We start from the raw sequence: 57671 nt of genomic DNA, 5'->3' as shown, positions 1-57671 counted from the left end.
CGGACAGCTGGCTGCTAGCTGCCGGACAGTCGGACACCATGGCTGAAGCGCTCCTGCTGCCATGCCATAGGTCATTTGCGACGGGCTCGCACGCTCAGCTAGCCTGCGTGGATTCATCCGTGGAACAGGAGGTTCACCGTGACAAAGCGACCGCTTGCCTTGCTCATCGCAGGTTTGTTGACTCTGACCGCCGGGACGCCGCTGGCGCTGGCCGGATCCGCACCGGCGGAGATGTCCGCCGGACCCGCCCCGACCAAGGTCGCGCTGCCGGATATTCCCTATACCCGCTTTACCCTGCCCAATGGCTTGACCGTGGTGGTGAGCGAGGACCACAAGGCGCCGGTGGTGGCGGTGGCGATGTGGTATCACGTGGGCTCGGCGCGCGAACCGATCGGCAAGAGCGGCTATGCACACCTGTTCGAACACCTGATGTTCGAACGTTCCGGTCATCACGACGGCAATTACTTCCAGCCGTTCGAGAAAGTGGGCGCGACCGGCATGAACGGCACGACGGCCAACGACCGCACCAACTATTTCGAGACAGTCCCGACCACCGCCCTGGACATGGCTTTGTGGATGGAATCCGACCGCATGGGTTACCTGCCCGATGCGCTCGACTTGCAGGAAGTGAACCAGCAGCGCGGCGTCGTGCAGAACGAGAAGCGTCAGGATGAGAACGAACCCTACGGCCTGCGCGTGCAGGAGAACATCGAGGCCAATGCCTACCCATTGAACCATCCGTATCACCACGACACGATCGGTTCGATGAAGGACTTGAACGCCGCCTCGCTGGACGACGTCAAGACCTGGTTCCGCACCTATTACGGCCCGGCCAATGCCACCCTGGTGTTGGTCGGCGACATCACTCCGGCCGAGGCCAAAGCCAAGGCGCTGAAGTACTTTGGCGAGATTCCGGCCGGCCCACCGGTGGCCCGTCTGCAGCCATGGTCGTTCCCGCGCACCGGCTCGACCCGCGGCGCCATGAGCATGGATGTGCCGCAGGTGCATATCTATCGGGAATGGAACACGCCCCAGGACGGCAGCGAGGCCGATGGCCTGCTCAGTCTGGCGGCAATGGTGCTGGGCACTGGCAAAACTTCGCGCCTGTATCAGCGGCTGGTCTACCAGGACAAGCTGGCCGACGACGTCTCGCTGGAGCAGAGCAGTGGTGAGCTGGCGTCGCAGTTCGAGCTCGAGGTGGACGTCAAGAAGGGCGTCGATCCGGCCAAGGTCGAGGCTGCCGTGGCCGACGTGTGGAACACCTTCCTGAAAGAAGGTCCCACGGCGGATGAGCTGGAACGTGCCAAGGTCCGCTATCGCGCGTTTTATGTGCGGCGGCTGGAAGATGTCGGCGGCTTCTCCGGCAAGGCGACCCTGCTGGCCAGCTCGCAGGTGTACCAGGGCGATCCGGGTGCATGGCGCAAGGATCTGGCTGCGATGACGGCGGCCACGCCCGAGCAGGTGCGCGCTGCCGCGCAGCAGTGGATCGGCAAGGGCGACTACACCCTGACCGTCTCGCCGCTGGCCAAGGGCGCCACGGCCTCCACCGCCGATGTCGCCGAAACCGGCGGCCTCGGGATTGCACCGGGCGCACCGGTACCGGTGATGCCGGCGCGGCAGGCATGGCATACGGTGAAGAGCGATGTCGATCGCAGCAAGGGTGTGCCCGAGGTCACCACGTTCCCCGAACTCAAATTCCCGGTCCTGCAGCACGCGAAATTGGACAACGGTATCGAGGTGGTGCTGGCCGAGCGCCATGACGTGCCGCTGGTGCAGGCGCAGCTGCTGTTCGACGCCGGGTATGCCGCCGATCAGGGCCGCAAGCTGGGTACTTCCAGCTTCACCATGTCGATGCTGGACGAGGGCACCAAGGATCTGGACTCGGTCGAGCTCGACAAGCGCCGCCAGCGCCTGGGCAGCAGCATCCATGCCGGCTGCGGACTGGACGACTGCAATGCCACGCTGGACACGTTGAGCGACAAGCTGGTGCCGTCGCTCGAATTGCTTGCCGATATCGTGCGCAACCCGGCGTTCCGCGATGCCGACGTCGCACGTGTGCGCAGCCAGTGGCTGGCGGGTATCGAACAGGAGAAGGCCCAGCCGATCGGCATGGCACTGCGCACCCTGCCGCCGCTGCTGTATGGCGAGGGACATGCCTACGCGATCCCGTTCACCGGCTCCGGCACCGAAACGTCGATCAAGGCGTTGAACACGGGTGACATGCGCGACTTCATGCGCGACTACATCCGTCCGGACAACGTCAGGATTCTTGTGGCAGGCGACATCGCGATGGACAAGCTGGTGCCGCAGCTCAACACCGTGTTCGGCGACTGGAAGGCACCGGCGACAGCCGTGCCGCACAAGAACATCGCCAAGGTGGAGTACCCCGGCAAGGTGCGTGTCTACCTCATGGACCGCCCCGGTTCGCTGCAGTCGGTGATCCTGGCCGGTGAAGTGGCGCCACCCACCGAGGCGCCGAACAACCTAGAGATCCGCACCATGAACGGTGCCTTCGGCGGCACCTTCACTTCACGCCTCAACATGAACCTGCGCGAGGACAAGCATTGGGCCTATGGTGCCTTCAGTTTCCTGCAGAATGCCGTGGGGCAGCGCCCGTTCATGCTGTATGCGCCGGTGCAGACCAACCAGACAGCACCGTCGATCGCCGAGACGCTGAAGGAGGCCACTGCGGTCATCGGCACGAAGCCGCTCTCCCACGAAGAGATCCAGAAGATCAAGGACAACGATGTCCGCGCCATGCCGGGCGAGTACCAGACTACCGAGGCGGTACTCAACGCGATGCAGGGTATTGCCCTGTATCACCGTCCCGACGATTACGTGCAGACATTGAAGTCGCGGATCGAGGCGCAGAGCGACAGCGCCGTGCAGGCAGCCGCGGGCGAGGTAATCAAGCCCGACCAGCTGACCTGGGTGATCGTCGGCGACCTCAAGAAGATCGAGACACCGATCCGTGACCTGAAGCTGGGCGACGTACAGGTACTTGATGCCGACGGCAAGCCGGTGGTTCAAAAACCGGTGGTGCAGTCAGGCAAGTCGAAGAAGTAAAGCGACGCGTGCAGCGTCGGTGCGGCGCTGCACGTTTCGGATTCATTGGGGATGCGATGGCCTCGTCGCGTTAGGATGGAGGCCGGGCTGGAATGCCCGGCCTCTTTCATATCCAAGTCACTGCTGCGGAGCCTCCCATGCGCAAGACCCTGTTGTTGCTCGCCCCCGTGATGCTGCTTGCTGCCTGCACGTGGGGCATCACTTTGGACGATGCCGCCAGAAACGTCCGCACCGCGTGGAGCGGCGATGTCTCCGGTTGCCGCGATCTGGGCAAGGTCACCGTGTCGGTGATGGATCACGTCGGCCCGGTCGACCGCAACAACATCACCGTGCGCGACGAGCTGGAAGTAATGGCGCGCAATGAGGCGGCCAAGATGCATGCCGATACGATCAAGCCACTGGCTGAGCCGGCCGATGGCTCGCAGCCGTGGGGCGCCTATCAATGCGGCACACGTCAGATCAATCCGATGCGTTCGCCAAATACGCCTGCCCACGCCGCTTCTGCACCAGGCAACGCACAGACCTTTCCGATACACGGGGGCTGAGCCCGTATAGCGACATCTGAAACAAATGGCGCCCTGGGGGCGCCTTTTTCTTGCCTGTCCACCGGCCGGCTTGTGCGCAATCGCGGGCCGGTTTAATCTACACATGTAGATAGTACATTTATGTACTAAATGCCGATGATCGAACTTATGAGCAGCTTCCACCCCACCGAGCAGCGCCTGGCGATTACCCGTCGACGGCATCCCGCGTTTCCGCGTGAACCGGCCGTGCTGGTGCGCTTGATCAAGCACATCTACAAACGCGTGCACGATGATGCGAATGCGCTGCTCAAGCCATGGGGCATCAATCATCCCGAGTACAACCTGCTGATGATGCTGTACGGCACCGACGGGTATACGCTGAACCCCTCGCAGCTGGCGGAGGCGGCTGGCGAGAAATCCGCCAATATCACCCGGCTGACGAACGAGCTGTGCGACAAGGGGCTGATCGAACGCACCGCCAGCGACGAGGATCGTCGCAAGATTGCACTCTCCCTTAGCAAGGCAGGCATCGCGATGATCGAGAGCTTTCTGCCCGACATCTGTACCTTGCTGGAGCGCCAGGCCTCCGGCCTGCAGCCACGCGAGATGGCGCAGCTGGAAAAGCTGCTGAAGAAATTCCTGGACCAGCTCGAGCAGGGCTGAGCGATGCCCATTGTCTCCACCATCGAATCCGTGCCGGCCTCATCGCGCTGGCCGTGGCTGGCCGAGTTTCTTGTCGGTGAGCGGCGCGCCTGGATCTTCGTGGGCAAGTCGGTGCTGGCGATCTATCTGGCGGCGTGGCTGGCGATGTGGCTGCAGCTGGAACAGCCATCGACCACCATGATCACGGTGTCGATCGTGATGCATCCGCACAGCGGCATGGTGCTGGCGAAGAGTTTTTACCGTGCGATCGGCACGCTGGCCGGCAGTCTGTTCGGATTGGCCCTGATGTCGCTGTTTCCGCAGCAGCGCGAACTATTCCTGCTGAGCCTGTCGCTGTGGGTGGCGTTGTGTGCCGGTGGTGCCACGCTCTACCGCAATTTCATGTCCTACGGTTTCGTGCTGGCCGGTTACACCGCCGCGATCGTCACCTTGCCGGCGATCAACAATCCGCTCGGCGTGTTCGACTCGGCGGTGATGCGCGTCAGCGAAGTCCTGCTCGGCATTCTGGTGGCAGCCGTGGTCAGCGACCTGGTCTGGCCCGAACGGCTGCGCCTGCTGCTGCGGCAGAGCGCGCAGGCGCAATTCAACCTGTTCATCGACTTTGTGCGCGAAAGTACCGGCGGCAGCATGCCGCGCGCACAGATGGAGCAGACGAACCTCGCACTGGCGCGCGCCGCGGTGCGGCTGGAGGACATGCGCGCATCGGTGATCTTCGAGGATCCGGAGGTGCACGCGCGCAGCACCCGCATGCGGCTGCTCAACCAGCGCTACATGGCTGCCGCAACCAGCTTCCAGTCGCTGCATCACCTGATCAACCGCTTGCAGCGCAGCGGCAGTCCCACCGTGGCGGATGCATTGATTGCGCTGTACCGACCGCTGGCCACGGCGCTCTCGCCCGGGCCGGCGCAGCAACATCAGTCCGCCGTGCTGGCAGCGCGCCTGGACGAATACGTGGCGCAATTGCCGGCGCAGGTTGTGGCCTTGCGCACGCCGCTGACTGCGCCGCTGGCGCAGCTGGAATTCGACACCGGCGCAGCACTGCTGAAGCGTTTTACGGTGGAGTTGCGTGATTTCGCCACGCTGGAAGGTTCGCTGCGCGAGGTGCAGGTGCGCGGTAGTGTGGAGAAGGTGCATTTCCTGCGCGGCAACGACATTCCCGGCGCGTTGGTCGGTGTGCTGCGTACCTTCCTGACGATGATGGCGCTCAGCATTTTCTGGCTGGCCAGTGGCTGGCCCTTCGGCGCCAGTGCGATGTTGCTGGCGACGATCTTCAGTGGCCTGCTGGCCGCCTCGCCGACTCCGGTCAGTGCTGCCACGCACACCTTTTCCGGGTATGCGTCCGGCATGCTGGCCGCCTTCGTGGTGGTGTACGGGCTGCTGCCGGGAGGCAATGATTTCGCATCGCTGATCGGTGCCAGCGCGGGATTCATGTTGATCGGCCCGTACCTGAGTACACGGGATACCTTGCCGGGCGTCGGCGCCGGCTACACGCTGGGTTTCGTCTATATCCTGGGGCTGAAGAATCCGATGGTGTACGACCCGACGCATTTCCTCAACGACGGCATTGCGCAGGTCGCTGGCCTCGCGCTGGCGGGCGCAGCTTTCATCCTGCTGCCAAGCGTGATCGGCAGCGGCTGGCAGCGCACGCGCCAGTTCCGTCGCCTGCGTGAGCAGGCGGCACTGGCGGCGACCGCGCCGCTGGAAGGTCTGACGTGGCGCTTCGAGAGCCTCGTCCGTGATCTGTCCCAGCAGGTGGTGACGTATACGCGGCCGGGCAGCGACGAATCGCGCAGCCTGCTGGCGTGGGCGCTGACCGTGCAGGAGAGCGGCCGCACGATGATCGAGTTGCGCCAGCAGCTGGCCGTCGACAGCAAGATCGCGCCGGCCGTACGCGACGCAGCAATCATCGCGATGCACGCGATCGCGCGTTTGTATCGCGAGCCGGATGCCGAGCACTGGAGCGAAGCGGACGTCGCAGTGCAGGCGGCGATCATCACTGCTGCCGCCGAGCAACCGGTGCGCCTGCACCTGTACCAGCTGCGCAGCGCGTTGCACGATGATGAATCGCCATTCGCCGCGTACATCCCGCCACCTTCGCCGGAGCCCGTTCATGCCGCATGAGATCGCCATCTATGGCGTGCTGGTGCCGGGCCTGTTGCCGGTGTTCCTCATTTGCCTGCTGCTGATGGTGCTGCTCGACATGGTGGTCGGCCGCCTGGGCCTGTATCGCCAGGTCTGGCATCCCTCGCTGTTCCGGCTTGCCCTGTTCGTCTGCCTGTTCGGCGTCGCCGGACTGTTACTGATCCGTTGAGCCATTCCATGAAAATCCAATCGCTGTTGCGCTTCCTGATCACTGCCGTCGTCGTCGTCATTGCGCTGCTGCTTGGTCACGCGCTGTGGAAGCATTACCTGTATGCGCCGTGGACCCGCGATGGTCGCGTACGTGCCGAGGTGGTGCGCATTGCGCCGGATGTGTCCGGGCTGGTAACCCGGGTGGCGGTGCTCGACAACCAGACCGTGCACAAGGGCGACCTGTTGTTCACGATCGATCCGGATCGCTACAAGTACGCGGTGGCGCAGGCCGAGGCGAATCTCGCTGCCGCCGAAGCCAGTGCACGTGCCGCCGGGGCCAGCATCAATGCTGCACAGGCCGCCGCCAACGCGCGCAAGACCGAGTTCGAGATGCGCCAGGAGCAGGCCAGGCGGCGCCAGCAGCTCAGTGACGTGATCGCCAAGGAGACGCGCACCGATGCCGCCTCTGCCGCCGAAGCGGCCCGCGCCAGCTGGCAGCAAGCGCAGGCCAGTGGCAGCCAGGCCAGTGCCGCGCGCGAGCAGGCACTGGCTGCGGTGGAACAGGCGCAGGTCGCGCTGGATACTGCCAGGCTCAACCTCGTCCGCACCGATGTGCGGGCGCCGGCCGACGGCTATGTCACCAACCTCGACGTGCGCGTCGGCGATTACGCCGCGGTCGGCAGTCCACGACTGGCGCTGATCGACAGCCACAGCTACTACATCTACGGCTACTTCGAGGAAACCAAGCTGCCGCAGTTGCGTGTCGGCGATCCGGTCGACATCCGCCTGATGGCTGGTGGCGTACACCTCAAGGGCAGCATCACCGGCATCGCCCGCGGTATCGGCGACCGTGACAACCCTACCGGCAGCGACCTGCTTTCCAACGTCAACCCCACCTTCAACTGGGTGCGGCTGGCGCAGCGCGTGCCTGTGCGCATCGCGATCGACACCGATCACGTGCCGGCCGACCTTGTGCTCGCCGCCGGCATGACCGCCACGATCGAGGTGCAGCCGGGCACAGACCGGCGATAGACGCTGGCGAAATCCCACCCGGTTCGCCGCCGCATGCGGTTACTCGTGTGTCGACTCAGCTATGGCCGAAGCTTGTGGTATCCAGAATTCGATCACGTCGGATCGGCCACGTAGCCGCACCGGAATAGGCATGGCCGCAGCCTCCGGTTTTCCGAAGCCCGGCTGTGCGTCAAGCCAGATCGCCATCGCTTGCGCGCAAGCCTGTCCCTGTTCGCTATAACTGCTGTAGAGAAACACCGGTCTGTCCCATGCGATGGGTGGTTTGCGGCCAGCACGTGTGGCGGTAACCGCGACGTTCTCGATGCCTGCAGTCGTCAGGCCCATGCCGTCGAGCTCCTGCAACAGGGGCTTGATGTTCTTGCGCTGTGCCTCGGTGTAAATCTGCGTGTAGAGGACAAACCGTTGTGGAGGTGGTGCTTCGGTCCTGCCGCATGCGGCAAGCACGGTACTGGCGGGAGCCTCGGCGGCGGTGGCCTGCCCGACCATGCCCGATTCCGGAGCAGGTGCCGAAGATGATGATGTCAGCGAGGTTGAGCCAGCAGCTGCGCTGTCCGGGCGTTCGGGAGACGCAGTGGTTGCCATCTGTGATGACTGATCCATCAGGCGCCATCCATGCATCCAGTCGTGCCATGCCGAAGACGTGGTCGCTGAAGCCTGATACTGATGGGTCAAGGTTGCCCAGCCAGACGGAGGGCTCGCTATGGCAGCCAGTCCATGGCTGTCCTGCGCGCAGTCGTTCAGAAGCGGATCATTCGCGTGGAGCTTGCTGCAGGCCACGCCGATCTCGGCGGAGAGACTGATCAAGGCCATCTTCACGTTCTCCTCGATCTGCAGGCCGTCGGAATTCCGCATGAGTTGATAGACCTCGTCATGCAGTGGTTTGTAGGGTGAGCTGCTGTCCATGGTCGCCAACTCGGTATGCAAGCTGTTTATGGCGGTCTGGATGGAAGCGACGTCCTGGTGAAGCGCCTTCTGCTGGGATTCGACTTCACCGAGATGAGCATCCCAAGCCTGCCAGCCGGCAAACAGCGCGGTGACCAGCGCGCCCGCGCTCAGCGAGGCACCAATGGTTGCGCCAATGCGTTGGCGTCGCGAGAAGCCGCTCTTCTGCTCCTCACTGCTGACGGCATTGGCCTGCACGACAATGCCTTTCTTGACCAGCGCCGGCAGGATGTGCAGAAGAGCGTCGTCGATCGGTTCACCGAGCACCGTGCCCAGCTTGCAGTAACTCTCCCATTGGGCTTCGTCGAAAAACTGGTCTGCCGTACTCTGCTGCGGAAAGTCCTGGTTGCGGTCGGCGTAACCGGCCACGTCCAGTGGCAGCTCGCAGGTCAGTCGGGGTTTGACCGCCAGCAGGTATCCAGCAGCGCCATCCGGATAGCTGATCCGCGCAAGCAAGAGATGCTGCGAGCCGGGGCCGGGCATGATGCTGTCGGGTGTGCCAAAGCAATTACGAAGTACCTGGCGAACGGAGAGGCTGGCCGGATCGATGAACTCGATCCTGGTGTCCAGATCGATACGAGCCTTGCGCACGAGATTCTCGATGTCGGCGAACACGTAGTTCGGATCGGCGCCGCAATCGGCCAGCACGATCAGCTCGAGTTTGCGCTTCAGCAGCGGATAGACACCGGTGTTGTCGAAATGGCCGCCGTCGGACAAGTACCAGACCGGGCTGCGCACGCCGGGAAAACGGGCCAGCATTTCTTGCAGGGCAGCACGTGATTTTCCGAGCCACGACCATGAGAACGAAGCTGTACCCACGGGATTGCGCCACCAGTAGCCGAGGCGAAAACCACTGAGGAAACACAGCGCCGCCAGTCCGGTTCGGGTCAACGAGCCCATGCCCGATCCGGCCGCTGCACCCGAGATGGCGATCCACTCCGCCAGCGTCGTTCCGGACAGCGGGTGTGTTGGACCAGGCTGGGCCGGCTGGAACGGCGAGGAGCCGATTTCCATGCCCAATGAACTCAAACTCAGGTAGACACCCTTGCGATCGGCGCTATAGACATCGGTGCGGTCGTCGATGGTCTGGTTGATGCAGCAGTTGATCAGGTGGATGGGGCCGCCATGCTCGTGTGGGGCATAGTCGGGCAGGGCGACATCGTCGCCTTCCAGCAATTCGCTGAGCTTGGCGATCCCGCTCGCCATCCCGGAAGCCTTGCTGGACAGCGGCGATACCGGAAAGCGGGTGTGCCCCGGTTCGCCGGTGAGTGGGCTATTGCCGACCGAGACATAGGTGCGCGCCAGCCGCGAACGGTAGAACGGATGCAGCGACGAGCGATTGATCTGCTGCAGGTTGCGTCCGGTCAGGATGATATAGAGCAGGCTCGTGGCGATGAGCATCATCCAGCGCAGTGGCAGACTCCAGAATTGCGCGAAGAAGATGAAATACTGCAGCGCGCTCAACCAGAGCAGCGTCAGCAATACCAGCAGCACCATGCCGCTGATATTCGCGATCAGCATGAGCGGAAGCCGGCCCAGTGATGGCTTGCCGTGTGGTTGCAGCAGGGGCAGCGCGAAGCGCCCGACGGCGACCAGGAGTGCCGTCACGCTGGTCCCGCCGATGATCTGCGCGTGCAATGTGCCCTGTGCGAGCTGATCGGCCAGAAACCAGCTGAGCAGATCGGCGGCACCCGCGACCAGCAGGCCGAACAGGCATAGCAGCGTCGTGCTCAACGCGGTGGTGCAACGAATCCGGCTCTGGGCAGGATTGTCCAGCAGCGCTTTTCCCCGTAGCCATGTCCATATCCTGGCGAGTGGTGCCGCCAGGAGGGCGAGTGCGATCAACAGCAGGCTCCAGGCGGCGTCATGCCAGCCCTTCGCCAGCAGCCGCAGACCAGGTATGAGCGTGAGAAGGCAGATGACCAGATCGCTCAAGACCGATGAGGCCGAAACGTCCTCAGGATCCCGCAACCACCAGTAGGCAAAGCCCATGAACACACCGAGCCAGCCGGGCAGCAGCATGGCCAGCCACCAGAAGGTGACGGGTAGTGGCAACGCGTTGTTCAGCGATGCATAGCCGAGCAGATGAGGCAGCACGATCAGGGCCGATGCCAGCACGATGAGTGCGGCCACTTCGAACTGTGTGGCAAGAAACCCCCGCAGTTGTGCCGCCCATGCCTGCATCAGATCGCCTGCGCCGGCAGGCGTCAGATAGCGCCCGTTGCTGCGCAACCACCAGAGCAGCAGCGAGGTGTCGTCACGCAAACCTTGTTCGACGCTCGGCTGTGGCGTTGCGGGCGCGGGAGGCACCGGATCTGCCGGTGGCGCCTGTTTGTTGAACAGCCGTCCAAACGCTGCACCTGTGTAGCCTCCACCGGAGACCGTCGACAGATAGTCGAAGCGGTGCAGCACACCGTTTCTGGCCAGCGCCCGCAACAGGCCGAGGCTGAAGGTCGCGCTGCGGATGCCGCCGCCGGAGAGGGCCAGACCCATGCCGGGGGCGCCTGGAGGGATGCCCGCTATTTCCCGTCGGTGTTTGAATGCCAGTTCCTCGCCCGCAGCGGGCTGTGCGCCCGTTGCGGATTGCGCTTCCGTTCCCTGACCCATGATCGGTTCTCCCGTCTGGCGTCGGTAATGCGCTGCCGCAGATTATCCCCGGCGGCAGTTATGCGCCGGCAGAAAACAGCCTGCAAGTGCCGGTCTGGCGCGAGTGATGACGGTCCGGCTCACCCCACGACTGGCCTGAATGGCGCTGGTAACGAACAGGAAGCATGGATTCTCGCAGGAGGATCGCCGCGATCGATGGGCAACCACACGGGATGGAGCGGAGGAGGGTTGCAGCTATGCGCATCTGCAAGGGTTTGCGATGATGGACGGCGATCTGGATGCCATGCCTCCCATGAACAAGTTGATGACCACCCCACGTCGCCTGGCGCGGCGCATGCTGTCACCGCTGCGCAGGCCGAAGGCACAGGCGTTGCTGGAGACGTTGCCTGCGTACGCGGTACCGGCCACGGCGATCGGGGTGCTGCCCGATCCTGCGGCGTTCCGGCAGGTTTTGCTGCAGCAAATCGCGCAGGCCACCCGTCGCATCGTGATCGTCACGCTGTACCTGCAGGATGACGAGGGTGGGCGTGAAGTGCTGGATGCGTTGTATGCGGCAAAGGCGCGGCATCCGGCGCTGCGGGTTTCGGTGTTCGTCGACTGGCATCGCGCACAGCGCGGGCTGATCGGCAAGCAGAAGAGCGAAGGCAACGCAGGCATGTACCGCGAGTACGCCGCGCGACTCGGACCCGGTGTCGACATCTACGGCGTGCCGGTGCAGAACCGCGAGCTGTTTGGTGTGCTGCACCTGAAGGGTTTCGTGATCGACGATGCCGTGCTGTACAGCGGTGCGAGTCTCAATGATGTCTATCTGCAGCGGCAGGGCCGCTACCGGCTCGACCGTTATCACCTGCTGCGGCATCACGGTCTGGCCGATGCGATGGCGGATTTCGTGCAGCGGTGTTTCGCGAAGAGCGATGCGGTGCGTCGATTGAACGTGCCGGATGTTCCCGCCACGCGCACGTTGCAGGCAGCGATCCGCGAGTTCCGCCAGGTGCTGCAGCAGGCACGCTACGAGGTGCCGCGCGACATGCCGGGACCAACCGAGGTGGCGGTGACGCCGCTGCTCGGCTTCGGTCGCAGTGACAACGCACTCAACGACATCCTGCTGGCCCTGCTGCGCAGCACGCGCGAGCGGGTGATCCTGCTGACGCCGTATTTCAATCTGCCGCGGCCGGTGCGTGTCGTGCTCGGTCAGTTGCTGCGACGTGGTTGCACGATCGACATCATGGTCGGCGACAAGACTGCCAACGATTTCTACATTCCGCCAGGGCAGCCGTTCAAGACGATCGGACTGTTGCCGTATCTGTATGAAAACAATCTGCGGCGTTTCGCGCGGGCACATCGCAGGCAGATCGCCAGCGGCCAGCTCAACCTGCACCTGTGGCATGACGGCGACAACAGCTATCACCTGAAAGGCCTGTTCGTCGACGACGACATGGCTATGCTGACCGGCAACAACCTCAACCCGCGTGCATGGGCGCTGGATCTGGAAAACGGATTGCTGCTGCATGATCCCGCGCGATTGCTGCAGGCAAAACATCAGGCCGAGTGGGTGGCGTTGAAGCGGCATGCCACCAGGCTATCCGACCATCTCGCGCTGGAAAGTCCGCGGCATTATCCGGCGGAGGTGCGCAAGCAATTGAAGCGGCTGAATCGCACAAGCCTCGACCGGCTGGTCAATCGCCTGCTGTAGTTGTGGCTGTCGTAATTGTGTGCGTGCCGCTCAGACGATCCAGCCTCAAGCCCAGCCAGCGACCCACATCCGGCCATTCGCGGGCGAGGATGGAATAGCAGACGGTGTCGCGTAGCGTACCGTCGGGGCGCCGCTTGTGGGCGCGCAGCACGCCTTCACGCTGCGCGCCGAGGCGTTCGATCGCACGCTGCGAATCGAGATTGCGATGGTCGGTGTGGAACTCCACCGCCACGCAGTCCAGCACCTCGAACGCGTGCCTGAGCAGCAACCGTTTGCAGGCGGTGTTGAGATGACTCTTCTGCCAGCGCTTTGCGTACCAGGTGTAGCCGATCGCCAGGCGCGGCAACTCAGGCACGAAATCGTAATAGCGGGTGGTGCCGACGATTTCGCCGCTGGAGCGTTCGCGTACGACGAATGGCAGCATCACGCCGTCGGCCTGACCTTGCAGGGCCTTCTCGACATAGGCGCGTGCCTGACCCGGCGCCGGAGCACTGGTGAACCACAGATTCCACAGTTCACCGTCGGCAGCAGCGGCTTCCAGCGCGGCCACGTGATCGAGGCTCAGCGGCTCCAGCACGACGTGTTCGTCCTGCAAGCAGGTTGGGATCAAGGGGCTCATCGATAGTCCGGCGGGAAAGGCAGGCGGTGCTCAGGCGTCGAGGTCGGGGATCAGCTTGCTCTCGAGCCGGGCGATGTGATCCTTCAGCAGCAGCTTGCGTTTCTTAAGCCGGGTCAGCTGCAGCTCGTCACGGCCGATCGCGGAGGCCAACTGCTCGATGGCTGCATCGAGATCGCGATGTTCCATCTTCAGCTCGGCGAGCAGATGGACGATTTCGGCGTGATCCTGAACCTGCATGGCGGCGGCAACGGCTAGGGAGAACCGCCCTAGTCTAGCGCCGTTTGGCGTCTCCGGAAGTCGATCGGCCAGCCGGCTACAATGGAGGTTCCTTTATCCGATTGGCCGTCATGTCTGCCCACCCCGACCGTTTCCGTACGCCAGCCGCCGAGGCCGACAGACTGGTCGCGCGCCTGCGTCGCCAGGTCGGGCAGGCGATTGGCGACTTCGGCATGATCGAGGATGGCGACAAGGTGATGGTGTGCCTGTCCGGGGGCAAGGATTCCTACACCTTGCTGGAGATGCTGCTGCTGTTGCGGGCGAAGGCGCCGGTGCGCTTCGAGCTGATCGCGGTGAACCTGGATCAGAAGCAGCCGGACTTCCCCGAGCAGGTGCTGCCGGATTACCTCACGGCGCGCGGCGTGCCGTTCCACATTATCGAGCAGGACACCTACAGCACGGTGATGCGGGTGATTCCGGCCGGAAAGACCATGTGCAGCTTGTGTTCGCGGTTGCGTCGCGGCGCACTGTACTCATGGGCCGCCGCGAATGGCATCACGAAGATTGCCCTGGGCCATCATCGCGACGATATCCTCGCCACGTTCTTCCTCAACATGTTCTACCAGGCGCAGCTGAAGGCGATGCCGCCGAAGCTGCGTTCGGACGATGGCCGTCATGTGGTGATCCGGCCGCTGGCGTATTGCCGCGAAAGCGACATCGCCGAATATGCGGCGCAGCAGCGGTTTCCGATCATTCCGTGCAACCTGTGCGGTTCGCAGGACAACCTGCAGCGCAAGGCGGTGCAGCGCATGCTGGCCGAGTGGGAACAGCTGCAGCCCGGTCGCAGCGAGAACATTTTCCGCGCGCTTGGTCATGTGTCACCCTCGCAACTGGCCGACCGCACACTGTTCGATTTCAGCCTGGGCGCGCCGGCGGAAACATCTGCATGGGCGGTCGACGCAGCAGATGAGACCGCGGCCGTGCAAGATTGAACATCTCGCCTACCTTTTCACACCACCTGTCGAGTAATCACCGTGTCCTTCTTTGCATCCGTTGAAATGGCTCCGGGCGATCCGATTCTGGGCCTGACCGAGACCTATCTGGCCGATCCGCGTCCGGGCAAGATCAATCTGGGTGTGGGCATCTACATCGACGAGCAGGGCCGCATCCCGCTGCTGCCGACGGTGCACGAAGTGGAGCAGGCGCTGGTTGCGGCGGGCAAACCGCGTGGCTACCTGCCGATCGACGGCCTGCCGGCTTACAACCAGCTCACCCAGCAGTTGCTGTTCGGTGCCGAATCGCCGCTGCTGGCGGCTGGCCGGGTGGCCACCGCGCAGACCATCGGCGGCAGCGCGGCATTGCGCGTGGCGGCCGATCTGCTGAAGCAGGTGGCCGGTGCCGGCGCGAAGATCGCGATCAGCAACCCGAGCTGGGGCAACCATCACGTGGTGTTCCGCACCGCCGGCTTCGAGTTGCTTGAGTACCGCTATTACGATCCGGCCAGCCATGGCCTGGATTTCGCCGGCATGCTGGAGGATCTGGGCAAGCTGGGGCCGGGCAGCGTGGTGCTGCTGCATGCGTGCTGCCACAACCCGACTGGCGTCGATCTGGATGCGGCGCAGTGGCAGCAAGTGATTGCGCTGCTGCAGGAACGCCGGCTGCTGCCGTTCATCGACATGGCCTATCAGGGCTTTGACAAAGGTATCGAACAGGACGCCACTGCGGTGCGCCTGCTGGAGGCGTCTGGGATCGAGGCGTTCGTGGTGGCCAACTCGTATTCCAAGTCGTTCTCGCTCTACGGCGAGCGCGTCGGCGCACTGTCGATGGTCGGCGCCGATCGCGACGAGGCGGCCCGGCTGTTGTCGAAGATCAAGCAGACCATTCGTGCCAACTATTCCAGCCCGTCCACGCATGGCGCCAGCCTGGTCGCCGGCGTGCTCGGCAGTGCCGAGCTGCGTGCACGCTGGGAGCAGGAACTGGGCGAGATGCGCACGCGCATTCATGCGATGCGTGCCGGTTTCGTCGACAAGCTCGCCGCGCTGGGTGCACCGGATTTCGGCTTCATCAACAAACAGGCCGGCATGTTCTCCTATTCGGGCCTGAGCAAGGCGCAGGTGCACCGGCTGCGCGACGAGTACGCGATCTACGCGCTCGACAGCGGTCGCATCTGCGTGGCGGCGTTGAATCGTGCCAACCTCGATACGGTGGCCGCGGCAGTCGCTGCCGTTAGCCGCTGACACCCCCTCATGACCGTCATCCCGGCGAAAGCCGGGATCCAGTGTCTTTGCCCATCGCGAGGCATTGGATGACCAGCTTCGCTGTTATAAAGCACCTCCAGCTTTCGCCGGAATGACGGCGAAACCACCTGCCTTCGGGCCGCACCTCATCCGGATCTTGAATGTTCTTTCGCAATCTCACGCTGTTCCGTTTTTCTCCCGCCGTTGCCATCGATCTGAAGCGCCTCGATGACGCGCTGGCCGAACATCGACTGCGCCCCTGCGGGCCGCTGGAAATGTTCACCAAGGGCTTCGTGCCACCGGTCGGCCGCGGCGAAGGCGAACCGCTCACGCATACCGTCAAGCATTGCACCCTGCTCACCGTTGGCGGTGAGGACAAGCTGTTGCCGGCTGCGGTGATCAACGAGGAACTGCATCGCAAGGTGCAGAAGATCGCCGAGGAAGAAGGCCGCAAGGTCGGCGGCCGTGAGCGCAAGCGGATCAAGGAGGATCTGCTGAATGAGCTGTTGCCGCGCGCCTTCGTGCGCAACTCGCGGATGTCCGCCTATGTCGATACGAAAAACGGCTGGCTGGTGCTGGATACCTCCAGCCGCAAGTCGGCCGAGAACGCCCTGACCCAGGTCCGCGAGGCGCTGGGCAGCTTCCCGGCGGTGCCGCTGGCGCCGGAGGAAGGTCCGCGTGTGCTGATGACCGACTGGCTGGCCACGGGCAACCTGCCGGCGGGGCTGGCCCTGGGCGACGAATGCGAGCTCCGCGACCCGGCCACTGCCACCGGCGCGATCGCCCGCTGCCGTCGGCAGGATCTGGACGCCGAAGAGGTAAAGGAGCACCTGCGCAACGGCAAGCAGGTATTTCTACTCGGTCTCACGTTCGATGAGCGGATCAGTTTCGTGCTGGGCGAGGATCTGATCATCCGCAAGCTGAAATTCCTCGACGTGGTGATGGACGAGCTGGGCGACAGCCAGCAGGACGCCCAGGCCGAGCTGGACGCCAGTTTCGCCCTGCTGACGCTGGAACTGGAACGGCTGCTGGGCAAGCTGGAGGAGTGGTTCGGGTTGCCACGGCCGGCCGACAGCTGAACGAAAAAACCATTCCCGTTTGACCTGTCGGGGAGCCATACTGGTCGTCCGCCCGCTTGCGGGCGGCGCGGAATCCCCCACTGATATCCGAACAGGCCTTGGTACGAACGGGCAGGCTCATGGCGCAGCATCTGGAAGGCGATTGGCTGGAACTGGCGACCGTAGGCGGCAGCATCATCCGGGTGCTGAAGGCCGCTCATCCGCGTGCGCGCCGGTTGCGCCTCACGGTCACCCCGAAGGGTGCGCGGGTGACCTATCCGTATGGCACACATCCGGCCCAGGTCAGCGCGTTCCTGCGCAGTCATGCCGAATGGCTGGAACAGAAGCTCGACGAACTGCATCTGATCGTGAAGCCGCTTCCGCCACTGCGTCTGGGTTATCCCTGCAGCTTTCCGCTGCGTGGCGAGATGGCGGAGCTGGACTGGGCCGAAGGTGCCTATCCGAAGATTGAACCCCATGCGGCCGGGCTGACCCTGGTGATTCCGCGCCCGCATACCCGAGCATTGCCGATCGCCCGCGGCCTGCTCGCCTCGCACCTGGAAGCGCTGATCCGTCGCGATGTTTCGCGCTGGCTGGCTGGCTATGTGCCGCAGCTGGGGCTGGCACCGACGGCGTTGAAGATTCGCCCGATGAAGAGTCTATGGGGCAGCCTGGATACGCGCGACCGCATCAATCTCGATCTCGCGCTGGCGCTGGCGCCACCAGCCGCGTTGCGCTACGTGCTGGTGCACGAGCTCTGTCATCTCAAGGTGCGCAATCATTCGCCGCGGTTCTGGGCGCAGGTGGGCAACCTGTTTCCGGACTGGCGCGAGCAACGCGACTGGCTGCGCCAGCATGGTGCGGTGCTCAAGGGAGAACTCGATCGGTTGATCGACGACGTCGCCGATTGAAGCTAAGGTTTTGCCTGCTGGCAGCTGTATCAGGACCGGGAAAGCGACTGAACCGGCACCTCATGCGACAGGGGCATCAAGGGCGATCATGGATATCTCGTTCACGACATTGGCGGTGGCAGCGTGGCTGTTCTTCCTGGCCTACTGGCTGTGGAGTGCGCGTCGGCTGAAGCCGTCCACGCGCGCGGAACCGGCGCTGCCGCGGTTCTTCAAATACTGGTTGCCGATCATCCTGGCGATCCTGCTGATGTGGCCATCAACCTGGCTTGACGGCACACCGCTCGGCGATCGTTTCCTGCCTGATACCTATGCCGTGGCGCTGACGGGTCTGCTGCTGATCGTGGCCGGCGTGCTGTTTGCCTGCTGGGCGCGCTACATCCTCGGCAGCAACTGGAGCAGTGAGGTGCAGCTGAAGCAGGATCACGAACTGATCGAGCGTGGGCCCTACCGCTGGGTGCGCCATCCGATCTACACCGGCATCCTGCTCGCGTTGCTGGGCACGGTCGTGCTGCTCGGCGAATGGCGCGCCGTGCTGGGCTTCGTCATCATGTTCGTGTCGTTCTGGCGCAAGCTGCGGCTGGAGGAAACTTGGCTGGGCGAACACTTCGGCCCGGTCTATGCCGACTACATGCGACGGGTAAAGGCGCTGATACCCGGCATCCTCTGAGGGATCGCCTCAGCCTTGCCGGGGCTGCCGCACGTAGCGGGTACCCAGCAACACATCCCACAGCGGCGTGGTAACGCCGAAGTTGCTGTCCGGGTGATAGTGATGGACATGGTGGGATGCGGCCCAGCGGCGCAGCAATGGTTGCTGGAAGCGTACGTGGTGGATGGTGAAGTGACTCAGGCCGTAGGCGATGTAACCAAAGGTCATCGCACCGGCCATCAGCAGCGCGACGCCGAGCGGCATGACCAGCACCAGCAGACCGGTCAGGCACAGCAGTACCGCCGACGGCAGGAAGAACGGCAGCGAGTCGTAGCCCAGCGGCTGCGCGTGGTGCATGCGATGACCCTGCTCGAACAGCGGGATCCGGGTGTGGAACATCCAGCGGTGGAAGAAGTACTCGATGAAGCTGAAAGCGAGCAGGCCGAGTGCGAGCGCCAGCAGCGAAGTCAGCGAGCCGCTGCGGTGCAGCCAGCCCTCCACCAGCAGTACCAGGCACAGGGTGACGTCCAAGGCTACTTCGGCCCAGTAGTTCGCACGCGTGGAGGACATCCGTACGATGGCGTCCACGCCTGTGCGTAGCAGGTTTCGTTTCATCGGTCGCTGCATGATTCCGTTTTCTTGCATGAAAGCGCGCCACCCTTGGAGGCCATGCCCTCATTCTCCCATGTTGTCATAGGCAATTCACAATGATGTGCTCCGCCAAGCTGACTCCCATATGACCGTATGGTCTGACGGTCGGGTCCAGATCAATGGGAAAGCGCGAATCCGCTCAGGATCTGCGCGGTTTGCTCGGGCTTTTCCAACATGGGCATGTGGTTGCAGCCGATGAGGATGCTGGTGCTGATCGAGCTGGCGTGGGTCAGGCCACTGCGCAGGCTGTCCAGCGCCGAGATATCGACGATCTTGTCGTCATGGCACCACAGGCCAAGCACCGGCATCTCGAGCTGGCCCAGCCGGTTCTGCAGCGCGAGGTATTGCGACGGGTCGCGCAGCTCGTTGAAATTGCTTTCGATGAAGGCACGATCCTGCTGGTTGCGCTTGACCAGCACATCGACGATGCGGCCCGGCAGGTCGAGTGGTTTCTCGAAGGCCAACGCGGTGGAGCGTGCAAAGCCGGCGCGGTCGTCAAACAGGAATGGGTTCTTTCCGGCCATGGCCTCGTGGGTAAACGCGTTTTCCTGGTACTTCAGGCCGTAGGCATCGACCAGCGCCAGCTCCCGCGCATGTTCCGGGTTCTGGATCGCATAGACGCCGGCCACGGCACCACCCAGCGAATGGCCGACCAGTACGAAGCTCTGCAGCTGGAGGGCCTGCACGAATGTCTGCAGCCGCGCGGCCTGGGCATCGACGTTGTAGCTGGCACCTGCATTGCGCGAGGACTCACCCCAGCCGGGCAGGTCGGGAATGATCAGGTGGAAGTGCGGTGTGAGCAGTTTGGCGACCGGTAGCCAGACCTCCTTGTTCGCGGCAAAACCGTGCAGCAGCACGATGGTCGGGCCGTCACCGCCTTCGTAGTAGACCCAGCGGGTATCGCCGGCCTGCACCGAATGCTTCTCGAGCTGCGCGGCCATCGCTTGGCGCATGTTGTTCGCGCGCAGCAACAGCTGCGGCGCGAACAGGTAACTGCCGCCCAGCACGATGACAAGGATTGCGGCGATCCAGACCAGGAATTTGAGCCGGCGCAGCAGCATGCGCTTCCAGAGTGGTGTGGCAGTGACGTTTGTTGATGGCGGCATGATGGTTTCTTGATGGGTCTGATTGGCAATACTCCCTCCCCTGCATGCAGGGAGAGGAGCTGTGATTACTGCGCTTTCTTCGCCTTGGCGATGAGATCGCCCACCACCTGCTGAGTCAACGGGTGGTAGCCGGCCTTGGCCTTGGCGTAGACCTGTTCGGCATAGGCCAGGCCTCCCGGTGTCCCGACCAGGGCTTTGTACAGCGGCACGGTCAGATACAGCCGGCCGATGCGGATCATGTGCTCGGCGGCTGCCGGCCACACGGCTTTGTCGCCAGCGGCGATCGCATGGCTGTACCAGCGCATGCCGATCTCGGCGTTCGGGGTGCCGGTGAGGTGCCAGGCGGCGTCGATCTGCTGGATCCTGGCCAGCGGAGTGACATCCGGCAGGCGGTCGAGGAAGTACATCCATTCCTGCGTGTTCCAGTCTTTGGCGCCGAGCTTGTCGGCCGCCATCTGGCCGGCGAGGAAGGCGCTGCGCTCCTGGTCGATGGTGTCGAAATGCGGTGAATCAGGCAATGGCGCATCCTTCGGGATGCCGCTGCCGTAGACCCAGTCCTGCACCTCGGCCCAGCTCATCTTGCCGGGATACTTCTCGATCAGGTTCGGCTTCATGTAATCGAGCATCTGCTCGGTGGTGATGCTCTGGAACGCGAAGTGGTCGAAGTAGCCCTTGAGGTAGCTGTCGAAGGTGGCGCGGCCGAAACGCTGTTCCAGCGTGCGCAGGAACCATGAGCCCTTGTCGTAGGCAACATCGGACAACGAATCGTCGGCATCGATGCCGCGCGGGTCCGGGGCGAGCTTCTGCGAGTTCGTCGGCATCGAGCCGATCTCCTTCTGCAGCGCGCGTGCCGACAGCAGCGCTTCTTCGTCGGCCAGTCCCTTGCCGTACAGCGCCTCGGTGATGCGGCCCTGCACGTAGGTGGTGACGCCCTCGTTGAGCCAGATGTCGCGCCACGATGCAGCGGTGACCAGGTTGCCCGACCACGAATGCGCCAGTTCGTGCGCGACCAGCGAGACCAGGCTCTTGTCGCCGACCAGCACGGTCGGCGTGGCAAATGTCATGTCCGGGTTTTCCATGCCACCGTACGGGAACGACGGCGGCAGCACCAGGATGTCGTAGCGTCCCCAGCGATATGGGCCATACAGCTTCTCGGCCGTGGCGATCATCTGCTCGGTGTCCTCGAACTCGTGCGCCGCCTTGCCGACCACCGAGGGCTCGGCATACACGGCCGAGCGCGGGCCGGTTTCCTTCACCGCGATGTCGCCGGCGCCGATCGCCAGCAGGTAGGACGGGATCGGATGCGGCTGATCAAACGAGTAGTCGCCATTCAACGGATGCTCGGCATCGTTGAGCGCGCTCATCACTACACGGATGTCCTTCGGCGCACTGACGTGGGCGTCGTAGGTGAAGCGGATCGCGGGCGAGTCCTGCAGCGGCACCCACGAGCGCGCGTGGATCGATTCGGACTGCGAAAACATGAAGGGAAGTTTCTTGTCCGCTGTCTGCGCCGGCGTGAGCCACTGCAGGCCGGAGGCGTCGGGCGACGTGGTGTAGATGATGCGCACCTGCGCGGGATGCTGCGGTGTGGCGATGGTCAGCTTGCTGCCGAGCTGCTTGTCGCGCGGTGCCAGCGCATATTTCAGCGGCGTGGTCTTGCCGTCGGCGCCGAGCGCCTCGATTTTCGCGATCTTAAGGTCACGTGTATCCAGCACCAGCGATGGTGCCTGCGGATTCTTCCAGTCCAGCTTCAGCGTGGCTTGGCCATCCAGCTGCTTGTGCGGGAAGTCCAGCTTCAGGTCGAGATCGAGATGGGTGACGACTACCTGATCGGGCTGCGCGTAGGAATGCGGTTCGGCAGCGTAGGTTGCCAGTGGCAGCACCAGCGCGCCGAGGGCGAGAGCGGAAAGCGGGCGCATGCAGCGGCTCCTTGGGATTGCGGAAACCGGGAGTATGCCATCGCCACCCCATCGGGCGCCCGTGACAAAGACGCGCAGCGGGGCAGTCCCTGCATCGCGTATGCATCATCCAGCGTCAGCCGCATTTGGCTTGGCAGCCATACCGCGAGTCAGCAATAGCGATCAGCCAATCGGTTTGTGGCCTGCACCAACTGATCGACAATGGCCGGTTCCGACGCGGCGTGCCCGGCCAGCACGATGTGGAAGTCCGCTTCCGGCCACACAGCATGGAGATCGCACGCACTTTTCGCGGGGCAGATGATGTCGTAGCGGCCATGCACGATGGTGGCGGGAATGTGGCGGATCTTTGCCACGTCGCGCAGCAGCTGATCGGGTTCGAACCAGCCGAGGTGACGGAAGTAGTGTGCCTCGATGCGCGCCAGACTCAGTGCGACGTCAGGTGTGGCGAAGCTGGCTTCGGTGCCGGGGCTTTCCTCCAGCGTGATGCTGCCGCCCTCCCAGGCGCCCCATGCTTGCGCGGCGGCGAGTTGCACCACCTCGTCGGTCGAACTGAGCCGGCGCCAGTAGGCTTCCATCATCTCACCGCGTTCGCCGGGAGGAATCGCGGCGGCGTAGCGCTGCCACTTCTCCGGCAGGATCCATGACGCGCCGCCTTCCTCGTAGAACCAGCGGATCTCTTCGGGCCGGCACAGGAAGATACCGCGCAGCACCAGACCGAGCACGCGCTCGGAATGCATCTGCGCGTAGGCCAGCGCCAGGGTGGAACCCCACGAACCGCCGAATACCACCCAGCGCTCGATGACAAGCTGTTCGCGGATCGCTTCGATGTCGGCGACCAGGTGCCAGGTGGTGTTGTCGGTGAGGTTGGCGAATGGCCTGGAGCGTCCGGCGCCACGCTGGTCGAACAGCACGATGCGATAGCGTGCCGGATCGAAGAAGCGACGGTGGTAACTCGCCAGTCCCGCGCCGGGGCCGCCGTGCAAAAACACCACCGGCAGGCCGGTGGGATTGCCGCACTCCTCCACGTACAGCGTGTGGGTCGCATCGACCGCGAGGCGATGGGTGCGATACGGCTCGATCTCGGGGTACAGCTCGCGCATGGAGAGTCCCGGATATTTCCTGCCCACGCACGCAGGGCAGGAAGCTATGAATCGAATTGCAGTGCCGCAGTGAGATCGCCGGGCGGCGGTCCGCCAGCGGCAATCATCGCATCGTCACGCATTTGCAGGCCGGGCAGCTTTTTCAGGCCGAAGCGGCGGGTGATGAAACGCAGGATCGAGCAGGTGTCATAGATCGTGTGATCGACGAAGCCCTTCTTTGCGTACGGCGACACGACCAGTGCCGGGATGCGCGAACCGGGCCCCCAGCGATCGCCCTTGGGCGGTGCTACGTGGTCCCACCAGCCACCGTTTTCGTCCACGGTGATCACCACCAGCATGTGCGGCCACTGCGGGCTTTTCTGCAACGCCTGGACGATGCGCGCGAGATGGCGGTCGCCGGCTTCCACGCTGGAATAGCCGGCATGCATATTGAGGTCGCCCTGCGGCTTGTAGAACGACACCGGTGGCAGCGTGCCGGCCTCGATCGCGGCGATGAAATGATTGCTGTCGGCACTCTCGCCGATGCCGGCATCGCGAAGGTGCTGTTGTCGTGCCGGCGTGCCGGGTGCGAAATTCTTGAAGTAGTTGAACGGCTGGTGATGGATCTGGAAATTCGGGGTTTCCGGAAACACATGATGGTCGCCGTCGCCATGTCCATCCAGCGCGAGTTGCCAGCCACCGGCATACCAGGCCCAGTCGACCCCGGCATTCGACAGCGCATCGCCGATGGTCTGATGCAGCTGCGGTGGCAGTGTGGTCGGGCTGTCCGCATCGGCCAGTTGCGGGTTGTGCGCATCGTGGCTGAAAGCTGGTGCGTACGCCGGGCCGATCGTGTTCACCGCCCAGAAGTCGGGCGTCAGCGCGTCGGGCGCGGCGAACTTGGCGCGGCCCTGCATCGCACTGGCCGGTGAGTCGTCGGCGAGTTTTGGCCGGGTGCCGGTGGGGCCGTCGCCTTCGACCTGGGCCAGCTGGAATCTGCCAGGCCGCTGATTCGCGTCCGGATAGAACGGCGGCTGCGCGGCGACCAGATACTGATGGTTGAGAAACGAACCACCAAACGCGCCCATGAAGAAGTTGTCGCACAAGGTGTACTGCTGCGCGAGCTGCCACAACTGCAGGTTGGTCGCGTTGTCGGCGTAATGGCCCATCACCATCGCGCCGGTATTGCCCCAGGCGACGAAACCATCGTTCCTGCCGCCATTGATCTGCAACTGGTTCTCGTAGAAACGGTGTACCAGGTCGCGCGTGACCACGCCTTGCGGCAGCGGAGCACCCTCTGGCGTGTGCAGGGCAAACGGCCGGTTCGGCAGGCCGCTGATCGCGTGTTCGTCGATCTGGTAGTGACGACCATCGACGATCTGTGCATGTGGCGCCAGCCCGCCCCAGATCGGCGGCAAGGTGTCGAACAGGCTGCCGTCACGGTCACGCTGGCGGTATTCGGGCGAGTCGAGATTCTTCAGCGGCTGGGCCAGTCCGGGGAAGTGCGCGAACAGGTTGTTGAAGCTGCGGTTCTCCGCATACAGCACAACAACCTGCTGGATGTGCTGGCGCAGCAGCGCGTCGAGAGTGTCCGAACTCGTATCAGTCGTCGTTAGCCGGCTGCCGCCGGTTGGACGGCAGCTGCCCAGGGTCAACGCCGCACCGGCCAGTGCGATGCCGCCGAGCAGACGTCTGCGCTCGGGATTGTGTGGCGCGTCGTCAGCCGCCATCGGCGGCTGGTCAGTGGGCTTGCGGGTCATCGGATCGGTCGGCAGGTATCAGCGTCCGATTCTAGGACTGTGGCACCGTCTCGTCATAGAAGCGCGACAGGTCCGCCTTGACCTGCTTCAGCGCATCCACGTCGAAATAGATCATGTGCCCGGACGGGTAGAAGCCGAACTCGATGTTCTTGCGGATCGCCGGGTCGAGGCCGAGATGGCCGAGGTCGAACTCGGTGGCGTAGAACGGTGTGGCGAGGTCGTAGTAACCATTGGCCGAGAACACTTTCAGGTGCGGATTGCGGCGCATCGCGTCAGCCAGGTCGGTGCCGACGTATGGAGCCTGGGTGAAGCCGTGGCCACCCTTGCGCTTCCAGTCCCAACCGGTATTGATCACGCCGTAGTTGTTTGGCAGATAGGCGTGGTCACCGGTGTATTTCAGTTCGCTCTCGGCATACTGGTTGAACGCGGCGAGATAGGCACCGGTGGCGGCGTCGCTGGCGGCATCGCCGTCGGGTGTTTCGCCGGCGGCATCCGGGTCGATGCCTTCGAAACGGCCGTCCAGACGGCCGACCGTACGGCGCTGGTCGCGCAGCAGTTCCTTGCGGAAACGGCTGGGGCCGATGCGCAGGTTCGCCTGCTTGATATAGGTCGGCGACAGGCCGATGTACTGGCTCAACTGGTTGGCGATGCGGTCGGCTTCGGCAGGGTCGAGCGCATCGCCCTTGGCCAGGGCCAGCGTGTAGTCGGTGTCGGCAAAATGGCGCACGCCGGCGAGGAAACTGGCGATGTCGGCCGGCTTGTTGGGAACCTTGTTGTGGTACCAGGCGATCGCCGCCTCGGTCGGCAGGTTGACGATGAAGGCGTGGTCGATGCCGGTGCTGGCCCATACGTTGAAGTCGAGGATCGAGGACATCAGCACGACGCCGTTGAACTCCATGCCCTGCTCCTGCAGCAGCTTCACCAGCACCGCCGAGCGGGTGGTTCCGTAGCTTTCGCCGAACAGGAATTTCGGTGAGTTCCAGCGATGGTTGTCGCCGATGTAGCGGGTGATGAATTTCGCGAACGCATCGGCATCCTGGTCCACGCCGTAGAAGTTCTTGCCTTCGGCGGCACCGACCAGTTGCGAGTAGCCGGTGCCGGGTGCGTCGATGAAGACCAGGTCGGTCTTGTCGAGCAGGCTGTCGTCATTCGGCACCATCTGGTACGGCGGTGGCGGGATCGGCTGGTCGCCGTGGTTGGCCACGCGCACCGGGCCGAACGAGCCCATGTGCAGCCACATGCTCGACGAGCCGGGACCGCCGTTGTACATGAAGGTCACCGGCCGTTTGCCTGGCTTGCCGTCGTCGACGGTGTAGGCGACATAGAACACGCTTACGGTCGGCTTGTCCTTGTCGTCCTTGATCAGCAGAGTACCGGCGGTGGCCTTGTAGCTGATCGTGCGATTGCCGATGCGCACGCTGTGCTTGCTGACCACGCTGTGCTCGGGCGGGATTGGCAGTTCCTCCTTCTTGCTGTCCTTGTCGGTCTGTGCCGTCTTGGCTGCATCCTTCGGCGTCGTGTCGTCGGCATGGACGGGACTGCCGAGGAGCAGCAGGGCGAGGGCGAGCGGGGCGAATGGGGATTTGGGCATGATTGCGATTCCGTATCAGCGCTGCGGAGCGGCATGGTCGTAGAAGGGCGCGAGGTCGGTCTTGAGCTGTTTCAGCGCGTCGGTGTTGAGATAGATCATGTGCCCCGAGGGGTAATACAGGAACTGCAGGTTGCCGCGCAGCGACGGATCGAGGTTCATGTGCGCGAGGTCGTATTCGGTGATGAAGAACGGCGTGGCGAAGTCGTAGTAGCCGTTGACCGAGAGCACCTTGAGGTTGGGGTTGGTGCGCATCGCGTGGGCGAGATCGCCAGCCACATAGGCCAGCGGCAACGGTCGATTCACGCCGGCCGCTTTGTGCTTCCAGTCCCAGTCCTTGCTGATCTCGCCAAAGGTGGGCCGGTAGTCCAGGTCGGTGTGGTAGTTGAGCTGCTTGTCGATGTAATCATGGAACGCGCTGACGAATGCGCCGCTGATGCCGGTGTCGGAGGCGTCGTAGTCCGGGGTCTCGCCCGCGGCGTCGGGGTCGGTGCCGGTGAAGCGGCTGTCATAGCGACCCAGGGTAAGGCGCTGGTCGCGCAACAGTTCCTTGCGGAAACGGCCGAGGTCGATGCGCAGGTTGGCTTCCTTGACGTACTGCACCGACAGGCCGGTATAGGCAGCAAGCTGCTGCGCTACGGCATCGAGCTCGGCGTCGGGGAGATTCTGTCCCTGTGCCAGCGCAGCGGCATACGGGCCCTGCGCCCAGTCGCGGACCTGGTCGAGGAAAGCCTTCAGATCGGCCGGCTTGTTTGGACCGCTCTTGTAAGGCGTTTTGTCGTGGTACCAGGCGGCGGCCGCATAGCTCGGCAGGTAGCCGACGTAGCTTTCGTCGTAACCCGGGATGCGGATGCCGTAGTTGAGGATGGACGACATCAGGATCACGCCGTTGAACGCCATGCCCTTGTCCTGCAGTGCATCGACCAGCGCGGCGGAGCGGGTGGTGCCGTAGCTTTCGCCATAGAGGAACTTTGGCGAGTTCCAGCGCTTGTTGAGGCTGACATAGCGCTGGATCGCGCGGGTGAACGCCGAGATGTCCTGATCCACACCCCAGAAATCCTTGCCCGTAGCCTTGCCCAGAGGGCGCGAGTAGCCGGTGCCGACTGCATCGACGAAGACCAGGTCGGTCTTGTCGAGCAGGCTGTCGTTGTTCGGCACCAGGTGGTACGGCGGTGGAGCAGTGGCCTCGGGACTGGCCGTCTCGATCCGCATCGGTGCGAACGAACCCATATGCAGCCACATGCTGGAAGAACCCGGACCGCCGTTGTACAGGAAGGTCACCGGCCGCTTTTCCGGCTTGCCGGTGTCGACCGTATAAGCCACGTAGAACACGCTGGCCTGCGGCTCGTTCTTGTCGTCGCGGATGATCAGCGTGCCGGCGGTGGCGGTGTACTTGATGCTGTGGCCGCCGATGCTGACGTTGTGCTGGGTGCGGGTGGCGCTTTCGGTTGCCGTGGCCTTGTTGGCATCATTGGCTTCGGCATGCTTGCCGGTGCCGGCCTTGGTTGCCGCGGGAGCTTCGTCGGCATGGCCGGCCGTCAGCGGTGCAAACACGAACGCGCTGACCAGCAGCAGGGAAATCAGGTGGCGCATGGGGACTCCGATCACATCGAACCAGTCATGGAGTATGCGTGCCTGTTCACCTCTGCGACCGTGACAAAAGTACTAGGGGATAGTTGGACGTCTAAATACACGAGCGTATGTCGTATGCCGGCGTCGGCATCAGGCAGGTCGTCAATCGCGTGACAGCGCGCGGGCGGCGTCCCACATCGCGCGGGTCAACGGGCGGTTCGTGTGTGGCGCCTGCAGCACGATCAGCGTGGTGGTGCTGATGCTGGCGTGGATTTTCAGCAGACGGTCGAGCACGGCTTCCAGATGGCCGATCGACATCGCCACCACGCGCAGCAGGGCGGAATCCTCGCCGGCGAGGCGGCGGCAGTCGATCACCTCGGGAATGTCCGCCACGATCTTGCCGATGCGCGCGCAGATGCCACCATCGCAGCGCAGGCGCACCATCGCATCGATGCTGAAGCCCAGCCGCTTCGGCTCGATCACCGCGCGATAGCCAGTGATCACGCCGGCTTCCTCCAGCTGTTTCACGCGTTCGGCCACTGCCGGTGCGGACAGCCGCACCTTGCGGCCCAGCTCGGCGTAGCCGAGGCGCGCGTCCTGCTGCAGCGCTTCCAGCAGCTGCCAATCCTTGTTGTCCAATTCGGGTTTCGATTCAAAGGTCATATCGATAGTTCTCGATTCGTTCGATGGCGAAACATCACTACTTTACGATGATTCATCATTCCTGGGTGCAGCCATCAAGATTAGGATGCGCACATCCCCAATATCGGAATCTTCCCCCCATGGATACTCACCAACGCCTCGATGGGCGTGCACTGATCTACATCGGTATCGCCCTGCTCACTTGGTCCTCGGCGTATGCCGCGATCGCCTACGCGCTGGCCTCGTTCAGTCCGGGCGAGGTGGCGTTCGCGCGATTGACGATCGGCTCGCTGTGTTTCGCCGCGCTGTCGGTGGTGAAGCGGGTACCGCTGCCGGCACGACGCGACTGGCCGCAGCTCGCCTTGCTGGGCGTGATCGGCCTCACCGTGTACCACCTGTGCCTCAACTATGCGGAAACGCGCATCGCCAGCGGTACCGCAGCGATCCTGATCTCACTGGTGCCGGCGACGACCGCGGCGGTCTCGGCGATCTGGCTGCGCGAGCGCCTGTCGCCGCGCACCCTCGTGGGACTGGGTGTGGCTTTTGTCGGCGTGGTGCTGGTGGTGGTGGCCAGCGGCAAGGACGTGAAGTTTGAACCGATGGCTGCGCTGGTGCTGGTCAGCGTGCTCGCCTGTTCGATCTATTTCGTTGGCCAGAAACCGCTGTTCGCGCGCAACAGCATGATCGGCGTCACCGCGTTCACGTTCTTTGCCGGCACGCTGGGTACGCTGCCGCTGGGTCTGGGTCTGCCACAGGCGCTGGCTGCCGCGCCGTGGTCGCATATCAGCGCATTGCTGTGGCTTGGCATCGCGCCCACCTTCATCGGCTACCTCGCATGGAACGCGGCGCTGCGTCGGGCCTCCGCGTCGCAGGTATCCAGCTTCATCTACTTCTCGCCGCCGATCGCGGTGCTGATCGGCTGGGTCTGGCTGGGTGAGCGGCCGGGTGTGCTGACCCTGGTCGGCGGCGTGATCACCGTGGGCGGTGTGGTGCTGGCGAATGCGCGCCGGCGTCCCGCGCCCGTATCATCGGTGGTTGCCGAGGCATGCAAGCCGGGTTGAATCAAATCTGCAGAATTCATGCGCTGCTGAATCATTGGCATCGATCGGATCGAAATCCATGGGAGTGCAGCGGATGTACGAGTTGTTTATCGCCAACAAGAACTATTCATCGTGGTCGTTGCGGCCATGGGTATTGCTGAGTGAGCTCGACATTCCGTTTCACGAACGGTTGGTGCCGTTCGTGGCGGGCAGCGGATTGAGCTGGCATGCCTTTCGCGCGTTTTCACCGAACGGCAAGGTGCCGTGCCTGCGCGACGGCGACACGGTGGCGTGGGATTCGCTGGCGATCGCCGAATATCTGGCCGAGCGCCATCCCGGCGTATGGCCGTCCGATCCGCTGGCACGTGCGTGGGCCCGCTGCGCCGTTGCCGAGATGCATTCGGGCTTCGGTGCCTTGCGCGCGCATTGCGGGATGAACTGCGGCCTGCGTGTGCGTTTGCCCGACGAACTACCCGCGCCGTTGCGCGCCGACATCGCGCGCATCAATGAATTGTGGGGCGAAGGTCTGAGTCGTTTCGGCGGTCCGTTCCTGGCCGGCAACGCGTTCGGCGCGGTCGATGCGTTCTTCGCGCCGGTGGCGTTCCGCATCCAGACCTACAACCTGGTGATGGACGACGCGGCAGCGGCTTACGCAGAGCGTCTGCGTGAGCTGCCCGCGATGCGTCGCTGGTATGCCGACGCGTTGCTGGAGACCTGGCGCGATCCGGACCACGAGGACGAGATAAGGCAGTCCGGTACCGTGCTGGCGGATCTGCGCGGATCCGCCGGCTGATGTGCTTGCGTCAGGATTGCGCCGGCTGCGTGGCGATCCTGCTTGAACGCCGCGTCTGCCAGCGCCCCAGCGCGATCAGCAGCAGCGCGACCACGATGAATACCAGCAGCACTACGCAGGCGTCGATCAGCACGCGCAGATAACCCAGCGTGGTGACATCGAGAAACGGATACGGATACCAGTGATCCACCGCGCCACGCGCCAGCACGTAGGCGAAATAGGCGGCCGGATACGACTGCCAGTAAATCGCCTGTGGCCAGCGCAGCGTCGCCTTCGGCACCGCCAGCCACCAGTACAGCAGGAACAGCGCCGGCATCACCACATGCAGGATGTTGTCGGCGACGATCTGCCAGCCGTGTGGCTGCCACAGCTGGCGCAGCATCAGGTTGTAGATCGCCGCGACGATGACGATGCTCATCGCGATCGCGGTATGCACGTCGGGCCGAGTGAAGAAACGGCTGACTGCTCCGCGCGGCCCACGCGCATCGGCGGTCAGCGCCAGCGCCACCAACACGTTGGTCAGGATCGTGAAGTAGCCGAAGTAGGTCCATACCCCGGCCAGTGCGCCTTGCCCGTTCGCCACGGTCAGCTGGATCGACAGCAACAGCTGGAGCGCGAGTGTAAACCAGCCGAGTAGAGCGGCAATGGCAGCGAACAAACGGTAGCGGTTCGGCATGGACGCAATCACTCGATGAGACCAGCTCGATCGGATCAGGCCGATTCGATCTGGCAAGAGAGCCGTGTCGCGGAGTTGCAGTCCTAAAGCTTGTATGCCCGATGGATAGCCACGATGCCGTTGCTGAGGTTGCGTACTTCCACGCGGCCGAAACCAGCGCGTTCCATCATGCCCTTCAGGGTTTGCTGATCCGGATGCTTGCGGATCGATTCGGCGAGGTACTGGTAGCTGTCGGCATCGCCGGCAAACAATTGCCCGAGTTTCGGCAGCACCTTGAACGAGTGGAAATCGTAGAGCTTGCCGAACAGCTCGCTCTGTACCTTGGAGAATTCCAGCACCAACAGGCGACCACCGGGCTTGAGCACGCGGCAGATGTCGGCCAGCGCCTTGTCCTTGTCGGTGACATTGCGCAGGCCGAACGCCATGGTCACTGCGTCGAACGAGTTGTCCGGAAATGGCAGCGCTTCGGCATTGAGCTGCGCCCAGCGCAGACCGCTGACCAGACCGCGATCGGTCATGCGATCGCGACCGACGCCGAGCATCGCCGCGTTGATGTCGCCGACCACCACTTCGCCCGTGTCACCGACGATGGGCTTGAGCAGGGCGGCGATGTCGCCGGTGCCGCCGGCCAGATCCAGTACGCGATCGCCACGGCGTACGCCGCTGATGGCGACGAAATGACGCTTCCACAACCGGTGCACGCCGAACGACATCAGATCGTTCATCAGGTCATAGCTGCGCGCGACCGAGGTGAATACCTGGCCGACCAGCTTTTGCTTGTCGCCGACCGGCACGTCACGGAAGCCGAAATGGGTGGTCTGGTCCGGGGCGGGTTTGGGCTGTTCGTTCATGCGCGCAATGCTACAGGATCGGCTTGCCGGCTTCCTTGTAGACCACGCCATCCTTCATCACGAAGCTGACGTGCTGCATCGTGGTGATGTCGTCCAGCGGGTTGCCCGGCACGGCGATCACATCGGCCTGACGGCCGACGGCGACCTGGCCCAGCTGGTCCTGTTTGTGCAGCAGCTCGGCGGCATGGGTGGTTGCGGCCTGCAGGGCAGCCATCGGCGGGATGCCGGCCTGCACCATGTAGGCGAACTCCTTGGCGTTGTCGCCATGCGGATAGACACCGGCGTCGGTGCCGAAGGCGATCTTCACGCCCGCCCGATAGGCCTTGCCGGCGGTAGCCATGATGATCGGACCGACCTGCTCCGCCTTGCGTGCGACCTGCGGCGGATACCAGCCTTCCTTCGCCTTCTCCATCACGAACTGGCCGGCGATGATGGTCGGCACGTACCAGGTACCGTGTTCCTTCATCAGTTTCATGTCTTCGTCATTCATGAAGGTACCGTGCTCGATCGAGTCGACGCCACCGAGCACCGCGCGACGGATCGCTTCGGCGCCATGCGCATGCGCGGCCACGGTGAAGCCGTAATCGTGCGCAGCAGCGACCACCGCCTTGATTTCGTCCAGCGTCATCTGCGCGTTGTCGACGCTGTTGCTTTCGTCGAGCACGCCGCCGGACGGCATGATCTTGATCAGGTCGGCGCCGTCCTTGTAGTGCTGGCGCACCGCCTTCCAGGCATCTTCAGGTGAATTGATGATGCCGTCCTTCGGATCCGGATCACCCTGCAGGTCCCAGCGATAACCGTCGGTCGGATCGGCATGGCCGCCAGTGGTGCCGACGAACTGACCGGCACTGAAGATGCGTGGTCCGGGCACGAGGCCGGCATTGATCGCATTGCGCAGCGCGATGGATTCGTTGTGCTCGTCGCCGACGTTGCGCACCGTGGTGAAGCCGGCCAGCAGGGTGCGCTTGGCGTAGACCGTGCCCTCGATCGCGTAGTCGGCGGGATTGAGTCGGAACTGATCGCTGTAGGTGCTCTTGCTGAACTGCATGGTGAGGTGGGTGTGCGAATCGATCAGGCCGGGCATGCAGGTGGCATCGGCGAGTTCGATCTGCTGGAAGCCGGCGCCGGCTTGTTGCGCGGCATCCGCATATGGCTTGCCGTCCACGCTGCCGCTGCGCAGCTCCTTGATATGGCCGTCTTCCACGATCACGGTCGTGGCACCCAGCAGTTTGCCGGCCACCGGATCGATCAGATGCGCGCAATGCAGCACACTGACGTCGTGATGAGCCGGTGCATCAGTGGCCATCGCAGCAACTGGCAGCGACAACAGGATGGCAGCGCTGACCAGCGCACGGCGTGCAGTCATGGGGCGGGCAGGCATGGGCGTGACTCCGGCTGGGTGAACCGTCATCTTAGGCGCGCACCCTGACCAGCGTCACGTGACGTTCGGCACGGCGATGCACAAGCATCGCCGTGCCCGGTTACTCGCGCGGTGTGGTGGCGGAGCCGTCGTCTGCCGTCACCGCATCGACATGCGCATGCCGGTGATGTTCGGCGTCGACATGTCGCTGATGCAGCTCTGTGCCGGATGCGTCCTCGGCAGGCTGGACGGTATCGCGCGAACCGGCGATCGTGACGCCAACCTCGTTCGTTGCCGCCGGCTCCTTCTCGCCGCCGGGAGTGATCTTGAGGATCGAATGGCGCACTTCACGCGACAGGATCACCCTGGCATCGCGCACCATGATCTCCAGCGCGCTGTCGTAGTCGAGCTTGCCGGCTTCGTCGGTCCATACCACGCGGCGCTCGCGCAACTTCTGGATGAAGCCGCGGAACAGCGCCTTGTCGAAGAACTCCGGCGCCGACAGTTCGTTGAGCAGGCTCAGCCGCTGTGCGGTCAGCGTGCAGGCGTTCTCCAGCTCCGCGCCGGTCATCGTGTGCGGGCCGTTTTTGACCAGTGCGGCGATGGTGATGTAGTAGCGCTCGAACGCCTGGATCAGGCTGCGCGCGATCACCTTGAGCTGGAACGCGCTGTCGTCCTGGCCGGGTGCGCGTTCCAGCACGCGCCCGTCGCCAGCGGATTCAAGCAGGCCGCGGCGCACGAAGAAGTCGATGGTCGCCTGCAATTGCGCACCGAAGCCATCCTCGTCCCACGGCAGGAACAGCTCGCCCTGGATGAACGGGTAGATGATCCGGCCCAGCCGCAGCACCGAGGCGCGCGACATGCGGCGGTTGTTGAGGAAACAGCAGGCGACCCACGCAGCGGTCGCGGTGAGGTGCAGCACGTTGTTGCGGAAGTAGCTGAGCAACACCGCCTGTTCGTCGTCGGCAACCAGCACGTCGCCGAGCGGGTGCTGCACGCGGCGGATCCAGCCCATCTGCTCGCCGTAGGCGATGATCCCGGCCGGGTTCATCGGGGTCAGCGTGATGCGATCGGAATACGGCAGCTCCTCCAGCAGGGTCTTGCTCAGTTCGAGCTGGGCGAGCAGATCTCTCTCGGCCATCGCGTGCTTGGGCGTGGCGAGCAGGGCCAGTGCCAGCAGGTTGATCGGATTGACGTCGGCGGCGCGGTTGATGTTGACCTGGATCTGCCCGGCCAGCCGGTCGACCACGCTGTTGAGCCATTCGGGCTTGGCATCCGGGTCGGCAGTGGCCGCGCGCCAGTCGGCGCTGGCGGCGTCCAGCAACGGATTCAGCTCGATCGGCTCGCCGAAGTTCAGCGCGACGTGGCCATAGCGCTGGCGCAGTACCTTCAGTCCGCGCAGCAGGCCGAGCAGGGATTCCTTCTCCTTCGGCTGGCCGCTGAGTTCGCCTGCATACGACTTGCCTTCCATCAGCTTTTCGTAACCGATGTAGACGGGCTGGAACAGCACTGGCCGGCGCGGTGCGCGCAGGAATGCACGGATCGTCATGACCAGCATGCCGGCGCGCGGGGTGAGCAGGCGGCCGGTGCGTGAGCGACCGCCTTCGATGAAGTATTCGATCGGCACGCCGCGGTCGATCAGCTGCGCCAGGTATTCGTTGAACACCACCGGGTACAACGCATTGCCCTTGAAGCTGCGACGCAGGAAGAACGCACCGCCGCGGCGCAGGATCGGTCCGATCACCGGCAGGTTGAGGTTCACGCCGGCGGCGATATGCGGCACCACCACGCCGGATACATGCAGCTGATAGCTCAGCAGCAGGTAATCGGCATGGCTGCGATGGCTCGGTACGTAGACCACTTCGTAGCCGGGTGCGGCGGCGCGGGCCTTGTCGAAGTGATGCATGGCAATACCGTCGTACAGCTTGTTCCAGAAGTTCGACAGCAGGAACGATACCGAACGCACCACCGGATGCGAGTAGTCGGCAGCAATCTCCAGAACCAGCTTGTTCGCCTTGCGCCAGGCCTTGGCGTGGCTGATCTTTTCCTTGGCCGCGCTGGCCGCGATGGCTGCGCGCACCGGCTCGGCATTCAGCACCGCATCGACCACGGTGCGCCGGTGCGACAGATCCGGCCCGATCACCGCGGCACGGATGCGCTGGAAGTGGGTACGCAGTACCCGCGCGATCTTGCGCGCGAAGCGTTCCGGCGCGATCTCGCCGGATTCGCCCAGCACGCTGCGCAGCGATACTGGTGCGGAGAAGTGCACCACGGTGTCGCGTCCGTTCAGCAGCAGCGCCAGCAGCCGGCGGAAGCGGCCGACCATCACCCAGTTTTCCGAGAACAGCACACGGAACCAGCCGCTGTCGCGACTGGGCGCACGCCCGACATAAATCGATACGGGCACGATCTGCACGTCGTGCTCGGGCATGCCTTCCAGCGAGTGCACCAGCTGCCGCAGCGGTTCGTTCGGTGCGCGCTTGCGGATGCGCCCGAACAGCCAGCCATCGCGACGCACCAGCGCAAACACCGAGCGTTTGCGGCGGGTGCCGGCCAGCGGCTGCATCGGATTGGGCAGGCCTGCCTCGCGACAGGCACGCTGCAGGATCAGCGCGTCGGAAAAGCCGTCGCGCTCGATCACGTAGCAGACCGGCACACCGGCCTGCAGCAGCGCCGCAGGTTCCGCCGGGTCACGGCGGATGCGCACCCATGGCTGCAACAGCTGTCCGGCCAGGTTGAACCACCAGGGCGCGCGCTGGTGAACGGTGGAATCGGCGGTGTAGATGTTCTGCATCCGTCTATTCTAACGGTTGCACTGTTTAGTCTTTCGTTGCGACGGTGGCGGCGGCGGCCGGTGCGCCGATACTGCTGGCCGGCCGCGGCTGTGCGCCCAGTTGCTGATGCGACTTGCGCACATTGTTCAGCATGTCCTCGCTGTACCAGCGACCGTCCTGCTGCACCAGGGTCGATTCGTTCGACAGCGGCTTGCCGAGCAGGGTGTAGTCGATCTTCACCACGGCATGGCCATTGGTGTTGGATACCGGGGAGAGCTTGACCGAGTTCAGCGTGTCGTCCACCGACAGACCGTAGATCGCCAGCAGCTGCTTGATGCCGGTGATGCCGGTCGAGTATTTCGCCATGGCGGTGTCGAAATCCATCGCGTGCAGCTGATCGGGGGTTTTCAGATCCAGCTTGCGCGCCGTGGTCACTGCCACACCGACGGCCTGCTTTGCCTTGGCCTGGTCGAACCATGGGGTCTGTTGTGCCCACGGCCCGAGCACGTCAAGCACGCTGCTGGTTTGCGCCTTCTGCGCCTCGGTCAGGCTCTTGTTCTGCGCGACACCGTTCTTCACAAAGGCTTCGCCGACGCTGATCAGCACGGGCAGCTGATCCTTGTATTGCTGCTCCAGCATGGTGAGCTTCGGTTGCAGCTCGCCGTAGAGCTTGTTCTCGGCGTCAGGTCCGGTGAGCTCCTGCATGGTCTCGGTGAACTTGGCGCGATCCTCGGCGGTGATTGCCTGCGGATCCTGCTGGTGCCGGATCCAGTCGGCGCGCAGGTTGGCGTAGTCGGCCGGTGGCAGAGCGTGTTTCAACAGACCGTTGATGTCGCTGGCCTTGAGCAGGTCGATCGAACCCTGCACGGCCGCCTCCGGTGTGCTGCCGCCGGGTTGGGTGGCGTCGTCCTTGCCGTGGCAGGCACTCAGCAGCAGTGCCGCGAACAACGGCAGCAGGGCGTGGCGAAGGGTGTGCAGGCGCATGAAGGGCTCTCGGTTGAAGGGCGGCATGACTGGAACGCGCCGGGAGAGGCGCGGTGAGCGGGCAGGGTAAGGGGCGCGGGAGCAGGGAACAAGGGTCGCACCGCAGGATTTCACGACGCCAGATATTGCGCCGCAAAAAGAAAACCCCGCGGGCGCGCGGCCTCACGGGGAAATCCGGCAGAGCCGGAAGGGAAATGGCCTTGCCTGCAAAAGCTTTGGTCAGCAGGGTTGGCGGGTAAATATTACTTGTCCGTTAAAGTTAAGGCAATACTTTTGTAAATTGTTGTAACTGACTGATTTTGATTAAATTGCTTAATCATTGATATCGCAATGCGTCGATCTTCTGCTGCCGCCGTTGTTCCAGGGGGGCACTCCAGTCGTTGTTGAACAGCGCCGGCTCCCAGGATCCGTAGGTAGGATTCGGCAACACAAACCAGCGCGCGCCAACCCATGGCAGATAGTCGGCGACTGCCTTGCGGCGACCGGCATCGGTATTGCCGATGACGTCGACAAAATCGCCGATCTGGTCACCGAACTGCATCAGCACACGGTAATGCCGGGCAACCAGCTGGCGGCGGCAGCCTTTTTCGCTGCCGACCTGCTCGCAACCGTCGAGTACGGTGCCAAGGCCGAGAAAGGACTGTGGTCCGGTCACGGGCAAGCCTGCCTTGCGCAGATTGGCCAAAGTGGCGTCATCCAGATCCTTGGCGCGGTTGGAGATGTAGATCACGGCGATGCCATGCCGGGCGGCGAACTGGGTGAATTCGACCACGCCAGGCAGCGCGCGTGCGCGCTCTTCCTTGCACCATGCAGCCCAGTCGGCTTCATTGAACTCGCCGCCGCTTTTCACCAGGCGTGCCTGATACGGCGAGTTGTCCAGCACGGTTTCGTCAATGTCGAGAATCACTGCGGGCTTCAGGCCCTTGAGCGGTGTGGTGCGATCGGCCTTGCCCAGGGCATCCCATTGCTTGTCATGCAGCGCAGCCAGCAGGCTCGACTGGGCATCACGGTAAGTCTGCAGATAGATCAGGTCATGCTCGATGGCGGTCTGGCTCCAGGCCACTGCATTCAGGTTGTCATTGGCGGCGACATGAACAACGGCCGCCGATGAAGCTGGTGGCTCGGCCGTCGTGGCCGCAGGATGCGATGGCGCGGTGGCACAACCGGCGAGCAGGCCGAGCATGGCCAAGACCAGAGGTAGACGAACAGACATGCGGGAGTCCTTTGATGAAGATCTTCACGATGGACGGAGTTTACGACAGGCACATGTCAAGGCTGACTGCGCGGGGTTGGCAGTCATTGCGGGCTGCTGACAGACTGGCCGTTCCGACATTCTCACGGTGGCGACCTGCATGAACTCTCCTTCGCCTGTATCGCGCGAGCCTTCATCGGCACTCCGTTATGCCAGCTACTTGTTGTCGGCGGTGGCGCTGCTGTCAGTCCTCGGGCTGCACCTGCTGTCGGCCCTGCTGGCCGGGCTGCTGGTCTATGAACTGGTGCAGGCGATGACGCCGCTGCTGGGCAAACGCATCTCCGGCGATCGCGCACGGGTGCTGGTGGTGGCCGCGCTGGGGGCGATCGTGGTGGGTTTGCTGATCCTGTTGATTCTCGGCGCCATCAGCTTCTTCCGCAGTGAGATCGGCAATCCCGAATTGCTCTGGCAGCAGCAACTGATGCCGCTGGTGGAAAAGGCCCGTCAGCAATTGCCGGCGATGCTGGTCGATCACCTGCCGGACAGTGTCGAGGATCTGCGCGTGGGCACGGTCGAACTGGCCCGCAAGCATGCAGAGACCCTGCAACTGGCAGGCAAGGGTGCGGTGCGGCTGTTCGTGCATATCCTCATCGGCCTGGTACTAGGAGCGATCATCGCGCTTAGCCGTGCGCGTCCAGCGCATCAGGTCGGCCCGCTGGCCACGGCGCTTGGATTGCGTTGCCAGCACCTGGCCGAGGCGTTCCACAACATCGTGTTCGCACAGATCAAGATCTCGCTGATCAATACCCTGTGCACCGCGATTTTCCTGCTTGGCGCGTTGCCGCTGCTGGGCGTCCATGTGCCACTCGCCAAGACCCTGGTGGTGTTGACCTTTGTCGTCGGCCTGTTGCCTGTGGTCGGCAACCTGCTTTCCAACGCGGCCATCACGATCGCCGCGTTGTCGGTGTCGCTCGGGGTCGGCGTCGCCGCGCTCGGCTTCCTGATCGTGATCCACAAGCTGGAGTATTTCCTCAATGCCCGCATCGTCGGCACCCAGATCCACGCCCGTGCATGGGAGCTGCTGATCGCGATGCTGCTGATGGAGGCCGCCTTCGGCCTGCCAGGCGTGATCGCCGCGCCGATCTACTACGCCTATCTGAAGAGCGAACTGGAAGCGGAAAAGCTCATCTGAGCGCCGCTCGCCCACCGATTTCAATCGCGGCACGCAAGATCATGTGATGCATGATTTTGCGCATGCGTGAAGAAATTGTTGCAAGTTCTTTCGATCACGTGCTAGAACTTAACAAGTCGTGAATCGACCGACCGGCACGGAAATGCTGGTTTTCGCATCCCGGATGCCGATTCGTGCCGATCACCTGTCCGCTCACGGACAGGTTCACCTACTTGTTGAAAAAACTCTGAGGGGAGTTCTTGCAGAAATGATCAAGTCGAAAATTACGATGGCCATCGTGGCGGCCCTGGCGCTTGGCTATACCTCTGCCTATGCGCAGTCTGCCCAGACGGATACGTCCCAGCAGAGCACCGATCAGGCGCCGGACAGCTCCAAGGCCAAGAAGCTCGAAGCGGTCACGGTGACCGGTTCGCTGATTCCGCAGACGCAGATCGAGACGGCCACGCCGATCATCACGATCACCGCGCAGGACATGAAGGTCCGTGGCTTCACCACGGTGGCCGAGGCGCTGCAGCAGTCGTCGTTCGCCACCGGCAGCGTGCAGGGCGCGCAAACATCGGCGTCGTTCACCCAGGGCGCGCAGACACTCAGCATGTTCGGCCTGCCGGTCGGTTTCGTGAAGTACCTGATCGACGGTCGCCCGATGGGCAACTTCCCCGCTCTGTACAACGGCGGCGATGCGTTCAACAACCTCAGCGGCATCCCGATGGACATGGTCGACCACATCGACATCCTGCCGGGCGGTCAGTCCTCGCTGTATGGTTCCGACGCCATCGCCGGCGTGATCAACATCGTGCTGAAGAAGCACATCGATGCCCCGACGATCGACGTGCGTTACGGCTGGCACAAGGACGGCGGCGGTGCGGATCGTCGCATCAGCCTGGCCGACAGTTTCAGCGCCGGCAAATTCAACGCCCTGGTGGGCTTGCAGTTCGAGAAGACCCAGCCGATCTGGGGCTTCGACCGGGACCTGACCAAGCAGTACTTCACGCAAGGCACCGGTGCGCCAGTGGCTTCGCGCGATTACCTGGTCAACAGCGGTACCAAGAGCACGAACTCGTACTACTTTCTGGATCCGGCCAACTGCGCCAATGTCGCCGGCCAGTTCGGTGGTACCGAGGCCAAGCAGCACCGCAACAATTCCGGTGACTACTGTGGTTCTTTCTACACGCCTGGCTACAAGACGGTCACCAACGACGACAAGTCGGTCAACCTCTACACCCACACTACATTCGACGTCAGCGACAACCTGCAGCTGTACGGCGACCTGCTGTACAACTACGAAGAGCAGAAGTACGCGGTGGGCTCCAGCTACACCTGGTGGGGCACATCGGTCGATTACGGCTACATTTACGATCCCAACCTGGACGACTTCGTCAACCTGCAGCGTGCGTTCTCCCCGGAAGATGTCGGCGGTTACCGGCATATCATGAACAAGCAGACCGAAAATTCGTACATGCTGTCCCTGGGTGGCAAGGGTACGTTCGGCCAGTCGAACTGGGACTACGACATCGGCTTCACGCATTCGGACGACAAGCTGCTGGCGCATGACTTCCAGCGCTTCGATGGTGCGATCGATGCCTATTTCCGTTCGCATGTACTGGGGCCGCAACTTGGCCTGGATCCCTATTACGGCGCCTACGCCGCTTTCGCACCGAACTATGCGGCGTTCTACCAGCCGATGTCGAAGTCGGATTTCGACAGTTTTACCGGTTATACGGACACCCGCGCCAAGACCTGGGACAACATGCTGCGCGGTCAGCTGACCAATGCTTCGCTGTTCTCGATGCCGGCGGGCGATGCAGGTATCGCCGTGGTGCTGGAAGGCGGCAACCAGGGCTGGTCCTACACGCCCGATCCGCGTCTGCTGAATGGCGACATTTGGGGTACCACCGATGTACAAGGTGCAGGCCACCGTTCCCGCTACGCGGCCACGACGGAGCTGAAGATCCCGTTGTTGAGCCAGCTGACCCTGGATGTATCCGGTCGTTACGATGGTTACAAGGTTCTCGGCAAGGACATCGGCCACGGTACCTACAACCTGGGTCTCGAGTATCGTCCCTTCGATTCCCTGCTGTTGCGTGGTCGCTACGGCAGTGCGTTCAAGGTGCCGACCCTGGCTGATGAATTCCAGGGGCCGAGCGGCTACTACAGCTTCGTGACCGACTACTCCAACTGTGCCCGTATTCCCGCAAGCCAGGGTGGTCCTTACGTCGGTGCGAATGTCGCCGATTGCCCAGCCAAGTACGGTGATGTGCAGTTCTTCGGCCAGCAGACGGGCACCCCCGACCTGAAGCCGATTACCGCGAAGGTGTGGAGCTACGGGTTCGTGTGGGCGCCGATGTCGAAGATGTCGGTCAGCGTGGATTACCTCCACTGGGACATCAACAACGAGGTCAATGCCCAAAGCGCGAACGAGCTGACCAACACGGAGTACCTGTGCAATATCGGTACGATCAGCCCGACCTCCGGAACCTGTGAAGCGGCCTACGCCCAGATCGTCCGCGGCACGCCGACCAGTTCGACCTATCTGGGCAACATCCTTGAGATCTATACACCGAAGGTCAACGTGTCCAACGAGCAGGTCAATGCCATCACGGCTGACTTCAGCTACGTGCAGGAGATTGGTGCCATGGGTCGCTTGTCGTTCCACGCGTCCTACAGCGATGTGCTGAAGCATACGCAGCAGGACTATCCGACCGATCCGACCATCGACTTGCTGCGTCACCCGTATTACAGCACCGACTTCAAGACCAAGGTGAATGCGTCGCTGACCTGGAGCCTGAACCAGTGGAGTGCCACGTTGTACGGCAACCGTTACGGTCGTACGCCCAACTATCTCGCCACCTTCTACGATAGTTACGAGAACCCGGGCACCGGCAAGCTGCCGGCGTGGACCCTGTACAACGCCAGCGTGACCTACAACCCGATCAAGAATCTGGGCCTGTCGTTCCTGGTGAACAACGTGTTCAACAAGATGCCTCCGATGGATCACAGCTACCCGGGCACCTCGAGCACGCCGTACAACACGTCCAACTACAACGTGTACGGCCGGGCCATGTACATCGAGGCAAACTACAAGTTCGGTGCGGGCGAGAAGTAAGCGCTTCCACTGGGACTCGTGTCATTGACGGCCCCGCTTCGGCGGGGCCGTTTTTTTTGTGCGATTTCGCGTATCCGCCAGGAAGTAAAGGCTGCTCTTTATCCGGCTTGCTTGATCCGCCTTGTTCTGAGTGCTGTATCGCTCGGATAGCAGGCAGCTTCCAGGATTTCGTGGTTGCGCAGATGCAGCTGCCAGCCCAGTGACGCGCCCATTTCATGCTGCCAAATCGGCAGAAGACGCATCCGCTGATGTGGCGTCAGCAATGACAAACAAGCTGCCAGCTGCTGTTCCGGAATGGAAGGCAAGTGGAGTGAAAAGCCTCGTGCAAATTCTTGCGCAACCGCAAGTTCATAACGCAATAAAATACGTAATTGCTTGATTTGTGAAGAGATTGTTGCGCCGACTTTGGTGGGCGTGTTAAACCTAACGTGTCATGAATCGACTGACCGGCAGGGAGAGTGCTGGTTCGTAGCATTCCGACCTACCGGTTCGTGTCGATTGCCTGCCAATGACTGGCGGGTTCAACCAGTTTCCGAAAACTCTGAGGGGAGTTCTGTAGAAATGATCAAGTCGAAAATTACGATGGCCATCGTGGCGGCCTTGGCGCTTGGCTATACCTCTGCCTATGCGCAGTCTGCCCAGACGGATACGTCCCAGCAGAGCACCGATCAGGCGCCGGACAATACCAAGGTCAAGAAACTCGAAGCGGTTACCGTGACGGGCTCGCTGATTCCGCAGACGCAGATCGAAACAGCACAGCCGGTCATCACGATCACGGCCGATCAATTGAAGGCGAAAGGCTTCACCACTGTCGCCGAGGCCCTGCAGCAGCAGTCGTTCTCTACGGGTAGTGTCCAGGGTTCGCAGGACACCAACTCGTTCACCACGGGCGCACAGACGCTGAGCTTGTTCGGTCTCTCCCCGTCCTACACGAAGTACCTGATCAACGGCCTGCCGATGGGCAATTTCCCGGGTCTGTACAACGGCTCGGACGTATTCAACAACATCAGTGGCATTCCGGCCGATCTGGTCGATCACATCGACATTCTGCCAGGCGGACAATCCTCCCTGTACGGGTCGGACGCGATCGCCGGCGTCATCAACATCGTGCTCAAAAAGCAGGTTGATGCGCCGACCGTCGACGTGCGTTATGGCTGGCACAAAGACGGCGGTGGCGCCGATCGCCGTATCAGCCTGGCGGACAGCTTTAACGCGGGCAAATTCAATTCGCTGGTTGGCGTGCAGTTCGAAGACACCCAGCCGATCTGGACGGGTGATCGCAGCCTGACGGCAGGCTACAACGATCATGGCACTTCGCCGCCGGTGGCCGAGCGCGATTATCTGGTGCTGAACGCGTATACCTTCGGTACCGGCGCTTCCGGCTATCTGTTCGAGGATCCGGCCAACTGCGCCAACGTGGCGGGCGGCTTCGCTGGCACGATTGCGAAGCAGCACCGCGCTGGCGACGGCGACTATTGCGGCTCGTTCAAGGCCCCAAGCTATGCCACGCTGACCAATCACGACAAGACGGCCAATCTGTACACGCACAACACGTTCGACGTGAACGACAACCTGCAGCTTTACGGTGACTTGCTCTACAACTACGAAGAGCAGAAGTTCACGAACGGCACCAGCACCTCGTTCTACGGCAGCGACGTGGATCTGGGCTACTTCTACGATCCGAAACTGAACAGTCTGATCGACATCCAGCACGTGTTCACGCCTGAGGAAGTCGGCGGCTATTCAAACATCATGAACACGCAGACCGAGAACTCCTACATGCTGGTGCTCGGCGGCAAGGGTACGTTCGGCGCATCCAACTGGGACTACGACGTCAGCTTCACCCATTCCGATGACAAGCTGCTTAATCATGATTTCCAACGCTTCACCGTTCCGATCGAAAATTACTACGGCAAGGTGTTGGGGCCGCAAATGGGTACCTTCTACGGGTATCCTCAATATTCGCCCGATTATTCCAAGTTGTATCAGCCGATTTCCCAAGCGGACTTCAAGGGCTTCACGGGATATACCGACAGCCGCGCCAAGACATGGGACAACCTTTCGCGTGCTCAGATAACCAATTCGTCCCTGTTCAGCCTGCCGGGTGGCGATGCTGGCATGGCGGCGGTTCTGGAGGCAGGCAACGAAGGCTGGAATTCCAGTCCAGATCCGCGGCTTCTGGAGACAGTGGACTATAACGGCCTGACCTTGCCTTACGTCTATGGCACCAGCGCAACACCCGGCGCGGCACATCGGAGCCGCGAAGCTGCGACGGCCGAATTCAGGGCGCCGCTGCTCAAGCAGCTCACCCTTGACGTGTCCGGTCGCTACGATGCCTATCAGGAGCCGAACAGCCCAACGCTCAGTCACGCCACTTACAACCTCGGGCTTGAATATCGCCCGTTAGACACCCTGCTGTTCCGCGGTCGCTATGGCACGGCGTTCAAGGTACCCACCTTGTCCGATACGGGTCAGGGTGTCAGCAACTTCTACAGTTTCGTAACCGACTACGCCAATTGCGCGACGCTGGGCTACACGGGTGCCAACGTCGTCAACTGCCCGGCGCGATACAACAGCGTGCAGTACAAGGGCACGACTTATGGCGTGCCGGGGCTGAAGCCGATCACGGCCAAGGTATGGAGCTATGGTGCGGTTTGGGCACCGATCCAGGACATGTCGTTCTCCGTTGACTATCTGCACTACAACATCAACAACGAAGTCACCCCGCAAAGTGCAGATCAGTTGTCCAAGGATGAGTATCTGTGCATGGCCGGCGTCATCGATCCCACTACACCTACATGCACCCAGGCGTTTGCGCAGATCCAGCGCTCGCCCGGAGCGGGCGGTCTGCTAGGCAATATCACGGGCATCATCCAACCCAAGATCAATACCGCCAACGAGATCGACAATGCGTTGATTGCCCGTTTCTCGTACGGGTTCGGCATTGGTGCCTTGGGCCGCCTGGTCGTGGACAGTTCGTATTCCGACGTGTTGAAGCACAACAGCCAGCAATACGTGGGTGATGCGCGGGTCAATCTGCTGACCAATCCAGCTTACAGTACCGATTTCAAGACCAAGGTGAATGCGTCACTGACCTGGACCAAGAGCGAGTGGAGTGCCACGGCGTATGTGAACCGTTATGGCAGCACCCCGAACTATCTGGCGACCTATTACAACAACTACACCTCCCCGGGCACTGGCAAGCTTGGTGCGTGGATCGTATGGAACGCCAGCGTGACGTATAACCCGACCAAGAACCTTGGGCTCTCGTTCCTGGTCAATAATGTGTTCAACAAGATGCCGCCGGTGGACAACAGCTACCCCGGTACCGTTTCAGGTCCGTACAACACTGACGATTACAATGTGTTCGGACGTGCCATGTTCGTTGAGGCGAACTACAAGTTCGGCAGCGGCGGCTAAGGGTCGATTGCTGATTGCTACACATTGCGGCCCTGGAATCTCCAGGGCCGTTTTGCTTGTGGTGGCGAAGACGGCGGTAGGTGCCACGGCATGGGCAGAACACTGCTATTGCGGAAGCGGTCCGGTGCTCAATACGGTGTCGTCTAACTTGCTGCACTCGTTTACTCGAGCGGCGCAACAGACCCTTGATGCCGGTCGACGTCCACACCGGCATGCTCAAGCAGCTCCTGCAGCGGCTTGAGCCGCGATCCGTATTTCTTCCAGCGCTGCAATGCACTGCGATAGATTGGGGCGCGAACCTGGACAGCACTGGCGGTGGCCACGGCGCTGGTGTTTTCCTCGAAGCGGAGGCAGGCCTCATGCCATGAGAGGCCGCAGAACTCGATGATCCTGCGGGACATTGCTTCCTGATTCTCGACCAGTTCCTCGTAGCTGACCTCCAGAATTCGACCGGGAAGGACTTCCTGCCAGTACGCCATGAGCTCATCGAACAGCAGATAGTAGCGACCGGTATCGAGGAGGTCGAAGGAGTAGTCGAAGTAGGGTGATTTGGGTGCGAAGAGTTGCCGGAAATTGCTCAGGCATGTATCCATGGGATTGCGCCTGAGACAGATCATTCTGGCCCCCGGTAATGCGTTACCGATCCAGCCGGCATAAAGAAAATTGTGTGGAAGCTTGTCGACAAAATACGGCTTCTGCCCGGTGCTGGGTCGAGTGCTGGATAAATACATTTTGCCCAGTTTTTCCCAGTCGGGATCGCGCGCGCGTTCGATGGTTTCGATATCGATCAGGCTCGGGCTCATGGTGCCGGACATCTGCTTGATCGACATCGGAAAATTGAGAAGTTCGCCAGCAGACTGAACATCAGGATGGCTGGAAATGATGCGTTCAACCAGAGTCGTTCCGGTTCGTGGCATCCCGATCACGAAGATCGGCTCTGTGGTCGCGTGGCCCTTGGGCCGTATTTCCTGGTGGCTGGTGAACGAGCCTCGGATCGCCTTGAATATGACGGCATCGCGACCCGGATAATGGCCACGACCGGCACCCCCGATGGATTTGGCTGCCACCAGATGCTCCAGCGCCTTGGGGTAGTCGCCGAGATCCTCGCATTCCTTCGAAATCGCCATGTTCAGGCACACCAGGGACGATGGATCCGGCTGTCCGGTATCGAGCGTGCCCAGCAAACGGGTCAATCGTTCCACATGATTGTTTTCATGCGTCTGGCGCCGCAATTGGGCAAGCGTAAGATGCGCTCTCCAATATCTGGGATCCAGCCTCAGGCAAGCCTCGATTTCCAGTTCGGCTTCGTCCAATCGACCCGCAGCGACCAGGGAAGTGGCCAGGTTGTAGCGGAAGGGCGCGTGATCCGGCGTCAGCGCAACCACTTTGCTGAAAACCTCGACGGCTGTGTCGTAGCTTCCGACCTGAGAATAAACAACGCCAAGTGTGTCCAGCGTACTGGAGTCGCTGGGCGAGAGCAGCCAGGCGCGATCCGCCTCGGTTTTGGCATCGCGGTAGAGGTTGGCAAACGTGAATGCCCGGGCAAGCTGAGCCGCGTAATCGACGCGCTCAGGCGCCAGTGTGGTGGCCATTTTCAGGCAGCCAAGCGCCTGCTGCATGTTCTGCATCTCGAGATTGGAGATCCCTGCGATGTAGTAGACGCTGGGTTCGTGCGGAGTGATGACTCGAACCTTTCCGGCCAGATCAAGTGCCTGCTGCCAGTTGCGCTGATTGAATGCGGTGCAGAGTTGTCCGTAAAGCAGAGTCATGTCAGTCATCGGATTTCAATTCTCGAGTTGCCAAGGTGCTGAATTAGCGGTGATGGAAAGTTATTCGACAGATATACCGGCTTGCTCAAGCAATGTGCACAACTCGGCGAGTTGTGGCCTATATCGGTGCCAGCGCTGAACGGCGGTCGTGTACATTTTCGATCGCACCTGCACGGCGCTTGCCGTCGCGACTGGCAGGGTATTTTCGTGAAAATCCATGCAGAGTTCGTTCCATTGCAGTCCACAGAACTCGAGAATTTGCCGAGATGTCACCCGCTGCTGACTCACCAGAGTCTCATACGAAATCTCGAGAATCCGCCCAGGAAACACCTGCCGCCAGTGTGCCATCAGGCGATTGAACATGACGTAGTAGGCGCCGGTATCGAGCAGGTCGAAGGAATAGTTGTAGTAAGGCAGCTTGCGGGCGAAGAGTTGGCGGAAATTGCTCAGGCAGGTGTCGATCGGGTTGCGCCGCAGACAAATTAATTTTGCTTTGGGGAAAGTTTTTGCAATGAAACCGGCATATAGAAAATTGTGCGGAAGCTTGTCGATGAAGTGTGTTTCGCGACCGACGGTTCCAGCAGCAGATCGTGCTCTTGAGAGATAGAGCTCACCAACCCGGCGCCAATCGATCTCGCCTATCCCGTCGATGGCAGCGAGTCCGCTGCCAAGAGGGCGGTCGTTTCCCCATACCTGCCGCAGGGCGATGCTGAAATCGGGCAACTCCCCGGCAGAACGAATTTCGGGGTGGCGGGACAGAATGCGCTCGACAAGAGTCGTCCCTGTTCTCGGCATGCCAAAAACAAAAATAGGCTCCGAGGATTGGTGCCCGTGAACGTTGCCCGGGCTCGGGGTTGCGCGTTCGAGTGCTGCAAATACGGCCTCATCCTGCTTGATCGAATACTGGATGCCTTCGCGGGCAGCCTTTTTGCCAGCAGTGAGGTGATCGAAGGACTCCGCATAGTTACCCAGATCTTCATGCTCTTTCGCCAATGCAAGGTGCAGACTTGCCCTCGCTTCGGTGCACAGCAAAGGCTCGGCGAGCAGGGATTCCAGTCGCGCTAGATGCTGCGTCACCGGAGTCTGTTGCTGCAGATGGGCAAGCGTCAGATGTGCGCGCCAAAAGTGCGGGTTCAGTGAAAGGCAGGCGTCTATCTCGCGTTCGGCTTCGTCCAGGGCTCCGGCGTCAATCAGGCTTGTGGCCAAGTTGTAGCGAAACGGCGCGTGATCCGGAGCCAGGGCTGCAGCCTGGCGGAACGCGTCAAGAGCTGCGTCATGCGCATTCAGATTTGAATACACCGTACCCAGAATATCCAGTGTTGCCGGGCCGATAGGCTTGCTACCCATGGCTAGTTCGGCCATGACCATGGCCTCGTGACGGGCGCCGGCCATCGACAGGGCGCGTGCCAGGTTGGCCGAGAATTCGGGGCGCTGTTGGTCCAGCGAGAATGCGTGGCGAAGCAGTTGCAGGGCAGGCCCAAGCTGGCCTCGCTCAAGTTCTGCAAGACCTGCAATGAAATGCACGTCCGCGTCATATGGGAAGAATCCAAGGAGCGCCACCGCCAATGCGTGCACCTGCTGCCAGTCACGCTGGTTGAATGCATGGAGGAGTTGGTGGCGCTGACGTGTGTGGTCGATCATGGCGCATTCAGATGCACAGCTGCTGGGCACCGCAGGAGTTCCCGAACGGTCTTTCCCGCTTCTCCCATAGCTCCATCCCCGAGGAGGTTATTGCGATGACCGATCATCGTTCGAAGTCGATGCTTTCGGCAATCAGCAGCGATTGAAGCTCGGCCAGCTCTGTTTGGTAGTGTCTCCAGCGGTTGAGGGCGGAGCGATATATGGGCTCGCGGACCTGAGCCGCGCTTGCCGTCGCTACCGGTGCCGGGTTTTGCTGGAACTGCAGGCATGCATCGTTCCATGTCAGTCCGCAATGACTCAGGACAGATCTGGTGGTTGCTTCCTGCGACTCGATCAGCGACTCGTAATGAACCTCCATGATGCGACCGGGGAAGATCTTCTCCCAGTGTGCCATCAGCCGATCGAACAGCACGTAGTATCGGCCGGTATCAAGGAGGTTGTACGAGTAGTCGTAGTACGGTGATTCCGGCGAAAAAACCTGACGAAAATTGCTGAGGCAAGTATCAACCGGATGTCGACGTACACAGATGATTTTTGCGCCAGGAAGCGCATTCGCGATGTGGCCCGCATAGATGAAATTATGCGGGAGCTTGTCGACGAAGCACTTCGTCTCCCCGGTGGCAGGGCGCGTGCTGCGCAGATAAGTCTCACCCAGCATGTTCCAGTCGAGCTGTGTCGCTGACGAAATCGTATCCACGTCCAGCATCAGGCGGGTCCTGCTGCCAGACAGGCGTTTGAGTGCCATGCCAAAGTTCTGCAGCTCACCGGCGGAGTAAGCATCGGGATGGCTGGTGATGACGCGCTCCAGCAGCGTCGTTCCGGTTCGTGGCATGCCGATCACAAAAATCGGCTCGGCAGTCGCAAACCCTGTTCCAATGGGTTGAGCGGACTGCACAGACGCCATTACCGCCCCGAAAAGCGCTTCGTCGGTCTTGCTTGAATATCGGCGTGATACACCGCCAGCGGTCTTTCCCCTGGTGTAATGGATGAACGCCTCATGGTGGTGCCCGATGTCCTCGCATTCCTTGGCGAGCGCCATTTGAAGTTGCGACATTGCGTCGAGGTCATTTCGATGTATCTTCGCGAGCTCGCTCAGGGCCCCGATGTGATTTTCAATAGGTGACCATCGACGCAGCTGAGCTCGGGCGAGGTAGGCGGCCCAGTAGCGAGGATTCAATTGTATGCAGGTCTCCAGCTCCATTTCCGCAGCGGCGAATTGACCGTCAGCGGTCAGGGCATTGCCGAGGTTGAAACGATAAGCCGCATCGTTCGGCATGAGCGCTACCGCGCCGCGGAAGGCAGTTGTTGCCTGCTGGTGCGCCTGCACCCTGGTATAGACTTGACCGAGTGTATTGAGGGACACGGGGTCGCCTGGAGAAAGACCCATCGCACGGTCGGCGCAGAGCCGGGCTTCGCCAAGCCTCTGTGCCAACGATAGAGCCTTTGCTAGCTGCGCCATGTAATGCGCGCGCGTAGGCTCAAGATGTACGGCATGCCACAGATGATCGAGTGCCGGAGCGATCTGCGCGAGCTCCATGAAACTGACGCCCGTCATGTAGTGAGCTGCCCCGTGGTGCGGCATGTGCGGGAGCAGGTGCGTGGAAATCTCACGCACGGCTGCCCAATCCCGGGCGTTGAACGCTGTGGCGAGCATGACGTATTGACTGGCGATATCAATCATACCGTCTGGAGCATAGCGTGCACGGGGCCAGCCTTGCGAAGCGGGTTCTCAGCCCCCTGCCAGCATCGCGGCGATCTTCGCCATATGCGACTCGGCGGTTTCGCGCACAGCTTCCTTGTCCGCCTCGGGATCCTTGCCTTGCCAGTGCAGGTCGGCCTGCGGCAGTTCGTGCAGGAAGCGGCTGGGCTGGTTGTTGTGGACGTCGCCGTAGCGTTTGGTCTTCGCTGACCACGATAGCGTGAGCAGTTCCTTGGCGCGGGTGATGCCGACGTACATCAGGCGGCGCTCCTCGTCGATGCGACCCTCGTCGATCGCTCCTTCGTGCGGCAGCGTGCCGTCCTCGCAGCCGACGATGAAGACGAAGCGGAACTCCAGCCCCTTGGCCGAGTGCAGGGTCATCATGCGCACCGCATTGCCGGGCTCGTCGCGGTCGGCATGGCTGAGCAGGGCCAGCTGCGAGGCGAGGTCGCCTGCGCTGTTGCCGCCCTTCTGCATAGCGCGGAACCAGTCGGCGAGTTCCTTCAGGTTGCCGAGCTTGCGCTCGCGCACACTGGCATCGGTGGTGCTGGCGGCGATCTGCGCGGCGTAGCCAGTGCGCTTCAGGATCAGTTCGACCAGGTCGGCCGCACTCTCGTGCAGCGAGGCGCTACGCAATTCGTCGAGCAGGCCGGAGAACGATGCCAGCGCCGCGGCGGGGCGTGGGGTGAGCTGGCGCAGCACGCTGTCGCTGCGGGTGGCATCGAGCAGCGACGACTGGCGAGACTGCGCGAGCTGACCGAGTTTCTCGAGCGTGGTCGAACCGATCTCGCGCTTGGGCACGTTGACCACGCGCAGGAAGGCGGCGTCGTCGCTGGGATTGGTCAGCAGGCGCAGGTAGCACAGCAGGTCCTTCACCTCCGCGCGGTCGAGAAAGCTCAGTGCGCCGGTGAGGTGGTAAGGAATCCGCGCCAGCCGCAAAGCCTTTTCCAGAACCCGCGCCTGGAAGTTGCCGCGATACAGGATCGCGATGTCGTGCCAGCGCGCCTTGTGCTTTTCCGCCAGCGTGGTGGCGAGCGCGGCGACGCGCTCGGCCTCGTGCTCGGCTTCCTTGCATTCGAGTACGCGGATCGGCGCACCTTCCGGATGCTCGCTCCACAGCTTCTTGTCGTGCAGATGCGGGTTGTTCGCGATCAGCTGGTTCGCCGCGCGCAGGATGCGCTTGCCGCAGCGATAGTTCTGCTCCAGCTTGATCACGCGCAGGTTCGGCCAATCGCGGCCGAGCTGGTCGATGTTCTCCGGATTCGCGCCGCGCCACGCATAGATGCTCTGGTCGTCGTCGCCGACGCAGGTGATGCCGCCGCGCTCGCCGGTGAGTGCTTTCAGCAGGCGGTATTGCGCGTCATTGGTGTCCTGGTATTCGTCGACCAGCAGGTAGCGGAATCGCTCGCGCCAGGCATCGCGGCATTCGGCGTCACTTTCCAGGATGCGCAGCGGCAGCCGGATCAGGTCGTCGAAGTCGACCGCGTTGAACGCGGCGAGACGCTGCTGGTACATGTCGTAGATCGTCGCTGCTTCAAGCTCTCGCGGGCTGCGTGCGGCAGCCAGCGCTTCTTCCGGCGAGAGACCGCCGTTCTTGGCGCGACTGAGCAGGTTGCGGATGCCGAACAGCACGTCGGGCTTCACGCCCCCACCTCCAACAGGGCGGGGCGCCAGCTCCTTGACGATGCCGTTGCTGTCGTCGGCATCCAGCACCGAGAAGCCGCGGCGCAGGCCGGCACGGGCGTGCTCGATCTGCAGGAACTTCAGCCCGAGTGCGTGGAAGGTGCACACCGTGAGCGCGGCCGCATCCTCGGTGCTGACCAGTTGGCCCACGCGTTCACGCATCTCGCGTGCTGCCTTGTTGGTGAACGTGATCGCTGCGATCTTCGAAGGGTTGAGCTTCTTGCGTGCGATCAGGTACGCGATCTTCTGCGTGATCACCGAGGTCTTGCCGGAACCGGCGCCGGCCAGCACCAGCAGCGGGCTGTCGCAATGTTCGACGGCGGCCAGTTGTTGCGGATTGAGCATGGATCGAGGCAATACGTATGACGGCGGTCGATGGTAGCAGAGGCCTGCAGGATGGCCGACCGGTTGCGTCATAATTGATGCGGGATGGGCTGTCGGGGTGACGGCGCCGGGCGGAGTGAGCATGACGGATCAGACGGTCGAACAGTGCGATGTGGCGGTGATCGGCGGCGGCCCGGGTGGCAGCACGGCGGCGGCGCTGCTGGCGCGCCGCGGTTACAAGGTGATCGCGCTGGAGAAGGCGCACCATCCGCGCTTCCATATCGGCGAATCGTTGTTGCCGATGAACCTGCCGGTTTTCGAACGGCTTGGCGTGCTGGACAAGGTGCGTGCGCTGGGTGTGTTCAAGCCCGGTGCGGACTTCGAGGCGGACAACGAGCGCGGCTACAACACCTATGCGTTCGCCCGCGCGCTCGGACAAAGTCCGCCGCATGCGTACCAGGTGTGGCGGCAGGACTTCGATCAGATGCTGTACCAGCACGCGCGCGAATGCGGTGCGGATGCGCGCGAAGGGCACGAGGTGGTGCGTGTCGAGCAGCGTGGTGCGCGCGAAACCTGGCTGGACGTGAAGACCGACGATGGCCGCAGCTATGGCATCGAGGCCCGTTATGTGATCGATGCCAGCGGCCGCGACGCGCTGCTGTCGAGCAAGCTCAAGCTGCGGCGCAAGAACGACCAGCATCAGAGCGCGGCGATCTTCGGTCACTTCCGCGGTGCCGAATACCGGCCCGGCGAAGACGCCGGCAACATCAGCATCTACAGCTTCGAACACGGCTGGATGTGGATGATCCCGCTGCCGGATGGCGTGATGAGCGTGGGCGCGGTGTGCCGGCCGGATTATCTCAAGCAGCGCAAGGGCCGCACGGTGGAATTCCTGCTCGACACGCTGAAGCTGAGCCCGGCGTTGTGGCAGCGCATCGAGCAGGCCGAGCTGATCGGCAACGAAGTGCGCGTCACCGGCAACTACTCCTACGACTCGACGCAGATGGGTGGCGCGGGCTGGGTGCTGGTCGGCGATGCGTTCGCCTTCCTCGACCCGGTGTTCTCCTCCGGCGTGTACCTGGCGATGAGTGGCGCGGAGCAGGCGGTCGAGGTGGTTGATCAGTCACTGCGTGAGCCGAAACGCGAGACGGCTTTGCTGCGCAAGCTGGAGAAACGCCAGCGCGCCGGCATGGCGCGTTTCTCGTTCTTCATCTACCGCTTCAACGGCCCGGTGATGCAGCAGATGTTCCGCTCGCCGCGCAATACCTGGCAGCTGGAGCAGGGCGTGATCTCGATGCTCGCCGGCGATCTGTTCGATACGCCGAAGGTGCTGCGGCGACTGCAGCTGTTCAAGCTGGTCTATGCGATCTGCGGCCTGCGCGACTGGCGGCGCTGGCGTGCCGAGCACAAGTACCGGCTGGCGCAGGCTCGCGCGCAGTTCACCGGCGGCAATACACCGCTGGACAAGGCCTGAGTTCGCTCCCCCGCGACCGAAGGGAGTCCCTTTTCGGGGCGAGCAGGAGAGGAGCAAGCCGGCTGTCGCGCTACCATGCACGATCACGATCCGAACGCACGCCCATGGCCAAGCTCTATTTCTATTACTCGGCAATGAATGCCGGCAAGACCACCACGCTGTTGCAGAGCGCGTACAACTATCACGAGCGCGGCATGCGCACGTTGATCCTCACGCCGGCACTGGACAATCGCTACGGCGAGGGCGTGGTGGCTTCGCGCATCGGCCTGAAGGCGAACGCGTGCCGGTTCAGCGCTGACGAGGACCTGTTCGTGCTGGTCGAGGCCGACATCGCCGCACGCGGCGCGTTGCACTGCGTGTTCGTCGACGAAGCGCAGTTCCTGACCAGGTCGCAGGTATGGCAGATCAGCGATGTAGTCGACCGTCTCAATATCCCGGTGCTGGCCTACGGTCTGCGTACCGATTTCCGCGGCGAGTTGTTCGAGGGCAGCCGTTACCTGCTGGCCTGGGCGGACAACCTGGAAGAGATCAAGACGATCTGCCACACCGGGCGCAAGGCCACCATGGTGGTGCGTGTGGATGAACAGGGCCGTGCCGTGACCGAGGGGCCGCAGGTTGAGATCGGCGGCAACGACCGCTATGTCTCGGTGAGTCGCGCCGAGTTCAAGAAGATCAGCGAAGGCAGCGGCCGCATCGAACTGCAGCAATCGGTGCTGCCGCTTGGCGAAGGTCGTTGAGCGGTGCCCAACCAAGGAATTCCATGAGCAACCCGATCACCATCCCCGCCTGGCAGCGGCCGCACTGGCAGCCCAGCGACGAGGAAATCCTGTTGCAGTTTTACGTGTTCGGCAAGTTCGATGCGGTGCGCGCGCCGTCCGCTGCCTACGGTAGCGACGGCTTGCCTGAGGGCATCGAGCTGACCAGCCATCATCACAATGCGTTGCGCCAGTGGGAGGGTTACCCGCTGAAGGGTTCGCTGGGCAGCATGTTCAAGGAGGATGCGCCGCAGGCCTGGCAGCGTGCATTCGATGCACCCCAGGTGTTGGTTGTGCGCGGCAAGCTCAAGGACAATGCGGATACCGGCTATCTGCGCGACACGTTTGGCGTGCTGGCCGGCCTGCTCGACATCGGCGGTGTGGCGATCCTCGATCCGCAGACCCTGAGCCTGCTGGATGCCGATGGCTGGCGCCGGCACTATCTGATCCGCGACGGTGCCCCGATCCGCAACCATCTGCTGATCCTGCGCGACAACGATGCGAAGCCCGACCATTCATGGATCCACACCCGCGGCATGCGCAAGTTCGGTCGCCCCGACATCAGCATCCGCCAGGTGCCGGATCGCGCGATCGATCGCGCCGGGCTCCTGTGCGAGCGGCTGGTCGAGCTGGAGGCGCTCGGCGCGCACTTCGTCGAGGGCCAGGCTCTGGATATCGAAGGCGTCCCCGGCGGTGTCGTGGTGCATCTCGGCGGTGGGCTGGATGACCCGGACTTCAACAATACCTATGTCGAGTTCCACTGGCCGGAGTGAGTGGCAGTCGCCCGGCTCAGCGCTGACAGTGCGGACACCAGAATGTCGAACGCTGTCCCAGTACCACCTGCCGGATCGGCGTGCCACAGACACGACACGGTTCACCTGCACGCCCATACACGTTGAGCTCGCGGAAGAAGTAACCGGGCGCCCCATCGGGATTGAGGAAGTCGCGCAAGGTGGTGCCGCCACGCTCGATCGCCCAGGCCAGGATGCGTTTCACTTCGGAGGCTAGCCGCGCATAGCGTGCACGCGAGACGGAGCCGGCGGGTCGGCGTGGATCGATACCTGCGGCGAACAGCGCTTCGCTGGCGTAGATGTTGCCCACCCCGACCACGACGGCGTTGTCCATCAGGAACAGTTTCACCGCGGCCGTGCGGCCGCGTGAGAGATGCCACAGCAGATCACCATCGAAGGCATCGGTCAGCGGTTCAGGCCCGAGCTTCGCAAGCAGTTCGTGGGTCTCGCCGGGTGCTTGCCACAGCAGGCAACCGAAGCGGCGTGGGTCGGTGAAACGCAGGATGCGTGGTGCCTGCGCCGAGGTGCGTTCCAGTGCGATATCGACATGATCGTGCCTGCCCACCGGCGCATCCGGCGGCAGCACGCGCAGCACGCCGGACATGCCAAGGTGCAGCAGCGCACTGCCAACCTCGGTGTGCAGCAGCAGGTATTTCGCGCGTCGTTCCACCGCGTCGATGCGCTGTCCCGGCAGCAGATCGCTGATCTCCGCAGGGATCGGCCAGCGCAGGTCAGGTCGGCGCAGGGTTACGCCGGTGACGCGTCGGCCGACCAGATACGGTGCGATGCCGCGACGGGTGGTTTCGACTTCGGGCAGTTCAGGCACGGTCGGTTCCGCGACTCAATGCAGTTCGGTGGTCTGGAGGGCGGGCGAGCGCGGCATGTAGCGCGTGGACACCAGTGCCACCCGCTGACCGACGCGCACGTAGTGCTGGGGTCCGGTGACCGAGGACTCGCCAAATTCAAGCGCATGCCCATCCAGCACGAGTATGGCGCTGGGGGGGGTCAGGCCGATCTTCGCCGGATCGAAATCACTGGCGGGGCGCCAGCTGAGCACATGCGCTGCGGCGGTATCGGCCAGTTCATTGAGGCGCCCATCGATCGCGCGTGCCGGTGTGCCGTCGATGTGCCACCAGTGGCCTTCACGCTTTTCATAGTGCATGACCGGCGTGCCGGGCAGGGTCAAATCAACACGCGTGATGCCGGCTGGATCAAGCGCGAGCAGGCTGCCGGAATCACCTTGCGCATCACGGCCCAGCTGCCAGCCGACCAGCGCCAGCAGGGCCGCCACGACGAGCAGCAGGATCAGGCGCTGGCGGGTGGCACG

Annotated in this window: 44 protein-coding genes (1 of these 44 running past the window's edge); 20 read left to right on the top strand and 24 right to left on the bottom strand. The window is 62.7% G+C overall.

Annotated features, from left to right (window positions below; genetic code table 11):
- The first annotated feature begins 138 nt into the window (after positions 1-138).
- From B0E51_RS00995 to B0E51_RS00970, 6 genes are all read left to right on the top strand, one after another.
- The gene (locus B0E51_RS00995; RefSeq protein ID WP_077442961.1) at positions 139-3066 is read left to right on the top strand and encodes a pitrilysin family protein; all 2928 of its coding nucleotides are present in this window, start codon (positions 139-141) and stop codon (positions 3064-3066) included.
- Between the two features lie 137 nt (positions 3067-3203).
- Positions 3204-3611 (top strand): DUF4156 domain-containing protein, encoded by a 408-nt coding sequence (locus tag B0E51_RS00990; protein ID WP_077442960.1) that lies wholly within the window; start codon positions 3204-3206, stop codon positions 3609-3611.
- Positions 3612-3758: 147 nt separating this feature from the next.
- Complete coding sequence (locus B0E51_RS00985; protein ID WP_077443270.1) at positions 3759-4253, top strand: MarR family transcriptional regulator; 495 nt, start codon at positions 3759-3761, stop codon at positions 4251-4253.
- Positions 4254-4256: 3 nt separating this feature from the next.
- On the top strand, positions 4257-6374 hold the full coding sequence (locus B0E51_RS00980; RefSeq protein ID WP_077442959.1) for an FUSC family protein: 2118 nt from the start codon (positions 4257-4259) through the stop codon (positions 6372-6374).
- Positions 6364-6564 (top strand): DUF1656 domain-containing protein, encoded by a 201-nt coding sequence (locus B0E51_RS00975; protein ID WP_077442958.1) that lies wholly within the window; start codon positions 6364-6366, stop codon positions 6562-6564. The genes B0E51_RS00980 and B0E51_RS00975 overlap by 11 nt, the downstream gene beginning before the upstream one ends.
- Before the next feature lie 8 nt (positions 6565-6572).
- Positions 6573-7577, top strand: coding sequence for an HlyD family secretion protein (locus B0E51_RS00970; RefSeq protein ID WP_077442957.1), 1005 nt, complete (start codon positions 6573-6575; stop codon positions 7575-7577).
- A 39-nt stretch (positions 7578-7616) separates the two neighbouring features.
- On the opposite strand, the gene B0E51_RS00965 is transcribed toward B0E51_RS00970, so the two are convergent.
- Entirely contained in the window at positions 7617-11012 is a 3396-nt protein-coding gene (locus B0E51_RS00965; RefSeq protein WP_217333047.1) for a patatin-like phospholipase family protein, read from the bottom strand.
- A gap of 406 nt (positions 11013-11418) precedes the next feature.
- On the opposite strand from B0E51_RS00965, the gene pssA reads away from it, so the two are divergent.
- Positions 11419-12819: a CDP-diacylglycerol--serine O-phosphatidyltransferase gene (gene pssA, locus B0E51_RS00960; protein WP_077443269.1), complete on the top strand. Its 1401-nt coding sequence runs from the start codon at positions 11419-11421 to the stop codon at positions 12817-12819.
- On the opposite strand, the gene B0E51_RS00955 is transcribed toward pssA, so the two are convergent.
- Together B0E51_RS00955 and B0E51_RS00950 are read right to left on the bottom strand one after the other, a co-directional pair.
- Positions 12803-13438 carry a GNAT family protein gene (locus B0E51_RS00955; protein WP_077442955.1) on the bottom strand — a complete coding sequence of 212 codons (636 nt, stop codon included), beginning with the start codon at positions 13436-13438 and terminating at the stop codon, positions 12803-12805. The genes pssA and B0E51_RS00955 overlap by 17 nt on opposite strands.
- Positions 13439-13468: 30 nt before the next feature.
- Positions 13469-13675, bottom strand: a complete 207-nt coding sequence (locus B0E51_RS00950; RefSeq protein WP_077440623.1) for a DUF465 domain-containing protein — start codon at positions 13673-13675, stop codon at positions 13469-13471.
- A gap of 110 nt (positions 13676-13785) precedes the next feature.
- Between B0E51_RS00950 and ttcA the strand changes: the two genes are divergently transcribed.
- The 5 genes from ttcA to B0E51_RS00925 all read left to right on the top strand — a co-directional run bounded on the left by ttcA (position 13786) and on the right by B0E51_RS00925 (position 18527).
- Positions 13786-14646, top strand: a complete 861-nt coding sequence (gene ttcA, locus B0E51_RS00945) for a tRNA 2-thiocytidine(32) synthetase TtcA (protein WP_077442954.1) — start codon at positions 13786-13788, stop codon at positions 14644-14646.
- 42 nt (positions 14647-14688) lie between these two features.
- On the top strand, positions 14689-15891 hold the full coding sequence (locus B0E51_RS00940) for an amino acid aminotransferase (protein ID WP_077442953.1): 1203 nt from the start codon (positions 14689-14691) through the stop codon (positions 15889-15891).
- A 161-nt stretch (positions 15892-16052) separates the two neighbouring features.
- On the top strand, positions 16053-16970 hold the full coding sequence (locus B0E51_RS00935; RefSeq protein WP_077442952.1) for a recombination-associated protein RdgC: 918 nt from the start codon (positions 16053-16055) through the stop codon (positions 16968-16970).
- Positions 16971-17089: 119 nt separating this feature from the next.
- Positions 17090-17860 (top strand): YgjP-like metallopeptidase domain-containing protein, encoded by a 771-nt coding sequence (locus B0E51_RS00930; protein WP_077442951.1) that lies wholly within the window; start codon positions 17090-17092, stop codon positions 17858-17860.
- A gap of 88 nt (positions 17861-17948) precedes the next feature.
- Complete coding sequence (locus B0E51_RS00925; RefSeq protein ID WP_077442950.1) at positions 17949-18527, top strand: isoprenylcysteine carboxylmethyltransferase family protein; 579 nt, start codon at positions 17949-17951, stop codon at positions 18525-18527.
- A gap of 9 nt (positions 18528-18536) precedes the next feature.
- On the opposite strand, the gene B0E51_RS00920 is transcribed toward B0E51_RS00925, so the two are convergent.
- The 8 genes from B0E51_RS00920 to B0E51_RS00885 all read right to left on the bottom strand — a co-directional run bounded on the left by B0E51_RS00920 (position 18537) and on the right by B0E51_RS00885 (position 28844).
- Complete coding sequence (locus B0E51_RS00920; RefSeq protein WP_077443268.1) at positions 18537-19121, bottom strand: sterol desaturase family protein; 585 nt, start codon at positions 19119-19121, stop codon at positions 18537-18539.
- Positions 19122-19273: 152 nt separating this feature from the next.
- Positions 19274-20218 (bottom strand): alpha/beta hydrolase, encoded by a 945-nt coding sequence (locus tag B0E51_RS00915; RefSeq protein WP_077442949.1) that lies wholly within the window; start codon positions 20216-20218, stop codon positions 19274-19276.
- A 110-nt stretch (positions 20219-20328) separates the two neighbouring features.
- Positions 20329-22182 (bottom strand): M1 family metallopeptidase, encoded by a 1854-nt coding sequence (locus tag B0E51_RS00910; RefSeq protein WP_077442948.1) that lies wholly within the window; start codon positions 22180-22182, stop codon positions 20329-20331.
- A 149-nt stretch (positions 22183-22331) separates the two neighbouring features.
- Positions 22332-23282 carry a prolyl aminopeptidase gene (gene pip / locus B0E51_RS00905; RefSeq protein WP_077442947.1) on the bottom strand — a complete coding sequence of 317 codons (951 nt, stop codon included), beginning with the start codon at positions 23280-23282 and terminating at the stop codon, positions 22332-22334.
- 44 nt (positions 23283-23326) lie between these two features.
- Positions 23327-25021, bottom strand: coding sequence for an acid phosphatase (gene acpA / locus B0E51_RS00900; RefSeq protein ID WP_077442946.1), 1695 nt, complete (start codon positions 25019-25021; stop codon positions 23327-23329).
- 31 nt (positions 25022-25052) lie between these two features.
- On the bottom strand, positions 25053-26612 hold the full coding sequence (locus tag B0E51_RS00895; protein ID WP_077442945.1) for a peptidase S10: 1560 nt from the start codon (positions 26610-26612) through the stop codon (positions 25053-25055).
- A gap of 15 nt (positions 26613-26627) precedes the next feature.
- A complete protein-coding gene (locus B0E51_RS00890) occupies positions 26628-28202 on the bottom strand; it encodes a peptidase S10 (protein WP_077442944.1) in 1575 nt (524 codons plus the stop codon).
- Positions 28203-28343: 141 nt separating this feature from the next.
- Positions 28344-28844, bottom strand: coding sequence for an Lrp/AsnC family transcriptional regulator (locus B0E51_RS00885; RefSeq protein WP_077442943.1), 501 nt, complete (start codon positions 28842-28844; stop codon positions 28344-28346).
- 119 nt (positions 28845-28963) lie between these two features.
- Here B0E51_RS00885 and B0E51_RS00880 point away from each other — a divergent pair, with 119 nt between their 5' ends.
- Complete coding sequence (locus B0E51_RS00880; protein ID WP_077442942.1) at positions 28964-29884, top strand: DMT family transporter; 921 nt, start codon at positions 28964-28966, stop codon at positions 29882-29884.
- Between the two features lie 73 nt (positions 29885-29957).
- The gene (locus tag B0E51_RS00875) at positions 29958-30656 is read left to right on the top strand and encodes a glutathione S-transferase family protein (protein WP_077442941.1); all 699 of its coding nucleotides are present in this window, start codon (positions 29958-29960) and stop codon (positions 30654-30656) included.
- A 10-nt stretch (positions 30657-30666) separates the two neighbouring features.
- Here B0E51_RS00875 and B0E51_RS00870 read toward each other — a convergent pair whose 3' ends face one another.
- The 6 genes from B0E51_RS00870 to B0E51_RS00845 all read right to left on the bottom strand — a co-directional run bounded on the left by B0E51_RS00870 (position 30667) and on the right by B0E51_RS00845 (position 38514).
- Positions 30667-31332: a Pr6Pr family membrane protein gene (locus B0E51_RS00870; protein ID WP_077442940.1), complete on the bottom strand. Its 666-nt coding sequence runs from the start codon at positions 31330-31332 to the stop codon at positions 30667-30669.
- Positions 31333-31415: 83 nt separating this feature from the next.
- Positions 31416-32183, bottom strand: coding sequence for a bifunctional demethylmenaquinone methyltransferase/2-methoxy-6-polyprenyl-1,4-benzoquinol methylase UbiE (gene ubiE, locus B0E51_RS00865; protein ID WP_077442939.1), 768 nt, complete (start codon positions 32181-32183; stop codon positions 31416-31418).
- A gap of 10 nt (positions 32184-32193) precedes the next feature.
- Positions 32194-33564 (bottom strand): amidohydrolase family protein, encoded by a 1371-nt coding sequence (locus B0E51_RS00860; protein WP_254424352.1) that lies wholly within the window; start codon positions 33562-33564, stop codon positions 32194-32196.
- Positions 33565-33664: 100 nt separating this feature from the next.
- Positions 33665-36337 (bottom strand): glycerol-3-phosphate 1-O-acyltransferase PlsB, encoded by a 2673-nt coding sequence (gene plsB / locus B0E51_RS00855; RefSeq protein WP_077442937.1) that lies wholly within the window; start codon positions 36335-36337, stop codon positions 33665-33667.
- A gap of 25 nt (positions 36338-36362) precedes the next feature.
- A complete protein-coding gene (locus tag B0E51_RS00850; protein WP_077442936.1) occupies positions 36363-37301 on the bottom strand; it encodes a hypothetical protein in 939 nt (312 codons plus the stop codon).
- 316 nt (positions 37302-37617) lie between these two features.
- Positions 37618-38514 (bottom strand): HAD family acid phosphatase, encoded by an 897-nt coding sequence (locus B0E51_RS00845; RefSeq protein ID WP_077442935.1) that lies wholly within the window; start codon positions 38512-38514, stop codon positions 37618-37620.
- A 139-nt stretch (positions 38515-38653) separates the two neighbouring features.
- Between B0E51_RS00845 and B0E51_RS00840 the strand changes: the two genes are divergently transcribed.
- Together B0E51_RS00840 and B0E51_RS00835 are read left to right on the top strand one after the other, a co-directional pair.
- Entirely contained in the window at positions 38654-39685 is a 1032-nt protein-coding gene (locus B0E51_RS00840) for an AI-2E family transporter (RefSeq protein ID WP_077442934.1), read from the top strand.
- Between the two features lie 247 nt (positions 39686-39932).
- Positions 39933-42788 (top strand): TonB-dependent receptor, encoded by a 2856-nt coding sequence (locus B0E51_RS00835; RefSeq protein ID WP_143525743.1) that lies wholly within the window; start codon positions 39933-39935, stop codon positions 42786-42788.
- 98 nt (positions 42789-42886) lie between these two features.
- Here B0E51_RS00835 and B0E51_RS19050 read toward each other — a convergent pair whose 3' ends face one another.
- The gene (locus tag B0E51_RS19050) at positions 42887-43147 is read right to left on the bottom strand and encodes a hypothetical protein (protein ID WP_143525742.1); all 261 of its coding nucleotides are present in this window, start codon (positions 43145-43147) and stop codon (positions 42887-42889) included.
- Between the two features lie 202 nt (positions 43148-43349).
- On the opposite strand from B0E51_RS19050, the gene B0E51_RS00830 reads away from it, so the two are divergent.
- Positions 43350-46208, top strand: a complete 2859-nt coding sequence (locus tag B0E51_RS00830; RefSeq protein ID WP_077442933.1) for a TonB-dependent receptor — start codon at positions 43350-43352, stop codon at positions 46206-46208.
- A 161-nt stretch (positions 46209-46369) separates the two neighbouring features.
- Here the strand turns inward: B0E51_RS00830 and B0E51_RS00825 are convergent, their stop codons facing one another.
- The 4 genes from B0E51_RS00825 to B0E51_RS00810 form a co-directional block, all read right to left on the bottom strand.
- Positions 46370-47986: a tetratricopeptide repeat-containing sulfotransferase family protein gene (locus B0E51_RS00825; protein ID WP_077442932.1), complete on the bottom strand. Its 1617-nt coding sequence runs from the start codon at positions 47984-47986 to the stop codon at positions 46370-46372.
- 51 nt (positions 47987-48037) lie between these two features.
- Positions 48038-49618, bottom strand: coding sequence for a tetratricopeptide repeat-containing sulfotransferase family protein (locus tag B0E51_RS00820; protein WP_143525741.1), 1581 nt, complete (start codon positions 49616-49618; stop codon positions 48038-48040).
- A gap of 103 nt (positions 49619-49721) precedes the next feature.
- Positions 49722-51299, bottom strand: coding sequence for a sulfotransferase (locus B0E51_RS00815; protein ID WP_077442931.1), 1578 nt, complete (start codon positions 51297-51299; stop codon positions 49722-49724).
- Between the two features lie 48 nt (positions 51300-51347).
- Positions 51348-53345: a UvrD-helicase domain-containing protein gene (locus tag B0E51_RS00810; protein WP_077442930.1), complete on the bottom strand. Its 1998-nt coding sequence runs from the start codon at positions 53343-53345 to the stop codon at positions 51348-51350.
- Between the two features lie 121 nt (positions 53346-53466).
- Here B0E51_RS00810 and B0E51_RS00805 point away from each other — a divergent pair, with 121 nt between their 5' ends.
- From B0E51_RS00805 to B0E51_RS00795, 3 genes are all read left to right on the top strand, one after another.
- Positions 53467-54798: an NAD(P)/FAD-dependent oxidoreductase gene (locus B0E51_RS00805; protein WP_077442929.1), complete on the top strand. Its 1332-nt coding sequence runs from the start codon at positions 53467-53469 to the stop codon at positions 54796-54798.
- A gap of 104 nt (positions 54799-54902) precedes the next feature.
- Positions 54903-55535: a thymidine kinase gene (locus B0E51_RS00800; protein ID WP_077442928.1), complete on the top strand. Its 633-nt coding sequence runs from the start codon at positions 54903-54905 to the stop codon at positions 55533-55535.
- A gap of 23 nt (positions 55536-55558) precedes the next feature.
- On the top strand, positions 55559-56326 hold the full coding sequence (locus B0E51_RS00795; RefSeq protein ID WP_077442927.1) for a hypothetical protein: 768 nt from the start codon (positions 55559-55561) through the stop codon (positions 56324-56326).
- 16 nt (positions 56327-56342) lie between these two features.
- Here the strand turns inward: B0E51_RS00795 and mutM are convergent, their stop codons facing one another.
- On the bottom strand, positions 56343-57170 hold the full coding sequence (mutM, locus tag B0E51_RS00790; protein WP_077442926.1) for a bifunctional DNA-formamidopyrimidine glycosylase/DNA-(apurinic or apyrimidinic site) lyase: 828 nt from the start codon (positions 57168-57170) through the stop codon (positions 56343-56345).
- Between the two features lie 15 nt (positions 57171-57185).
- On the bottom strand, positions 57186-57671 hold the 3' portion of the coding sequence (locus B0E51_RS00785) for a hypothetical protein (protein WP_077442925.1). It continues 6 nt past the right edge of the window; only the last 486 of its 492 coding nucleotides appear in the window; its start codon lies off the right edge, out of view — the gene reads right to left on this strand; it ends in the stop codon at positions 57186-57188.

Origin of the sequence: Rhodanobacter sp. C05 (assembly GCF_002001165.1) — a bacterium.
In the GTDB taxonomy this organism is placed as follows: domain Bacteria; phylum Pseudomonadota; class Gammaproteobacteria; order Xanthomonadales; family Rhodanobacteraceae; genus Rhodanobacter.
This window is presented reverse-complemented; position numbering and strand designations above follow the sequence as displayed.

Coding starts and splice junctions, on each gene's coding strand:
- B0E51_RS00990 (WP_077442960.1), top strand. CDS start 3,204: ATGCGCAAGACCCTGTTGTTGCTCGCCCCCGTGATGCTGCTTGCTGCC.
- B0E51_RS00985 (WP_077443270.1), top strand. CDS start 3,759: ATGAGCAGCTTCCACCCCACCGAGCAGCGCCTGGCGATTACCCGTCGA.
- B0E51_RS00980 (WP_077442959.1), top strand. CDS start 4,257: ATGCCCATTGTCTCCACCATCGAATCCGTGCCGGCCTCATCGCGCTGG.
- B0E51_RS00975 (WP_077442958.1), top strand. CDS start 6,364: ATGCCGCATGAGATCGCCATCTATGGCGTGCTGGTGCCGGGCCTGTTG.
- B0E51_RS00970 (WP_077442957.1), top strand. CDS start 6,573: ATGAAAATCCAATCGCTGTTGCGCTTCCTGATCACTGCCGTCGTCGTC.
- B0E51_RS00965 (WP_217333047.1), bottom strand. CDS start 11,012: ATGGGTCTGGCCCTCTCCGGCGGCGGCATCCGCAGCGCGACCTTCAGC.
- pssA (WP_077443269.1), top strand. CDS start 11,419: ATGAACAAGTTGATGACCACCCCACGTCGCCTGGCGCGGCGCATGCTG.
- B0E51_RS00955 (WP_077442955.1), bottom strand. CDS start 13,438: ATGAGCCCCTTGATCCCAACCTGCTTGCAGGACGAACACGTCGTGCTG.
- B0E51_RS00950 (WP_077440623.1), bottom strand. CDS start 13,675: ATGCAGGTTCAGGATCACGCCGAAATCGTCCATCTGCTCGCCGAGCTG.
- ttcA (WP_077442954.1), top strand. CDS start 13,786: ATGTCTGCCCACCCCGACCGTTTCCGTACGCCAGCCGCCGAGGCCGAC.
- B0E51_RS00935 (WP_077442952.1), top strand. CDS start 16,053: ATGTTCTTTCGCAATCTCACGCTGTTCCGTTTTTCTCCCGCCGTTGCC.
- B0E51_RS00930 (WP_077442951.1), top strand. CDS start 17,090: ATGGCGCAGCATCTGGAAGGCGATTGGCTGGAACTGGCGACCGTAGGC.
- B0E51_RS00925 (WP_077442950.1), top strand. CDS start 17,949: ATGGATATCTCGTTCACGACATTGGCGGTGGCAGCGTGGCTGTTCTTC.
- B0E51_RS00920 (WP_077443268.1), bottom strand. CDS start 19,121: ATGAAACGAAACCTGCTACGCACAGGCGTGGACGCCATCGTACGGATG.
- B0E51_RS00915 (WP_077442949.1), bottom strand. CDS start 20,218: ATGCTGCTGCGCCGGCTCAAATTCCTGGTCTGGATCGCCGCAATCCTT.
- B0E51_RS00910 (WP_077442948.1), bottom strand. CDS start 22,182: ATGCGCCCGCTTTCCGCTCTCGCCCTCGGCGCGCTGGTGCTGCCACTG.
- pip (WP_077442947.1), bottom strand. CDS start 23,282: ATGCGCGAGCTGTACCCCGAGATCGAGCCGTATCGCACCCATCGCCTC.
- acpA (WP_077442946.1), bottom strand. CDS start 25,021: ATGACCCGCAAGCCCACTGACCAGCCGCCGATGGCGGCTGACGACGCG.
- B0E51_RS00895 (WP_077442945.1), bottom strand. CDS start 26,612: ATGCCCAAATCCCCATTCGCCCCGCTCGCCCTCGCCCTGCTGCTCCTC.
- B0E51_RS00890 (WP_077442944.1), bottom strand. CDS start 28,202: ATGCGCCACCTGATTTCCCTGCTGCTGGTCAGCGCGTTCGTGTTTGCA.
- B0E51_RS00885 (WP_077442943.1), bottom strand. CDS start 28,844: ATGACCTTTGAATCGAAACCCGAATTGGACAACAAGGATTGGCAGCTG.
- B0E51_RS00880 (WP_077442942.1), top strand. CDS start 28,964: ATGGATACTCACCAACGCCTCGATGGGCGTGCACTGATCTACATCGGT.
- B0E51_RS00875 (WP_077442941.1), top strand. CDS start 29,958: ATGTACGAGTTGTTTATCGCCAACAAGAACTATTCATCGTGGTCGTTG.
- B0E51_RS00870 (WP_077442940.1), bottom strand. CDS start 31,332: ATGCCGAACCGCTACCGTTTGTTCGCTGCCATTGCCGCTCTACTCGGC.
- ubiE (WP_077442939.1), bottom strand. CDS start 32,183: ATGAACGAACAGCCCAAACCCGCCCCGGACCAGACCACCCATTTCGGC.
- B0E51_RS00860 (WP_254424352.1), bottom strand. CDS start 33,564: ATGCCTGCCCGCCCCATGACTGCACGCCGTGCGCTGGTCAGCGCTGCC.
- plsB (WP_077442937.1), bottom strand. CDS start 36,337: ATGCAGAACATCTACACCGCCGATTCCACCGTTCACCAGCGCGCGCCC.
- B0E51_RS00850 (WP_077442936.1), bottom strand. CDS start 37,301: ATGCGCCTGCACACCCTTCGCCACGCCCTGCTGCCGTTGTTCGCGGCA.
- B0E51_RS00845 (WP_077442935.1), bottom strand. CDS start 38,514: ATGTCTGTTCGTCTACCTCTGGTCTTGGCCATGCTCGGCCTGCTCGCC.
- B0E51_RS00840 (WP_077442934.1), top strand. CDS start 38,654: ATGAACTCTCCTTCGCCTGTATCGCGCGAGCCTTCATCGGCACTCCGT.
- B0E51_RS00835 (WP_143525743.1), top strand. CDS start 39,933: ATGATCAAGTCGAAAATTACGATGGCCATCGTGGCGGCCCTGGCGCTT.
- B0E51_RS00830 (WP_077442933.1), top strand. CDS start 43,350: ATGATCAAGTCGAAAATTACGATGGCCATCGTGGCGGCCTTGGCGCTT.
- B0E51_RS00825 (WP_077442932.1), bottom strand. CDS start 47,986: ATGACTGACATGACTCTGCTTTACGGACAACTCTGCACCGCATTCAAT.
- B0E51_RS00820 (WP_143525741.1), bottom strand. CDS start 49,618: ATGATCGACCACACACGTCAGCGCCACCAACTCCTCCATGCATTCAAC.
- B0E51_RS00815 (WP_077442931.1), bottom strand. CDS start 51,299: ATGATTGATATCGCCAGTCAATACGTCATGCTCGCCACAGCGTTCAAC.
- B0E51_RS00810 (WP_077442930.1), bottom strand. CDS start 53,345: ATGCTCAATCCGCAACAACTGGCCGCCGTCGAACATTGCGACAGCCCG.
- B0E51_RS00805 (WP_077442929.1), top strand. CDS start 53,467: ATGACGGATCAGACGGTCGAACAGTGCGATGTGGCGGTGATCGGCGGC.
- B0E51_RS00800 (WP_077442928.1), top strand. CDS start 54,903: ATGGCCAAGCTCTATTTCTATTACTCGGCAATGAATGCCGGCAAGACC.
- B0E51_RS00795 (WP_077442927.1), top strand. CDS start 55,559: ATGAGCAACCCGATCACCATCCCCGCCTGGCAGCGGCCGCACTGGCAG.